Genomic DNA, 57028 nt, shown 5'->3' with positions numbered 1-57028 from the left:
GGTGCGCAAGCGGCTGCTGGCCGCCGACCTGCCGTGCGTGCTGGGCCACGCCGACTTCGAAGCGCAGAACCTCCGCTGGCGTGACGGGGACGTGTGGGTCGTCCACGACTGGGACAGTCTGGCGTGGCAGCCGGAGGCGGCACTGGTGGGTGCGGCGTGCGGGGCGTTCGCCAGCGCGTCACCGCCGAACCTGGCACCGATCGAGAGCTCCGCCGCGTTCCTGGTTGCTTATCAGGATCTGCGGGGGTGCCGGTTCACCGCGGAGGAGCAGGAGATCGCGTGGGCGGCCAGCCTGTGGCCGGCGGCGCACAACGCACGCTGGGAGGCGGTGCACGGTGACACCCCGGTGTGCTGTGACGCCGTCCGCGCACAGGCAGCCGAACGCCTCCAGCGAGCCAACGCCTAGCCCCAGCGCCCAATCGGTATTGGTCAGTTTTGACCATAGCTACAGCAAGTGAGCACAAATTGTCCGCGCGGCCAGCACGGTGTTCGCTGCGCGTGCGGTGTTCTGCAGCACCCATAGTGCGTATCCGCGCGAGAGCCCAGTGGACAGAAGTCCTGCGTCGCTGACCTGGACGAGGTTGCGCCGGCCCGGCGTGCGTGGGGCACTCCGGCGAGGTGATGCCATCAGGTGGACTCGCGTAACTCGGCATGGCAGTGGGCGGGCGTATTTGGACGGTGATCCCGGTGGTTCGCGCGAAGGCTGGCATGGCTGTCTCCTGTCAAGAGTTGTGGGGAAGATCGACGAGGTAGGAGATTTCGGTGATGCTGAATCATTTTGTGAGGGTGGCTATTCGGGTTGCCACACCTGTTCGCCACTGGTGCCGGTGGTGACGCGGCCGAGTTGGACGTCGGCGAAATGAATTCCGAAGCCGAGGGTGTCGGGTTGGGTGAGTTGGTCGATCAGTCGACGAGTGGTGGCTGTGGATTCGGCGGGGTTGTCATCGACGGCGGCGCTCAGTTCGGGGTGGGTGATCTGAAGTGGGGTTTGCATGGCGTCGCCGAACACGATCAACTGGTGGCCGGGCGAGGTGATGTCGTAGGCGAGGTGGCCGGAGCTGTGTCCGGGGGTGGCGAGGGCGCGCACGCCTGGGAAGATCTCTTCGCCGTCGGCGACGGTGCGGACTTGGGCGGTGAATACGTCGAGCATTTCTGGGCTTATCCCATCGGTGACGGCGAAGTCGCGGTTGTCCCATTCGGTATCCCCGACCAAGACCGGGATATCGGCGAACGGGCTGGCGGCAGCCGCGGGAGTGGATTGCCAGAGCCAGCCGATATGGTCGAGATGCAGATGCGTGAGAGCGATCAGTTCGATGTCGGCCAGGGCTTTGCCCGCGGCGGCGAGGCTGGTGAGTAGCTGCCCGCCGCGCATCAGCCCGAAGGGGGTGGGCACGGCCAGTGGTCCGAAGCCAGCGTCGATCAGCATGGTCCGGTTGCCGTACTCGATCAGCATCGCGCCGATACTGGCGACCAAGAATCCGTCGGGGTTGATCAGATGTGCGTACTCGCCCAAGAGTCGGTCATCAGAGCCGGGCAGCCAGACTCGAGGATCGAGCAGCGCGACCCCGTCGGGTAGGTAGGTGATGCGGTGATCACCGCACTGGTAGCGGTGGGTTGCCGCGGGGCGGGTGAAGTGGTCCAGGCTCACGGTCATGGTGGAGGCTCCTGTCGTACGAATGTGGGACGGGCGCGGGAGGCGGTGCGAGGCACCGAGTCGAGCGCAGCCCGTACGGGTGCGCGGACGGCTCTGGTCACGGCGGCCCGATGGCCGTGTCATGGCGCGAACGGGCAGGTTGTGGTGGTCGCCAGGTGCTGGATGGCGACCACGGTGGTGCCGATGCTTGATGGATGCATGTCGCCTCGCTGTGAAAATTATTGGTAGACAGCGGCTATTGATCGCTAAGGGTCGGGTCCGGCATCCGGGCACGCATCGATGGCGGCGGAAAAGTCACTGCTGTGGGCCTCGACTATGGCGTCCCATTGGTGAGCGATGCCGGGTATCGCGACGGTGAAAGCGGCCATGCCGGCGAGCTGTCGGGTGTCCTGGGCAACCCGTTGGGTGTTTCGACGTCCGGTCGGCGGACGGGTTGGGGTGAGAAGTAGTTCGTCGGTCCAGGGACGGCCGGATTGCCCGGCCGCGCGTACTTGGTCGACCCAGTGGGAGGGCATACCGTTTGCGCGGGCACGGATCTCGGTCACGTCCCGATCACGGCCGACCTCGGTGATGTGTTCGAGCAACTGGGTGTTCTCCGGTGAGCCCGGCATGGACTCCGGTTTCGCCTGACGCAGCCGAACGCCGCGTGCGGCCAGGTGGTGGATCTGGTGCAGGAGCGTGGCCTGCTCGGGCGGGATATCACGGATCCGCAGTGGCGAGTTCGGGCCGTTCACAGCTCGGCCTCCTGCCACACCGAGGGCACGACAGGTGCATCACTCAGTACGGGGTCGCTGCTCCAGGGTTCGGTGCCCACTGAGTCGCTGAATGTCGGTGGCTCCATACCTGTTTGGGTATCGACGCTGTAGGTGAAGTCCGCGGCATCGATCGCGGCGTCGATGTCCGCGCCGGACGTGGCCGTTGACGGGAACAGCGGCGTCGGAGGCGTGAGCGCGGCACTGATCGCGGGCTCCAACTGGTCGTTGGAGGGCAGTGCCACCACGGTAGCTATCGCGATCCCGGCCTCGGCCAGCCTGGTGGCCAGAGCCGCCGACTGGTTCAGTAGCCAGTTCAGCACTTGCACCTGTGTGCGTGTCGGCGTGATCACAACCCCAGCCCTTCCGCCGCACCATTTGCGAAGGCTCGGAAGTCGGGCCCGAATCCCAAGTGCTCGACCGCGGTTTTCGCACCCGGGGCGCCGAACCACGCGGCCGGGATCGGTTCGGCGGGCAATCCTGGGATATCCACGTGCTGGTCGAGGGTGCAGCGGTGCAGGGGGCCGTTGGCGGCGTCGAGGATGTAGCGCATGTGGGGGTCGACGTGGCGCACGAACAGCCCGCTCATGGCGGACTTGTCCTCGGCATGCAGCGCTGCTTCGAAGACACTATGGAGCCCGGCGAAGCGGACCGCGACTGCCTGGTGTCGCCACCACTGCCGACACCAACTGTATTGGCCTTCACGGTTGGAGCCGGTGATCCGCACAGCGGTCACCGGCAGCAACCAGTTCTGCACGAACAGGCTGTAATGGGCGAACCGCGGCGGCGGTCCCTTCGCCTGTTGCTTGTCGCTCTCGGGTCCGGAACCAGGTGAGTTGTTCGCGGAGGCAAACCAACCGGCGGGGACGGGTTCGAACGGCGGTGACGGTGTGGGCAGGTGGGTGTTGCGGGTGCAGCGGTGCAGCGGGCCGTTGGCGGCGTCGAGGATGTAGCGCATATGGGGGTCGACGTGTGAGAGCAGGAACGTGCTGAGGCTGTTGCCGGTCCGGGCGCGGCGTTGGGCCTCGAATGCGCTGTGCAGGTGCGCGAATCGGACGGCAACGCTGCGGTGGGCCCACCACTTGCCGCACCAGGTGTAGGTATTCTCCCGGGCCGCTTCGGCCAACCGGACGTTGATCGTGGGCAGCAGCCACCGTTCGGTGAACTCGGCGAAATGCCGGTATGCCGGCGGCATCGGCGCCTTCTTGCCCGACGTGGTCGGCGCGCTCATGACCGCTCACCTTCGTCTGCCCGATCGTCGTCGGCGACCTCTGTGGTCCCGATGATCGGGTGGGCGGCTTTCTCGAAGCGCTCCAAAGATTTCCGGATCAGGGGTGCGTATTCGGTGTCGGACCACCAGATCTTGCGCACGACTACCGGTCCGTGGTTCGGGAGTCGAACCAGGGCACGGTCTTTGGGCAGTGCGGCCAACAGTGCGACGTCGAGGATGGGTTCGGGGCGCCAGGTCAGGGTGCGGTTGACTCCCCCGGCGCCGTGGCTACGGGATCGGTCGGCGACATCGTGGGGGCCGGTCATCGCCGACCAGTGTTCGAGGTAGTCGACCGCGGCGATCCCGCCGCCGTAGACCTCGATGGATTGGGCGCGCATCGTTTTGAGACCGTTTGCGCCCCACAGGTCTTCGCCTTGTTCGAGGACCTGCAGGATCGTGATGAGGATGATCCCGCAGCCACCGGCGTAGGTGTAATAGGACGGCAGCTCTGAGATGCGGGCGCAGTTGGCGGCCTCGTCGAGCACCCCCAGCAGCGGCACCGCCAGCCGCCCATCCGGGCGCGCCCGCGCCGCTTCGAGTCCGGCCTCGAGGATCTGGCCGACCAACGCCGAGGTCAACGGCGTGGCTCCGTCGGGACCGGCCATGGACAGCGCATACAACGTGTCCGTGGAGGTGACGAATTCGGCGGGTTTGAATTCCCGCAGGTTGTGGGTCGGGTCCTGTTCGGTCTTGTCGATGACGACGTGGGTTTTGCGGCTCTTCTTATCGGTTTCCTCCCGCACCGCCAGCAGCTGACGTCGTGGTGGGGTGACCATGCGCGCGTAGCCTTCGTCGGACAGGACGTTCAAATACCTTCTGGCCATGTCGAATAGGCCGTCGCGTTGGCGGGCGTAGAGGGCTTGGGATTCGAGGATGCGTTCGGCAGGCCGCTGGTGGCCGTAGTGGCGCAGGATCAACACTGGAGTTTGGTCCTGGTCTCTGCCCAGCCATTTGGCCACGTGCAGCAAGTCCCCGCCCGCGCACGCCGCGGCATAGAGATACAGGCTCAATAGTTCTTGGGCGCCACCGTCGAAATAGGAATCGACCCGGGCGTTCGCGGCCTGCGCTGCTGACCCGGAGGCGGCCGAGACGAAGAACCCCGCCAACTTGCGGGCGGCGGGCAAGTTCGTGACCTGAGTGAGCAGGTCGACCCAGAACCCGCACTCGATCGTGCCGGTGACCGCTTGCAGATCACACAGCCATATCCGGCCGCACTGTTCGCGCCCGTAGGCGGTGTGCCGGTAGAGGTCGGGTTTGTTCGAGGTGGCCAGGCACGGGCCCCACGCCGCCAAGACGGCGGGGATCGCCCAGGCCATCGTCTTGCCGGTGCGGGTGCCCGCCGCGATCGTCACCCCGAGCTCGGCGGGCACGAACAACTCCACACCACCGATCACCGTCTTGCCCAGTGGCGGGCCTTTGCTGGCTTGAATCTCCGGGGTGGCGTCGCGCAGCAGCCGCTGGTTGGCGACCGCGTTATCGCAGGCACGGGCCAACCGAATCGCGGCCGGGCGTTGCATCGTCCGTGCGGCCGCGTCGATCTCGCTGCGGGCGCTTGATGCCCGCAAGCCCGCGATCACCACCGCGGCTCCTGCGGCGGTGAAGACGACGGCCAGCACGCTGGCCTGCCATGGCCAGCGGTGCTGGCCAGCAACAACTTCCAGCAGCGCGGTCACCGGATGACCAGTGACGGGCAGTCCGGCCCACCAACTGCCCAGGCTCAACGCAGCCCACAACACCAGCGCGAAGGCCACCAACACCAGGAACACCAGCAGCAGCGTGGTTTCCTCACCCAGACCGCGTTTGGTGCGGCGACGGGTCTCTCGTGTCGAGATCATGGTCAAGGTCCTCCAAATGGGTGTAAAGGATTGGAGTGAAACGGCTTTCAAAGCACCAAGTCGGCATCCACGCCATGGAGGCGGTGAATGGTCGCGGGGTTTTCGTCGAAGTCGTCGGCCGTGGGCCACTCGGCGAAGTCTGTGCCGGGCAGAGCGGCGGCTGTGGCGTCATCGATGGCCGCGCCGCCGCCCCGGTCGTTGTTCGGGAGCCCGTCACGGGGGTTGGCGAACCCCTCGGCCTCGCTGTCGTAGACGGCGAGGTTATGTTCCGGCTGTGTGTTGGGCTCGAGCTGCGCGTCGCCGGTATGTTCGTGCCGGTAGGTGCCGTCGCGTCCTGCCCGGTAGGCGGCTTCGATATCAGCGGGCGGCGCACCCGCGTCGGCGGCGTCGCAGCGGGCGGTACGGGCCGCCGCGAGCAGCGATTCCAAGCGTGCGATGTAGGTCTGGTCCTGCTCTGGTGAGCCATCCCAATGCTCGGACAGCCAGGCGTGTTTGGCGGTGAGATCCTGTAGCCGGCGCAAGGCGGCACGCTGGCGGGCGGCGCGTTCGTCAGCGCCGGTATCGAGGTCGCCGAGTTCTTCCTCGGCCGCCAGCAGCTCATCGGTTTCCGCGATGATCGCGTCGACCTCGGCCAACGTGCGCAGTTCCGGCCCGCGGCCACCGAGCGCTCGCTCGAGCAGATCACTGCGCTCGACGTCTCGTCCAGCGGAGTCCTCCGGGGGCCGCCAGCGCGCGCCGTCTTGATCGGAGCCGGTGATGGTGGTTTCGATATGGCCGGTGACTTCGGCGGCTTGGCGCAGGTTGCGCCACACCAGAGCATCGACACCGAGTTGGCCGGCGGATTTGGCTTGGTCGATGCGGGTGTAGGCGGCGCGGGTGGCTTCCGGGCGAAGCTCCCACCCTGAGACCGCGGCTTGTAGTTGTTCCCACTGTCTGCGGTGCTCGATGGATGAGTGGCGGCCCCACCGGGCGGCCAAATCATCGGCCTGGGTGGTGAATTCTTGCTTCTGCCCAGGTGTTTCGGCGAACGGCGCGACCAGCCGCAGTTGGTAGTAGCGGGTGAAATCGGCCCGGATCCGGGCTTCGGTTCGGTCGGACGCGTCGTGGTAATAGGCCGGATCGGTGGCTGCGTGTCGTGGTTCGGGCCAGCTCATCGCGCAGACCATTCGGATGTGGTGGACATCGTCGACCTCCGGTGAGGGAAGGGCGTGTGCCGCGAACCGGTTATCGGCGGTGCGGCGGTGTTCGGATATCCCCTGGCAGTGCGGTTTCAGCGATCCGGTCAGTACCCGTGACCGGTGCGTCGACGAAAAGCGTGTGATGCGAGTGCCTCTGATGGATCAGTCGGCGTCAAGTGTTCATGGCAATGGTCGGCTAGTAGGGGGCAGTGCCCAGGTCGATCGGGCGGTGCGGATTCGTAATCTGGTCGGTGTGGTCGGGTTCGCTGTCCCAGCTGTAGGCGCCTTCGGGTAGGGCGGCGTCGATGGCCTCGCTGATGGCGGTGGGCTCGGTGACGGCGGTGGGCTCGGCGTCGCGACCGAATTCGCTGACGGGGCTGTTGATGGCCGCATCGACGAATTCCGCGCGCAACGACGCGGTCGCGGCGGCGATCATCTGTTGCGGTGTCGGTGGGATAACCTGCGCGCCAGCGATGGGGATGCCGGTATCGAGGTCGGTAGGAACATAGGGCGGAATCGCTTGGTCGGTGCGGACGGTTGCGTAGGAGTTCCATTCGTTGACTAACGTGAGTTCGTCATAGGTTGCGAGATTGACCGCGTGGTCTCGCCGGGTGCCTTCGGCAACCGGCCCCCACAGCTCGTCGGCTTCGGTGGAGGTGATCTGCGCGGCGTGCGCCAGAGCGGTGACTCGTTCGTGGTAGAGCTGCATGTTCTGTGCAAACTGTGTCGCCGCAATGGGATTGACGGCGAAGCTCCACCGTCCAGTAGCGACGCGGGCCGCGCGGGCCGCGGACAGACCGGCCATCCGTTCCAGATGCCACAGATCCAGCGACAGCATGTCGACATAGAAGTCCTGAGCGGCGTTGTCGCGTACCGGGTTCTGCCGCACCCCGGCATCCACGCGCGGGCGTGTGCTCTGGATGCCGAGTTCACGGGCGTCCTCGATCCAGGCCGGTTCGATCCCTGCGGTCAGCGCGGTCTGTTCAGCCTGCTCACGCTCGGCCTCGAGCCCATCCAAATGGGTTTGCCACGCCTGCTGTGGGTCGCCGTCGGCGGTGAGAGCCTCGAAGTTCTCCCACCCGGCGTCCTGGATGCGGGTATGTTCCGCCGAGAGCAGCCGGATGCGCAGCAGCAGTTGGGCTTGCCACTGGACCACCGTCCGCGGCGCCGAGAATTCCGATTCCGGGGTCGTCATCGTGTCCCCCGCCTTACAACTCGCGACCGGCTGACGAGCCGGGTTCGGGTGGGCGGGCATCGGGTTCGATGGGCGTGATCGGCGGAGGTGTCTTGGATGCGTTCGAGCAACCGCGGCTGCCAGCTCGGCAGATAGCCCAACCCCGGTATCGGTTCACTCATCTGTTTGTGCCTCTCTCGTGGAAATTCGGCCCTTTTCGGATCGCGCACGCAGCTGCCAGCGCAGGCTTCATGGCTCGTACCCGTGGTCGACGTCGGCGCTTGCAGTGGCGGGCTCTGGTTCGGTCGCGCTGTCGGCAAGCCCGAGGGCTGCGGGCGCATCGCCGGTCAGTCCGGCGGCCTGGATGGCGGCGTTGATCCCGGCGGCTTCGGGTGCACGGGCCGGGTCGGTGATCGGGGGTGAGGCACAGCCGCGGTCGGCGGCGGTGAGAGCGTCGACGACAAGTTCGACCATGTGGTCCGGGGAGGCGGGCATCTGCGCGGCGATATCGTCGTGGGCGATTCCGGCGGCTTGCAGCACGATCACCGGCATCGCAACAACCGTGAAGTCGCAGCCCACGACCTCATTCCACCGCGCCGCCAGCTGCTGAACGCTGTGATCGCGAACCTGCCCGGCCACCGCGGTCGACCAATGTTGGTCGCCGCGCTGCCACACCTGGTGGCGCTCTTCTTCACTCAGCGATAGCGCGTAAGCGACCGCGCCGAGGCGCTGCCACGTCATTCCCATGACTCGCCGAAACCGAGCCACAGCATCGCTGCCCATCTCGCCGTGGCCGGTGTGTGCGGCGGCGACACCGGCCATGTCCTGCAAGTGACGGACTTGCTGGCCCAGTGCCGCGGTGAGTGTGCTCCGCTGGACCTGTCCAGACCCGAGCATCACCTGCCCTGGCTGCCACCGGGTGCCGCGTTCCCCGGCGGCGCGGGCGTAGTCGATCCACGCCTTGGGCACTTCCACCGCCAGCCCCACGCCCTCGAGCTGTTCGCGAGACAGGTCGGTAATGCCCAAGTGCGCCACTACTTCCGGCGGCGGGCGGGTGTGACCAGCGTGGCGGGCGCGATGAAGGGTCTGATGGTTGTCGTAGGCGAGGTTCTGGACGCCTTTGAGTAGATGCGCCTGCAGAAGTGTCGGTGTGGCCACGTCACCAGCTCCCACCCTCAGCAGACGGCACCACTGTTGTCGCCGTTTTCGTGGTCACGGCTGCATCCCCAGATCAGGGACCGGCGACACGTGCGTCGCGGGCGGGTCTGCTTCGGGGCCGAAGTCGATGTCCTCAGCCAGGCCGTCGCTGGTGAGTCCGACGGTATCGGCCGCATCTGCTATCACTGCCCCCTGATCGGAGTCGGCATCCGGGTCGCCAGCCAGATCAGCGAACTCATGGGTGAGGTGGGTGGCGAAACTCAGTTCCTCCGTGAGCCCGACGATGTCCTCCATCGCCACCACCGATGACCTACTCTGCGGTTCCACCGTCACGTCGAGGTTGTCGAAGTCTTCGATGGTGTCGGCGTCGATGATGTCGGTGTAGTCGCTGCCGGTATCCTCGACGAAGCGCTCGGCGTAGGCGTCGAAGTCGTCTTCGAGTTGCTCGGACAACCCCTCAGCGCCCTTGGCTGCGGCGAACGCCGCAGCCGATGCCATCGCTTCGCCGGATTCTCCGTGCGAGGTCAGGGTCTCGCTGAAACCGGCTGAACGGCTCCGAATTTCGATGAGCAGCTGCTTGTATTCGACGTCGAGCTCGTGCAACTCGGCGGCGCGGGCCTCCCGGCTTGCGTAGGCGTCGACCTTCCACTCATGGATTTCAACGTTGTGTTCACGCTCGAGCTCGCCCGCTGCGTCGCGGCGGTCCAGGTCGGCATCAGCGCGTTCGGCTTGCCGTTCCTTGATCCACTGCTCCATCTCGTGCATCTCACCGCCGCGTTCGATGCGAGCACGGACTTCGTCGACCTTGGCGGTGTTCAGTTCCCGTGCTTGACGTGCTGAATCCACGGTGTCGATCACGCGCAGGCGGTGTTCGATGAACGAGCGCCGATCTTTGTCGTCGGCCAGACGCATCCGCTGCTCGGACTCCGCCCTCGACCGTGCGTGCCCGCCCTGTCCCCGCAACAGGGCAGCGGTCGTGTGCGCGGTCTGCAACGCTTGGACGAAACCCTGGCGCATCGCCTGACTGGATTCCTCGACCGGATCTCCGCTCATGACAGAACCTCCATTCCGGATAGCAACCAGGCCGATCCCGTCGTGGTGCGGGTGGCATGGGCATATACGGCCCACCTGATCGGCGGCTGGTTACGGGGTTCGAGTTCGACGGCAAGCACACGGCTGGCTGTTGTAGCGGTATCGGCCGGGTGGTCGTCGCTGGTCACGCGGGCCGATGCCGCGATGGTGGTGGCGTCATTGCGCCACTGCTGCCACTGCGTGGCGCTCACCGGTGCCCATACCAGTGCCGCGGGCTCGGCGCGCTGCGCGAACGCCGAATCCATCAGCAGGCGCGCCGCTCGAAACGCGACGCGCTGATCGGGATGCTCGCTCGGCCAATAACCGAACACGGTCGTCACTGCAGCGGCCAGGACGGACTCGGCCGAACACGGGTCAACCTCACCGAAGGGAGGCGCGAAATCAGCTGCACGGCAGTGTGGTTCATCGCTGAGTGTGGCGGTATTGGCGGCGCATCCTGCGGTCACGAGGGCGAGAGTGATCACTACGGTGAGGAATGTCGTGCGGGTCATGCCGACTCCCGGCGTGGGTGCAGCAGGCCGCCGAGGTCGCTGCTATCCCAGTCGACCGCTTCACGGTGCCGGCATTGTTCGGCGGGGTTGTGCACCGGATCGGTGACCACGTCCAGCACCAGGTCAGCGGTCGCGGCTACACGGTGCAGGTTCTCGAAGTCGACGCCGCGGCTGCGAGCCAGGATCAGGTGCAGAGTCGCGGCTTCGGCCCCCCACACAGATCTGGCTTGCCGGGCAAGCCAGATCGCTTGTCGCGCTGAGGCTTCCACAGCTGCCGCGCCATGGCGTAGCACGGTGTCGCGGGGAAACAGCTCATGCCAGATGACCTGTCCTTCGCCGCGGCAGACAGTGAAAGTGGTCATAGTGGCGGCCGACCACAGCGTCAGCCGTGGCTCTCGCGCCGCCATCGCCACCAATCGTTGATGCACGCCGCACCGTGCCGCCTCGGCATGCCGCAGTTTTTCGTTGTCGATCCCGGCTTCGACCAGCAATGGGGTCAGATACCGCTCGAAGCTGCACGTGTCGGTGAACCCGTGTCCGGCCGCCACGCGATCGAACTGGCACGTGCTGCTGAACGCGTGCGACTCGAGCACGCGAACACGCACAACCACTTCCGGTGTGACGCCCCGTTGCGGGCCTGCGGGGTTTGGCGAGATTTTCATGTTCGACCTCCCGGGGTGGTGTCGGGGGTTGGTGTGGTGGGGCTGTAGCGACGTACGTCCATGTGTTCGCCCTGCCATGCGCTGAGCGGGGTGAGTGTGACGTTTTGCCCGGCCTGGGGTGCATGCAGCAGGAGGTCGCGTCCTTGCTCGTCGCGGCCGTAGTAGATGCCGACATGATGGGAATCCGTATAGCCCGGGGCGGTGAAGAAGATCAGATCCCCCGGTGCCCGATCGGCGAAGGGCACCGGCTGCGCGGTCGGATGGTCTTGTTGGGCTTGGGTGTAGTGCGGCAGCCGGATCCGGCCGGCGGAGGCGTGGTAGATCGCGTAGAGCGTCAGCCCGGAGCAGTCGAACCCGCCACCCGTCGGGCCAGTTGTGTCGCCGCCGCCCCAGACGTACGGGGTACCGATCCAGCGTGCGGCGTGCTCGATCACCGCCCGCCCGAACGCACTCGCCTCCGCCGGCACTGGTGCACCGGAGCCCGTCCCACATCCCACCGCGGGTGACCCGGCCGCGGTCCGGGGCATCGAGGCGAGGTCGATATCGGCGAACAACGAATACAATCGCCGCGCCAACTCCAGTTGCGCCCCATAGGCGTTCGGTGCCGACTGTTCGATGGCCTGCGCGAGTTCGGCCGAGGACATCCGCTCGGCCGCGGAGCCCAATTGTTGGGCGTGGTTGTAGAACCAGTTGATCTGATACACCGGGTCCATGAGCGCGGCCATGCCGACCGATCCCCAGATGCTTGCGCGCATCTGGTGCGGGCCGACAGAGTCGTGGTCGTACCCGAACCCGTCGTTGGCGTAGTTCAACGACTCCGGCACCGACGGGTTGGCCAGATTTCGAAACGTGCTCTCGGTTGCCTGGGCCGCCAACTCGGCGATGATCACCGACTCGCCCATCCCGCGTTGTTTGCCGATCGCCACGCCGTTGCGCGCCAACTGCAACTGCCGCTCCGACAGCCCGGCCACCGACTGACCGGTCGTGCCCCCAACTCCTGCTGCGCCCCCCGCTGAGAGCGGGGTTATGCAGGTCAGCGCCGGGTCGGTACCGATGATCACCAGCAACAGCAGCAGCGCCACCGGCAAACCCAGTGCGGTCGCGGCTACCGCTCGCGAGGAGGTATCCATAAAGGTTCTCGACACTCCTTGCGTCCGTGGTCATTACGACCTGCGCAAACCATGGGGTTGTCTCGTCGGTTTTGCGGTCCGTGGTCCATCCATCAGCCATCACCTGCTCGCCTCCCCCACCCCGGGCAGGTCATCGAAGCGCCGGTTCGTGTTGTGCACATCCGCGGCACGCTCGCTCGGTGTGAACTCCAAACGGAACGGAATCCCCGGCTCGTTGGCCTCGCCGGTCTTCAGCAAGAAACAGCCGGTGCCGGGCGGAGTTTCGCGACGCGTGGGATCCAGGTCGTCGTCGCTAGGTGGGCGCGGCGCGGCCCACGAGGTGACGAGTAGTTTCTCGGTGTCGGTGAGTCCGACCGCATTTCGGATCCGGTCGGTCTCCTCTGGCCCCACCGGCCCGATCAGCTTCGCGCGCGCTCGCTCGAAGAACCCCAGCGCTTTCGCTTGCGCGGCTGGTGAATCGAACGCGGCGAGGTCTTTGATGGTGTGGGAGCACATGATCAAGCCGGTACCGAGGACGCGGTTCAACCGTGTGAGGGCGTCGACGCGATCGACCATGAACTCCCCCACTCCGAGCACCCGCCAGATCTCGTCCATGACGACCTCGAACGTGCGCGGCGGCGCGAGCGCCGCATCGGCGAGCGCGTGCGCGGCAGCAACTGCGCCGAATCCCTCGCTCCAGCAGACCATCAGAACCGCCGCCAGCAGCTTGGTGTCGCCTTCAGGGATGCGGGAGACATCCACGCACACCGCGGGGCTGGCCAAGTTCAAACGGGTGGTGGTGGGTCCGTTGAAGATCGCGCCGAAGGGGCCCTCAACCAGTGCACGCAGCGAGCGGCGCAGGGTTTTGGTGCTGGCGCGATAGGCGGCGTCGTCGTCTTCTTCGGCGAACTGGCGTAATTGTTCCCCGCCGCCGGCGATGACTTCGAGCAGGTTCGACAGCAGCGGCGGGTGTTCATAGGTGAATCCGCTGGTGGGGCTGTAGAGTTCGCGCAGTCCGGCGGCGAGCAGGACTTCCTCGTAGTCGGCCACCCGGGATCCGCGCACCAGTTCGATGAGCCCGGCGATGATGTTGACCTGTCCGGCTTCGACGCGGGCGGTGACTTGGCGGCGTTGGTCGTGGTCGGTGAGCTGCTCGACAACCGCGCCGAGCGCGCCGACATCGAGGGGGTTTATGGTCCCGTGCCCGTACCCGACATCGACCACTTGACCACCGAGGCGTTCGACGAGGTCGCGGTAGTCGGGTTTGGTGTCGCCCATACACAGCACCACTTCGCCAGACGCCACCGCGCCGGTCACCATCCGCCGGATCAGGCTGGATTTGCCGAAACCATTGAGGCCGAGCACGAACGCGATCGGGGCGGTGATGAACCCTTTGAGAAACCACGACATCGGGTCGAAATGCACGGGGGCGCCGGTGATGTAGTGCGCCCCGATAGGTGTGCCGACGGTGGGGGCGCTGGCACCGACACTGAACGGCCACAACCCCGCGACTTGCACGGTGGTCGCGCGCCATTCCGGTGTGCTGGGCACCACCGAGGCGCGTCCGCCGCCGAGCCCGCGATATCCGCGGTCGGTCAGCGGCAGTGGCGATCGGTCGAAGCCGTCGCCGACCACATCCTCCACACGACGAGCGGCGGTCATCCGGCGATGATCATCGCTCGATATCGCCAGCCGTGCCCGCCAACCGAGCAGACCGGGCTTAGCGGCGGCCGCCTCGGTCGCGGCGCGCGCCCGCGGCGTGAGCACCCGCACACCAGCGACCGTTTCGGTGCGCGTTGGCCGAGAAGACTTGGGACTGTGCGCGTTCATGCCGACACCCGCTTGGAGATGGAGGTGTGCTCAGGCAGGATCAACCCGATCCCCAAGCTCGCGGCGAAGGCGGCGGCTTGGGTTCCGTAGCAGCGGCGCACCCCCAGCCGGGACGCGGCGGCCATCCCTTTGACCGAGGCTTCGATCCCGGGCAGGTCCCCGTCGAGGTGATCGGTGACGGTCACCAACGCCCCGAACCGGGTCAATCCCGCGCCGCGTGCTTGCTCCTCACGGGAGGCTTGGGTGTTGGCAACCCGGATACGCGCCGACGCCGAGGCGATGCCGCGTTCGGTCTGCTCAGCCGCGACCGCGTCACGGAAATCGGAATCGACCAGCGTGGTGGCCTCGGCCGCCGAATGCAACCGGTAGACGATCGCCACGCGCTTGCGGGGCACATCCGCGCGCGGACGCAGCAACTCCTCGAGCACGGTTTCCATGACCGCGCCGCGCGGTGCGGCGTCCATTTCCCAAGTGATCGAGCGGGCACCGTCGTGGACATAGTGATCCCAGCGGTCCTGGTGGGCGATCGGCCCGACCGAGTCCCACGACTGCGTGCCGGTGATGTCGGGACCCGCGGCTTCGACGTCTCGTTGGGCGGCAAGGTCGTAGCGGGCGCGCACCAGCCCGAACACTTCCCATGCCTGCAGCGGCGTCGCCGGCAAACCCGCGCGGGCGAGCTGGGACAACACGCCCTGTAGGCGGTTACCGATCTCGCGGGCCTGCTCGGCCTCGTCGCGGCGGATGCGGCCCTTGCCGATGGCACGGTAGGTGATCGCAACACGAGCTTCGATGCGCACACCGACCCCGCCAATATCGGCGGCGGCCTCCCGCATCACCGCTTGGGCGTAAGCAGGGGCATCAGGGCGGACCAGGCGGGCGACTTCCCGGGCTTGCTTGAGGCGGGTTTCGACCACGTTCTCGAGTACCGAGGTCACCGCGACGACTTCCCCGCCGCGGCTCTGGGTGGCCAGGAACTGGCCATATCCCTCGACCCACGCGTCGATCTGGGCTTGATCGACCAACTCTTTGCCGCGCGGGATCACCCGCAGCACCACCGTGTAGTGGTCGCTGCGGCGGATGTGGAGCATGGCGAACCGCTTCCCGCCCGCGGTTTCATACTCCGACAGCCGCGAATCAGCCAGCAGCCCAGGCAGTTTCGCGATGCCGGGGATCTTGGAGAAGCGACCTGCCTGATAGACGTGTTCACCGCGGGCGCGGGCGGCGGCGAACTGCACCCGCAACAGCGCGATTTCCCAGCCGGTGCGGCCACTGCGAGTGATGGCCAAGGGCGTGAACACCAGCGCGGCAGCCACGATAAGACCGGCGGCCACCGACAGCGATCGAGTGATCATGAACCCGACCATCACCATGACGACCAGCGCCAACCCGAGCATCGACACACCCCAGGTCAGACCGAAGAACCCGGCCGAACGGGGGCGTTCCCAACGGCCGTACATCCGAGTAGTCACCGCCGGACCTCCCCCGGCCCCAACGCATCCGGATCCAACGCACCCTCTGTCGCGTCACGCGTCTGGCTATCGATCGCCGAAACCCCCCGCTGCGCGATGTCTGCGGCCATCTGAGCACCCATCACCAGCGCGCCGGCCACACCTGAACCAGCAGCACCCTGCCCGCCACCACTAACCGCGCCGGTCGCTGCGGGGGTGCTCGACGACCGTGTGGCTCCGGCACCGGTGGACCGCGCACCGCCACCACCCTTCGTGCCGCTCAAGCCGCCGCCGGGACTCGCCGGACCCGACGTAGCAGAACCGCCGTCGCCGCCTCCACCGGACATAGGACGACCCCCGCCACCGCCACCGGAACCACCGCCAGGTGTCGACGAACCGTTGGATGCCCTTCCACCGCCGGGCGCGTTCTCTCCCTCACTGACCTTGCGGCCGCCCGATCGATCGCCCAGCGACGCCATCGCCACGCCGGCAGCACCGCCAGCCAACACAGCCGTCGCGCCGCCACCACTTCCGAGTATCCCTACCGCAGGTGCGACCAACCGGATCAGCGCGGGCAGCACCACCACGCTCATGACCAGCAAGATCAGCCCCAGCAGTACCAGCTGTGGATCCTTTTGGTCGCGTCCTGCCACGGTGAACGCGATCGCGTAGACCAACGACCCGACCGGCTTCCACAGCACGTACGCCAGTGACCAACTCAGCAGACGTTTGTATGCCTGGGATCCTGGGCCTGTCCCGGAAGCAGCTGCCGCGATGGGGATGGCGGCGACGACCAGGATGAGCAGGGCTTGCCGCAGTACCAGCATCACCAGCTGAATCAGCATGCTGATGATCCCGAGCAGGAACAGCACCAGTAGGACACCGGTGCCCAACCCGGACTGATGCTCGAGATCGAATTGGGCCAGTGCGGCGACGATGTTGTGTGCATCGCCACGGGATGCATCGAAGAGCACCCATTCGGCGAATCCGTCACCGGCCCGGGTTCCGGCGGTGATGATGGCAGCGACGGCCATCGAGGCGAAAACGGCTCGGGCCAGCATCAGGAAGCTTTCCTGTGCTTCGCCCGCAACCCCACCGCGCTTGGCCAGCGCGAGCCGTGCCGCGGCGAAAATGATTCCGCAGGTCAGTAGCAGCACCTGCAGGCCGTTGGTGTATTCGCGGATCCCGGACAGCGCCGGTCCAGGTCCTCCTTGGTTGTCTGTCAATTGCGGTGACGGCAGCGCCGTCCACCAGGTCATGACGAATCGCAGCAGATCGCCGAAGCCCTCCCCGAATGTGGTTGTCATGTCGTCGAGAACGGAGCTGGCAGCGTCCGTGGCGGCTTGTCCGAGTTGTTCGCATGCTTGTTGGGGACCTAACGGCATATCGCAGACGTTGGGTACGGGCAGCTGCGCCCGCCAGGGCATCGAAGCATCGACCAGTACATCGGCGAGGACGGTTCCGGTCATGACACGGCCTTCCATGATCCGAACTCAGTCAGGGTGAACGTGGACGTGCCTGGTCTCCAGAGGCTTTCGATGTTGTCGGGAACGCGGACGCGCCAGTCACCGTCGATCCAGGCCATCGGCCAGGTCGAGATCGTGTAGCCGAGTTTGTCGCGGTTGGCGAATTGCACGATCGCGAGGTCATCTCGATAACCGGGCTGGACTCGGACCCCGTCAGGGACAACGACGTAGCGGGCGGCTTCGCCGGTGCGCTCGCGCGAACGGGCGAAGCGATCCAGCAACGCTTGACCACCGCCGTAATAGCGTTCGCGCACAACCTGCTGCCATACGCCCTCCGGGGCGGCGAGCGCGCGGGCGAGCGCATCGGCCGCGGCCAGCGCCGCACCTTGGGGTGTGTGGGCGAATCCGGTCGCGATCCCCTCCTGGATGCGGGCCGGACCGTCGCTGCCTGAGACTGGTAATGCCGCTCCTCCCCAGCCGCGCTGCCACTGCATCCGTGCGGGCGCGGTGGTCAGGTAGTCCGGGCGGGTGGGGTCGCGTCGTGCGCTTGTGTCTTGTGCAAGGGCGACACCGGCTTCATTACCAGGCATCTCCAGGCGGTTGCCGAACGGGTCGGTGCTCGGCGGTAGCAGCGATTCGATCGGCGGCACGTCAGGAAAAGTTCGCTCGGTCGGAGCTGTGGTGCTGGCGGGATCGGCGGGGACATCATGGTCGCCGGTGTCATTGGTGATCGTCAGCACGAATGCGGCGATCACGACGGCGGTGATTCCGGAGAGCAAGATGATCAGCAGGCGATGGGATGTCATGATCTCGTGGGCCTCCTCAGCGCGGCGTGAACGCGACCATGTCGACCGGGGGCACGGCGACGGCGGTGACCGACGTGGCGGTCGGGTTGTCGAGCAACTGCAGACGCCAGTCCTCGCTGTGCCAGAGGACGTGGGTGTGGTTGCAGGTGACGGAGTTGTCGGGGTGGATGGTGTAGATGTCGACGTCGGTGGCATCGTGGGTGTAGCGGGCGATCAGGTAGCCCAGGACTTTCGGTGCGCCGCTGGTGATCGGGGTGGTGATCGAGATCTGGGCGCGGGCAGTGGCCCATGCGTCGCGCCCTGGTCCTGGCGCGAGCATGCGTTGGCCCACGATCGGCCATTGGGTGTCGGTGGCGATCGACATTCGGATCGTGGACTGGATGGCGGCCAGCGCGGCACCGGCTGGTGAGCGGTCGTATCCGCTGGCTACTGGTCCCTCGATGTGGTGGGGACCTTGTTCGGCGACCGGAAGGTCAACCCCTTGAAAGGGCTGCCAGCGCAATCCGGCTGGTACGGCCGTCGTCGCAATGGAGGGCATTCCACTGGATTCGCTGGTGCTCTCGGTGCCGCAGGCGAGCAGTCCGGCCGCGGTGATCGGTCCGGTGCATGCCAGCAGGGCCACGACGCTGAGGTGGTGTGTGCGGGGGTGGTGTGTGCGGGAAAGGTTCACGGGTTGGTCTCCTCGAGTGGATCAGCTGGGAGGGAGGATGGCGATGGCGATGGAGCTGGCCGAGCCGAGCAGCGCCGCGCCGAGCAGGGCGCCGAGGAGTCCTTCGACGCTTTCTTCGCGGTACATCCGGATCGTGAGCAGCCCACCGACCCACACCGCGCGAGCGATGCACAGCAGCAGCACGAACCAGGCCAGCCAGCCCAGCAACTGGGTGAGCGGCGAAAGAACCTGAGCAGGAAGAGGTTTGGCGATCACAGTGAGCCGCCGTCCTGCTGGCAGGTGCGGTAGGCGACCTCGAGCGCGGCCAGGATCGGCTCGCTCGCTGCGGCCGGGTCGATGTGCGGGAGCGAGTGTCCGGCACCCGCGACGCTGTCGTAGTCACCCCAGATGCGTTCGGCCAGGTGCCGGGATCTGCTCGGTGCCACCACAGGGTCGAGCTCCCCGGTCAATACCCAGGTCGGGATGCGCCGCATGATGCTGGCTGTCTCGCCGGTCAGCGTGGCGCTGCCGTAGGCGGCCAGAGTCTCCTCCAGGTCGGCGTTGTTCCTGCCGCGACCTGGAGTGCCGAACACACTGCGGCGCGGCAGGCTATAGCCAGCCGGTGGCTCGTGCAGGTAGCTGGTTAGTTCCTCGACAAGCTGGCTTCCCCGACGCCTCGAGCGCCGCCCCGGGCCGTGAACGTCGGATGCTGGTAGCCAGGGGAATTCGGGGCAGCCGTTGAACATCACGATGCCTGCCAGTGCACGAGCCCGGCGTGGGTACCGCTCGACCCATGCCTGCACCAGCAGCGACGCCACCGAGTGCGCCACGAGCACGACCGCGCCGTGCGCGTGTGCCAGGACCGCGTCGAGGTCATCGACAAGCATCGGCAAGGTGGCCCGCACTCCAGGACCACCTTGCCCGGAGCTGCCGTGTCCGCGCTGGTCGTACACGATCTGGGCGATACCGCCGTCGAGGCGTCGGTGCAGATGCCCGGTCAGCGGCCTCCAGTAGGTGGAGTCGGTGAGCATTCCATGGACGTAGACCACGCTCGCCGGTGCCGCCGCTTCGCCGATGCGGCTGGCCGACAGCTGGATTCCATCTCCAGCGGTTACGGTGAACGGACCAAGGTCCAGGTGGGCGATGGTGAAAGGTTCGCATCGGGATGTCGATGCGAACGGGAATCCGCACCCGGCGGGCTGGTGGCCGGATGAGTCGAGGGCGCCGTGTTGCCCGCTTGTGGATGGTTGGGGATGGATCCGGAAGCGGCGCATAGCTATCCGCCTCCGGTAACGACCGCGTTCATGATCCCTCCGGCGCTGGTGGCGATGATGCCGCCGACCAGCGCGCCGAGGATGATCTTGGGTGATTCCACCGCGCCGCCGTGAAATCTCTCCCAGCCGAATTTGCCGCCCGCGTAGATCAAGGCGGCGATCCCGGCGAGCATGACGATCCAGGACAGGTAGTTGACCAGGTTGATTAGCCTGTCCGAGCCCGGAGGTGGCTTCGGGGTGATCGGGATTTGTTGGGCGAGCACGGTCAGCGCCTCGCCGACCGCGTTGGCGGTGGTCATGGCGATATCTCCGAATCCTGTTGTGCAGCAATCGAACGGGTGGCTGCGAGGTGGGTGATGATGTGGGTTCCAGCGCGGTGCACGTCGGTGGGGACCGCCTCGCGCAGCCTGGAGCGGCGCGGCGGCGCCGGGTCGTAGGGGAGGTATTGGGCCAGCTCGGTGAGTTCGCTGGTGACGAGTTCGTCGTGCCAGTCGATTTCGTAGACGTGCTCGACCAGCCCGGCGACCACCGCGCGATACCGGCGCACGACTGCAGGAACTCGCCCCGGGCGCGCCGCTGTCAACACCAGCCCGATCACCTGCACACCGTCCGGTGCCAGTCCGGCGTGCCATTCGCGCAAGCGTTCGGCCGCGGCAGTCAGGCCCGGCATGCACATCCTCGCGGCGACGACCACGTATTGAGTGGAGCGGGGTGAGGCGGGCCAGGCCAATCCGGTATCCGCGGCCGGGGCCCACCACCGCGCGAGTGTCGAGGTCCCGGCACCGCCGTGCGCGCCGAGCACGGCGAACAACGGTGGATGCGCTCCGGTGGTCGGCAGCGGGGTTTCTCGTACCGGCGCCAGCCGTTGCGGTGTGGTGACGGTGCTCGGTTCGAGCCGGTGCGTCCCCACGGTGCGGTCGTCGTGGCGCAGGTGCAGCGCTGCGGCCATGGTCAACCCGGCTTCTGAATATTGATGATGACGACACCGAGGGAGTCGTGGCGGACGTTGATCAGTTGCAGGTAGTCCACGCGCTGCCCGTCGGGGTGCCGCTCGGCCAGGTGCACCTCGGCAGCGCCGTCAGCGATCGGGGTGATCGCGACGCAGTGAGTGGTGCCGGCCGGGATGGAAGCGATGCCAGCCGCCAACGCCTCCGGCGCGAGTCCGGCCTCAGGGGCGACGAATCGCAGCGCGGCCTCGGCACTGCGTTGGGCGTAGTAGGCGTACTCGAACGCCGCGATCACTCCTGCCAGGCTGTGGGTGTCGCCTTCGGTGTCGGTGATGATCTGCCCGGCCAGCCCGGTGCACGCGCCGCCCGGTGGTGGCGTGGTTGTCGGGGGATCCGCGGTCAGAGTGGGGATCGCTGGCACGGTGTCGGGCTGGTCGGCGACCGAGTTGATTCCCACCGCGACGAGCACCGCGGCCGCCCCGAGTGCGACGCCAAGCCCTAGCCAGACGCGCCGAGGCACCCGCGTGCGCCACGATCCCGAAGGCACTGGCGGGCGCGGCGGTTGGTTGATCCACTGCCATTCATTGCCGTCAGTGTTCGCGTCGTCGGTTGCGTCCGAAACGGGTTGCAGGGCAGTGGGTTCGGTGGGGTGTAGCCAGCCCCAGCCGTGCTGGCTGCTGGTGTGGGTGTTGGGCATGTCGGTTTCTCACCTCCTCGATGGGGTTGGGGGATGGTGTGGGGCCCTTCGGGCGGGGCGCCAGGGGAGAATCTGCAGACCGGGTGTGGGTACGTCTGCGGAGTCGGGCTCCGCCCGAAGGGGTCTCAGGGTCCGCTGCTCGACGTCGGGGCCGCTGGTGTGGCGGGGCGCCTGCTGGTTGTGGTGGCGGGCGCGCTGTTTGTCGAGGCGGTAGCGGACTGTGGTGGGGCCGACGGAGTTCCGGTGGCGGCCAGGTCGCGGGCGAGTGCGGCGAACCAGTCTGTGGTGGCGGCCAGGGCCGAACGTCCGTTCAGGGTGGCGGGCACGGTGCGGTAGGAGCCGTGGCGGCCGGTGGTGTCGCTGTATTGGGCGGATCCAGCGAGGGTGTAGAGCTCGCTGGGGTTGGTGACCGTGCTGGTGATTGCGGTGAAGGTCTCGTTGATCCAACGGCTGGCGGTCTGAGGTGGAATGAGCTCGACCAGTGCTGTGGCGAGTTTGGTGCCCAACACCGCGACCGCCGCCAAAGGGTCGCCCATGCCGACGGTGGCGAGTTCGGCGATCGTGGCCGGAGTGAACACCTTTCGCGCGACCGAAATCGCGGCGTTCAAGCCGATGGTGCCGATCTTGAACAGCGCCGCCAGAGCATCGTTCGGCCCGGGTGGAGTCGTGTTCGGGTCGGCGGCTTCGGCCAGGCGCTGACCGAGGGGTTTGGCGGGCTGGTAGGACAGTCGATCGAGGCTGGTGCCCGTCAGGTCCTCGTTGACCACGTTCACCGCAGTGGTGTAGACAGTCGCCGACAAGGCTTGGGCGATCGTGCCCACCGCCGCGATCGGATCCCGCAGATCGGAGCGGGCGGCGATATTCGCCGCGGCGGTGGCCAGGGGGCTTCCGACCGGTGTATCGCAGGTCGCGTCGCTCGCCACGCACAGGTCTGCGACTCTGCCGGTCAATGCCCCGTAGTCGCTCGATTGCTGTCCGGCGGTGATACCGGCTCCTGACAGCGACGGGTTGAGCAGCGCGATCTCGGCGACCCTCTGCCCCGTGGTCCCCGGTGCGGCAGTGGGGGTGGTGGCACCTGGGCGGCCGGGCAAAACAGGGGTGCTGGTGTTCCGGTTCGGGTTGGCCAGCAACGCGATCCCGGCGATCTGGTCGGCGCGCAGTTGCGCGTTGCCTGTTCCGACACGCTGCGCGAACCGTGCGACCGCGGGCGCACCCTGGGCGTATCCGGCAGCAGCGATCTTCGTGGTCGGGCAGCGCGCGACGACCTCGGCAGCCATCTGTTCCAACCGCTGGGTGGCGGCGGTGACCGCGACGTCGTAGGGCAGTGCCGCCCCGTCGGCTCCGTGGCCGTAAGGGACGTAGGCGCGTTGCACGAGATCACCTGCGGCGGCGGCGAGAGGACCGAACATCTGCCCGAGTGCGCCGGAATCGCTGGTGATCGCCGCGTCGGGAGCGGCTTCGTCGCTGCCCTGCACCCCCAGCGCGTACAGGCTCGGGCATCTCGCGCCGAGGGGGACACTGGCTTCGGCGTGCACAGTGCTGACACCTGCCGCCGACAGCGTCACCAACGCCAGGACCGTCGCGGCGACGCGCCGCGGTGTCGGTGTTCTGGTGGTGTGCATGGACTTTCGACCTCGATCTGAGTGGTTGGGGGCCTGCCCGCACCCCGGCGAGGGGTCCGCGCGTGCGGGCAGGCGATTTAGGTGGTCTGCGGGCTCGGTGAAGTCGGTCCGGTGGCGGCAGGACGGCGCAGCAGGTAATTGGCCAGGCGCGCTACGGCTTCGGCGGCGCCGTCGGCTGCGGCGCCGCTATGGCTGGTCGTGTACTCGAGCCAGCTCAAATCGACTCCGAGAGTGCGGTATTCGGCGAACAGGTGTCGTCCCATCGCCACTGGGACGAGGGTGTCCTCGGTGCCGTGGTAGAGGTGCACGGGCACCTGCGGGGCGTGTCGGCCGCTGGTCTCGTTCGCGAGAGCGTAGCGCCACATCGGGTCGTCCCACGGGTCGTCGCGCTCGCACCACCGCGCCAACGGGGTGTTGCGATAGGTGACCAGGAGTTCGGCCGCGTCGAGTTCTTGGGCGCGCTCGATGGTTTCGTGGCCTTCGTCGGTGAGCAGGTGTCGCATCGGCAGATGTGGATACGCGCGGCCCAGGCCGATCAGCCCTGCCAATGCCAGCCCCGCCCAAGCCCCGCCGTCGATCTCACCGATCAGCGCCCCGGGGTCCGCGACGACTGCACCAGCGGCGACGCCGCGTAGATCCAGCTCCGGGGCATATTGGGGCTGTTGTTCGGCGGCCCAGATCGCGGCGCGCCCGCCGTCGGCATAACCCCACGCCACGCATGGCGCCTGCGCAGCGTCGAGTTCCGGCAGTGCGCGTACCGCACGCGCGAGGTCGAGCACGGCGTGCGCGGCAGCGCTTCCGGCCAGGAAGTGGTGCGGGCCCAGCCCGGTCATGCCCAGGCCCAGCCCATCGGGCGCCGCGACTGTCCAGCCGCGTTCCAGAGCGATGGCGATGAACCCGGCTTCCGGGTCGGTTCCCTCCCCCGCCAGCAGCTGCGAGGGTGCGCATCGGCCACCGAGGCCGTGAAAAATTGGGCAATACAACAGGATCGGGCTGGGCCCGGCGAGCTCGGCGTTCTCGGGGGTGATCACAATCCCCGACGCCGGGATGGGCGCGCGCCGACCGGTGCGGGTGGCATACACCAGCTGCCACGCACAGTTGGCGCCGCGCAGGCGTGGGGTGGCGACGGCGCGGCGGCGCAGGATCTCCCCCGGGTGCGGGTTGAAGTCCAGCGTGGGGCTGCGGTAGAAGTCGTCGAGGGTTGTCGGGTCGGTCATGTCATCTGCTTCCGGCGATGTCGTTGGCGAGGGCGACCATCCAGGCGATACCCGAGGCGAGCTGGCCGTTGATGGCGTAGTTGTTGTGGCGGGCGACGGTGTCGGCGTAGCGGACCCAGATCGCGGGGTTGAGTAGGTCGGCGTTGTCGGCGACGAGCCCGCCCCAGGCCGTGGCGAGTTGACCGGCGAGCGTGGGCAGCAACCCGATCGGATTCGCCGCGACCGCGGCGGTGATCTCGTCCCAGCGGGCGGCCGCAGCACCGACGTCGTGCGGGGGCGGTGCGGGGACGCGGGGGTCGGCGGCCTCGATCAACCGTGCCGCGAGCGACAGCTGCGGCGCGTAGTCGACCTTGCCTGCACCGACCTGGAAGTCGTTGAGCACCACAGTCGTCCAGGCATCTCCCAGCGCAGCAGAGAACAAAGCACATAGTGAGCCGATAGCCGCGAACGGCTCGCGCAGGTCGGCTTGGGCGGCGAGTTCGGCGCCGACGCGTAGCAGCGCGGCCCGGTCAGGTGCCGAGCAGGCCAGGTCGCCGTCGGTGCAGATATCGGCGACTCGGCCGGTGAGCGCCCCGTAGCTGGTCGCGCCATCGGCGATCCCGCCGCCAGCTGCGATCGGGTTGGTGATTTGGACCCCGGCGACCGCCGCACCGCTGGTACCTGGTGCGGGGTCGGGCACCGTCTGTCCCGGGCGGCCGGGGAAGATCGGCGCCGCTGGTGCGCGGTCGGGGTGGGCATACAACGCGATCCCCGCGATACGCTCCGGTGCGATCGGACCGGAGCCTGCGCCGACGTCGCGTGCGAAGCTCGATACTGCTTGTGCGCCTTGGGAATAGCCGATCCCGGCAATCATTGCTGTGGGGCAGGCCTCGGCGATCTGCGCGGCGGCGGCATCGAGTTTCGCGCGGGCATCGGTCACCGACACGACATACGGATCAGGGCCACCGCCGGGCACCGCGCCACCGAACCCCGCGCCATAGGGGATGTACGAGCGTTGCACCAGACCGGGAGCTGCGGACAGCACTGGTGCGATGAGCGCGCCGACTACGCCGGTATCCGCGAGCGGGTCCGCTGTGGGTGAGGATTGTCCTGTGCCCTGCACGCCCAGCACGTAGAGCGCGGGGCATCCAGGGCCGATCGGTACCGCCGCGGCGGGTCCTGCAGTGGTGGTGGTGGCCCCGGCGAGGCCGATCGCGGCGGCCGCCGCTGTCATTGCGGCGACGATGCGGGCGTGTTGGGTCGTCACGGTGCTCATGGCTGCCCTACCCCGGCCCCTGCACCGAATCCCGCGCCGACCGTGCCTGCGGCGACCGCACCAACGACCGCAGCCGGGACCCCGGCGATCGCGGCACCAACAGCCGCACCGGCGGCGGCACCGAGCGCGGTGCCGAACACACCGGAGGTCACCGTCCCAAGGATCGGCACCGGCACCACCGTGCCCAGCGCGGCACCCGCAATCCCACCGACCGTTCCGCCGATCAGACCGCCGACCACCGCACCAGCGGCCGCGGCTGGTGCACCGATGACCGCAGCGCCGACCGCGCCACCGATTCCGGCACCGGCGAGCGTGGCCCCGCTGACCCGGTCCGAGCGTCCGGAGGGGATGCCGATCGAGTCCAACGCGGTGGCGACCTGCGCTTCCGCGCCTGCCGCGACATCGTTGATCGCATCGGCGAATTCAGGGGGCAGCCACTCCGGTCGTGGGGCTTGCCATTGTCCGATGCGGATCGTGTCCGGTGGCGGTTCGATCGGCGCTACGGGTGCGACAGGCTCGGGCAGGTGTAGGTCCTCGATCCGGATCGGCTCCACCGGTTCATCTGGCGCCGGCGCCGGACGCGTCGGCGCATCGTTACGGACCTCCGGCGGCTGGCTGTAATACACCGGCGGCACCGGAGCGGGTGGCTCCGGTGAAGGTTCGGGCTCCGGTGGCGGTGGCGCAGGTGTGGTTGTGCCCGGCTGGGCGGGACTGGTGACACCGGGCTGATCAGCGATGGATGCTGCGGTGTCGGCAGCGTGCGCCGTCCCTGCTGCGGCCAGCACCATCGCAATGGGCGCCGCACCCGCGAGTAAGGCACGGCTGCCACGAAAGATGTTGATACTGGCGTGATTTCGCATTCGATTCCTGCCCAACGAAGAGGTGTGGAATCGGGTGGCGTTCCTGGTTCTGGGCATGCCGAAAAGACCCTTCAGTTGATCAGGGTGATATGGGAATTACTGGCGGTATGGGGATTGCTGATGACTACGCGCGGGCGGCGCGGTGATTCGCGGGCCCCCAGAGGCGAATCCACCTCTGGGAGACCGCTTCTCAGGCAGAATCGCGTCAGATGAAGGGCAGAATGAGCGCAAGCGCCTGGGCTGCCACTGAAAGACCGTTGGACAGCATCGACAGACCGGTGTTCACCCAACCCATTATCACGTAGGGATCCATCATTTTCCTTTCAGCGATGTGAAGTTGCGTATTCATCAAAAGCTCTGAACGACAGGAAAAGCCAGGGTTAGAATGCGCCTATATTGCGTTAACGCACGCAGCATGCAATCGCAATCCGACTGCCATGCAGGCTGTTTTCCGAATGTTTTACGCAGCGAGCGTAAACGCATTCTGGACGCGACGGCCCGACTAGCGCTTTCGGCACGATGGTCTATCAGCCGCGCCGAGTCACGTTGGCGGGCAGGTTCGTAACTACCGGCGATTTGGCATGCGACACAGAGAACGTGCTGGTTGCTCGGCACGGCTCAGGGCCGTATTGAACGGCCATCCGGGGAGTCCTTCCGCCTGGTTCGCGCCGACGCGGCGACCGATGGGGGTGCCGAGTTCGCGACAGAACCGCTGCCCCTCCCCCTGAGGGCAGCACCGCCACACCTCGGTGTCAAACGCAGCCGATCGAAAGCCACTTGCGCTTGAGCACTTGCGTTTTGGTGTAGGTTTGGGCGACATCCAAATGTGGCCGGGGGCCATTCGCGACGTATACGGCGACTGGTTGGTCGGCAACGTGGATAGGAGCAGACCTATGCGTGTCCATCATCTGGACGCTGGCGGTACCCGACCTTTCGGCGGCCGCTTGCTCGACGGCCGACCGGGCGTTCTACGTCAGGCAGTGGGAGCATGTCACTGTTTGTTGATCGAGCATGCCGCAGGATTGGCCCTGGTGGACACCGGCTATGGGGAGCAGGCCATCCTTCAACCGGACCGTTGGGTGGGCCAGAAGTTGCTGCATCGCACCAACCCACTTCTCGACCACCCCATCGCCAAACAGGTAGAGGCACTGGGGTTCTCACGCACCGATGTTCGCGACATCATCGTGACGCATTTGGACTTGGACCATGCAGGAGGTCTTGCGGACTTCCCCGAGGCAACCGTCCATGTGTATCAGGCTGAACTCGATGCCGTGGCGGAGCCGTACGATCGTCGCCAGCGAACGCGATACCGACCAGCGCAATTCGAGCACGGACCCAAGTGGAGCACCTACGACGAGTCAGACAGCAGTGACGACCACTGGCTCGGTTTCCACGCGGTGCGCCAGCTACGCGGCCTGCCAGAGGAGATACTCATGATTCCGCTGGCAGGACATACACGCGGGCATGTCGGGGTTGCACTCAATACCGGAGACGGTTGGTTGTTACACGCCGGAGACGCCTATACCTACCACGGCCAGATGGCAAATAAGCCCTCGATGCCGTTGGGGGCCCGCGTATTCCAATGGTCTGTCGACACTCAACGGCAGCGACGGATCGACAACCAGCAGCGGCTGCGGGATCTCGTTCGCGATCACCCAACCACAGTGACAGTGTTCTCATCGCACTGTGCCACCGAGTTCGAGCAATTGCGTACCGCACGCCCCTGACACCGCCGGAGCGGACGCACAGTTCGATCGCGGATCGAGCTCGCCTGGCCAACGTACTACCCCGGTCACTGGGCTCAGGCCTCTATGGAGTGGCGAGCTCTTACCGGATCTCGCCACTCCACCAGCGCCTTCGAATGTCCACTTCTGGTGGGTACGAACACAACTGTATGAGGGTCGCGGCAGCGCTACGACGCCGCAGCGAGCGGGCCGTCGACCGGGGTCAGGTGGTAGACCCACCAAGGCCTGAACGGCAGCTCGCTGGCATCGATGGACACCCACATCGGGTACTCATCACCGGTATCCGCATCCCTGATCACGGAGTACTCTAGAGATCGCTCCGGCGTCGCCAGGCTTTTCGGCAGTTCAGAATTCCAGAAGTCGTCCCATTCGGGCGCATCCCGACAAGCATCGACGACAGCGTCAACCTCACGCTGTGGCACGATCGTCGGTGACATCAGCTTGAGTCCCTGTGCCATCAAGTGCGTCTCGAACCGCCAATTCGCCAAGACCCGACGGGCAACGGGCTCGTTCACCATCCACTCGATGATGTTTCGCCCAGGCACTAGGCCAGGAAATGCCTTGAGGTACTTACTATTTGCGGCCTTCACCCTGAACAGCGGTACTTCCTGAATGCATGCCGGCCCGGGATAGGCTTCCAGGATCCGCAGATCGCGGCGCAACAATGGCGCACCTGCACCAAGGTGTGCAGGAATAAGGTTGGTTCGCGTCAACGCCAGGATCGTCCGCCCCCACCACACCGGCAGAGCCAACGCCCCAATGATGGCTTCGAAAGACTCGATACTCAACGAGCGTGTGCCGTTCTCGACCTTCTTGATCTGATCAGCACTCAGACCGACCAAGCTCCCGAGATCTTCGGGTCGATCCAACCCGATCTGCAGGCGCCGCGCTCGCAACCATCGCCCGACATCCGTGGTGATCTCTTCCAAGTCCATCTCCCCCGTGTGGTATTGCTCCGGACACGTTGTCCCCGTGGTGATCTTGACGGTTGAGGACCAGTTCTCAAGACTCGGTCCATGAACCTCAGAACGAACCACTCAGCCTATCCCAACCCACCCCACGAGGGAAAATATCAGACTCTCGAGGAGCTGCCCGTGAACCGAAGCCCAGGACACTCCAAACGCGACAAGCCCAGATGCCCTCCGCAACAACACATCCCGACCCTGCAGACAACCTTGCGAACGATACGCGATCACCTCGAACTGTCTCGCATCACCGCCTACGAACGGCACGGAATAAGTCCCTCGTATCTCAGCCAAATCGAACGCGGCGACCGCACTCCCTCCATCGAGACACTCGAAGCGATCATCGCCGGATACGGACTGACTCCGATGCAAGCGCGTCACATACGCGAACTACGCACTCCCGCCGAGGTTCTCGCGCCAGTAGAGAAGCTGCGCCAGTGCGTGAGCGGCAACATCGGACTCACGACCCACATCCAAGACCTCGAGGAACGAAGAGTGCTCGCGGCCGCTGTGGATCCAATGTGGAATGTACTGGCCTGTAACGAATCGTTTCGATCACTCCTGCCCGGCCTGGACGAAACCGACTGCATCCCGAGATGGCTGTTCAGCCCGATCGCACAAACAGTCCTAGTCCAATGGCACCACGAAGCCGCTCATTCCGTGGCCACCATCAAAGCAGTCCTCGGACGCTACCGCGGCAGCCGGCAAGCACACGATCTGATTCGCCAGCTGCGCCCCAACAAGGAGTTCCAGCGCCTGTGGAATTGCGGAATCGACGTCGCCTACGGCCGCGACACCAACGACCTGATACACCGACGCGACCCCATGACCCGCGAGTTCGCCTCCTACCGACTCAGCATCGCCGACGCAACCCAAGCCCAGAATGTCCTACTCATCACCGCAATCCGCAAGCCCTACTCCGGCTCCAACCCGGCTGACCGTTGAACTCAACAAAGAGGTGAACCGTCCCGGGTTTGATGCCTACCTCCCTGATTGAGAAGGTCGACATCGTGCCGACGTAGTCGACGCAATGAAGGCGAGGGCGGTTCGTCTGGTTCGCGAGCACCGGGACGATCACGCCTCGGAGTGGGCGGCGATCACCACGATCGCGTGCTGGATGGGGACGGCTCCGGAGACGTTGTGCAAGTGGGTTCGCCAGGCCGCGGTGGACGACGGCGAGTCCGAGGGTGTCTCGACGGCGGCGGCGCGGGGAGACTCGCGTGTTGGGGCGTAAGAGCGCCGAGTTAGAGAAGACGATCGAAATCCTCAAGGCGGCAACGTCATTCTTCGTTCGGGAAGCCACCCGAAACAGAGGTGATCTGCCGGTTCATCGCCGAGAATCGGGCTCGGTTCGGGGTCGCACCGATCTGTCGTGCGCTGTCCGCACACGGAGTCAAGATCGCCCCGAGAACATTCGACGCGTGAAACAAGCGGGCACCGTCGAAACAGTCCCTGTGGGACGCGGCGGTGACCGAGATCCTGGCCCTCTGTTACGAGCCCGCCGCCCATGGGCGGCGTCGGCCGGAGTCGTTGTATGGGTCGTTGAAGATGTGGGCTCATCTTCGCCGCCAAGGGATTTCGGTGGCTCGCTCCACGGTGGAGCTGCTGATGCACGTCAACGGCTGGAAGTGAGCCATCCGAGCCAGAAACGTGCGCACGGCGGTGCCGATCCAGCGGCGCAGCGGGCACCGGATCTGATCGACCGTCAGTTCCGGGTCACATCGACCGTCAGTTCCGGGTCACGGCGCCGAACCGGCTCCTGGCCGCCTACTTCACCTGTGTTCGGTTGACGACTGGGATGTTTGTCTACACCGCGTTCCTGATCGATGCCTACGCCGGGAGAATTCTCGGCGGGGAATTCTCGACGTCCAAGCACACCAGTTTCGTCGAATCCGCGATCCGCACAATCGTCAGCGGCGGGCACGTGCCATCCGTTGTCCGACAGCACAATCCATCATTCGGATGCCGGGTCGCAATGAAAGCCGTCCGTCGATGCAACGTCGGTGGCGTAAATGTTGGATTTGAGGTTTCATGGAGTTCAGGGATGAATCGGCGGACGGGTTAGAAATGAGTAACCCATGCATCCACTCCCCATTAGCTCTTCCAGCGCAGCTCTGCCACCAATCACCACAGCCCTGTCTATGTTCGGGGGAAGGAATTCCAAGCGAGGGCATATCGCTGTCAGTTGGCCCCGCCAACCGCTCGGCACCACTTCGCTAACTTGCCATGGACTGCCAGCCAGTTTCGTCGTTGCACACGCAGCTGCGCACCGACCCGGGGTGAAGTCATCTGGCCCCCCGCGCCGCCGAGACGCAAATCAGCCCGTAGCACATTTCTGTTCAGCCCACCGCGCCCTCGGCGTCGAACACATCGACAGCCAGTGCAGTGTGGCGGTTTCGCATGGAGATCCCCATGAGCGGTGAAGTGGTCTGGCTCAGCACAGACGATGTCGCCGAACGTCTGAAGATTCCGAAGAAGACCCTTGCCGCCTGGGCGAGCGCTGGACGCGGTCCTCAATTCGCACGAATGGGACGGTACCGACGCTATCGGCTGAGCGATCTGCTCGCCTGGGAGCAAGAACAACTGGACAAGACGTAACCGGCTGCCGTGCTGCTGCGCACCAACATAAGGCGAGCCGTCGTCCGGATGTCCGTTGTCGCTGATGGAGTCGTCACCGAATCCGAGCAACCCGGCAGAGCATTGCCAATTCGAGGCTATTAGTTAGCAAACTTTCTGATCTTGAAACCGAGTTTCCGATCTTCGAGACTCGTCGTCGCTGCGCATCGCTACCCACCTCGGCCGATCAACCGGTCCGACGAAACCATCTCACGCACTCCACCGAGCACCTGAAAGGGCCGCCTAGGTCTACGACTCGACATCGCGCAGCGCCCCAGAATCCACATACCGAGTACCGAAGGGAGAAAGCAGAATTGGGCGGCAGACTTCCCAAGCCCGTGGGAACCTTCGGCACACCGACGAAGCCGAAGAAACAGAAGAACGGACGCTGGCGCACCACCGTATACTTCTACGGGGCCGCGGGGCGTACACAGTTGCAACGGATGGGCGCCAGCGCCGACGAGGCGCGCAACAGGCTCGCCGAAGCGATGCGCGATCACCGGGAACAGCTCGGATCTCGGCGCGTCACTCGCACCACCAAGCTGATCGATCTGGCCGCCGAACTCCTCGTCGAACTGGAGGGTGATGACGCCCACACCGAAGGAAACATCGAGGACTACCGCCGCGAAATCTACGTATCGAAGGACAAGCGGGCGGACCCGAAGACGATCAAGATCGAGAATTCTCTGGGCAACCTTCAGGTCTGGCAAGCGACCGCCGGAGAATTGGACCGGCACCTCAAACGGCTTGTGAGTTTGGGTTTGCGCCGCAAAGCCAAACAGCACAAGATCGTGCTGCGCGCGATGATGCAGATAGCCGTCCGCCACGGTGCAGTCGATACGAACCCGATCGACGGTGTCGGCCCGTTCACGAGGCGCAAGAAGCAAGCCCGCGGAAAGGTCCAAGACCAGCAGGCGTTGCCAGCTTTTCGTGCCCAGGTTCGAGCGTGGGCTAGAGGCGAAGCGATTCCCGGTACCCCGGCGTACACGACCGGGCCCGCACGGGACTGGGCAGTGGTATGGGTGATCGACGTGATCACCGGGACAGGCATGCGCCCGCACGAGGTATTCGCGCTGCTACTCGACGATATCGATCTCGATGCCCCCGACCCGTATCTGGACGTCACCGGAACTCTGGTCGAGGAGAAGGGCAAAGGCACCGGCGGATGGGTCCGCAAGCCCGCTCCGAAGACCGAAAACGGATGGCGTCGAATCCTGTTACCGCCACACACCGTCGAGTCGATCCGCGAGGCCATCGAATACCTGAAGACCTCAGGGCAGCCGAACTCGATGGGATTGCTGTTCCCGTCCCGGGTCGGGACGGTGCGCAATCCGAACAACTTCGGCAGGACCTGGCGTGCCGCCCGCGGCGAAACCTTCGCATGGATCACTCCACGCACCTTTCGCAAGGGTGCCGCCACCGAGGTCGATCGCGAGTACGGCGACCCGGAACGAGCGGCCCGCCAGCTGGGCAACACCACCGCGGTGGCCAAGGGCCACTACATCGACATCCCCGAGACCGTTCCCGACAATCGGGACGTCCTCGAGCGGTGGGCACGAGGCGAATGAGCTCCAAAATCTGACATTTTGATGCGATCAGCTCAAATCCAAGCCCGACCCGGACATCAGAAAACCCCTCCCGACCCAGGTCGGAAGGGGTTTCTTTGTCGGGATGACAGGATTTGAACCTGCGACCACCTGACCCCCAGTCAGGTGCGCTACCAAGCTGCGCCACATCCCGATGCGCCCGGTTTCGGGCGCTGGAAAAGATTACCTCAGCGGGTGGCCAGACGCCGAATCGCCTGGTTATCGGTGTGACTGATGGGGTGGAAGTCAGCGCGGGGTGACCCGGGCCGCGGCTCGGGGGTCGTCGCCTACGGCGAACCAAGCGTCGAGGGTGTTGCCGGTGCGGCGGCCGATCACGCGGACCTGCTCGCCTGCGGTCAACGGTTTGGTGTACTCGATGACGGCGCGATGGGGGCCGGCGGTGAGGTCGGCGTGGGTGGCGAGAAGCTCTTCCAGGGCGCTGAGGTAGACAGCATTGTTGACGTGGTCGAGCCAGTCGATATCGGCGACACGCAAGGGGAAAGGCAATTCCTCGACGTCGGGACCGGTGGGTAGTGGGTCGGTGAGTGCGGCTTTCCAGCGCAGACGGTGTTCGGTGGTGCTGGCGAGCATCGGCGCCATGAAGCGGTCGCTCATGCGGGCGGGGACGCCCGATTCGGTGCCGAAATGGATGAGGAATCCCTCGGTTTCGACCAATCCGCCCTTGCTGCCGCAGATCTGCACGCGCATATTGCACCAGCGGTTGGACAGGGCCGAGCACCAGCGGCGCAGGGTGAGGTGCTCGGCAAATTCGACGGGTTCGAGAATGTCGATGACGGTGCGGCGGACCACCCAGCCACGGTGGCTATCACCGTCCTCGACAGCCTCGAGGTGTTCGAAGCCGATGTCCTGCAGATAGCGGGCGATAGCGTCGAGACGCAGACGCTGATCCCGGTCGGTATCGGCGAGGCGGACCGGCCAGCCGGTCTCGAACGGGGTCCCGACGGTTGGGCGTTCCGGCAGCACGCTGGGAATGTCCATGCACGGATAATGCCAGGTCCCGCCCCCTTGGCCGCGCTCCGACCCGCTCACATCGAAGTGCTCCCGCCATTGGCGATAGCTATGCACACTCCGTTAAATAACGTTGAAGTTATGAGTCCCCCGGCCACGCCGTGGTCGAACCAGCCCAAGGCCCTCCCGAGTAAGGAGTCCAGCGGCGACGCGGAGCTGGCCATCGACCCGGTTGTACTCACCGCCATCACACTTCCGTCGAGGCGAGGGCAGCACCATCCCGACCTCGGCGTGCTCATCGGCACCAGCTTCGCGGTCCTGCTTGCGTTGGTGGTCTACCTCTTCTTCGCGCCGCTGGGTTCGGCACCGGCCCGAGATTCGGCGACCGGCGGATCGGCGGCGGCCGTCCCGGCGAACGCGGTCCAGGTCAATCGTGGGCTGACCATCGGAAAGGTCACCGCCAACGATGGCAAAACCGTTGCGGTGCAAGGGATTTTGGGTGCCACGACGAAGGTTCATGTCACCCCTGGTACCCAGGTGCTTGTCCTCGCCGCCCGCAGCGTGTCGGAGGTGACGATCGGTGCGGCGGTCGTCATCTACGGCAACAAGGAGGCCGACGGCACCATCACCGCGAACCTGATAGTCGGCGGCTCGGTGAGCTAGGGAGCTACCGGCTCGGCGATGAGGCCACCGGTGAGTTCGACGGACCGGAGTCGATCATCGATTTCGGTGGCGTGGTGGGCGACGATGAGTTCGTCCGCTTCGATGGAACCCGCGAAATCCGCCAGGTACGAACGGACTTCGGCGGGTGTGCCGACTGCGGTGTATCGGGTCATCGCAGTGAGCTGGCTGCCGTTCGGCGAGGCGAGGAATGCATCGATCTCCGCATCGGTGAAGTCGGTGCCCGCAGCGCTACGCCGAATCATGGCTCGCGCGCGAGCACGGTAGGCGATCGTCTTCTGCGCCACCGCGGCATCGTGGTCCTCGGCCGCGAACACGTTGAGGCCCGCCATGACATACGGCTCGGCCAGTTGCTCCGACGGCCGGAACTTGTCGCGGTAGACGGCGACCGCCTGATGCAGCGCGTCCGGCGCGAAGTGGGATGCGAAGGCATACGGCAGGCCGAGCTGCGCGGCGAGCTGCGCGCCGAACAATGACGAACCCAGAATATAAAGCGGCACAATGCTTTCCGCGCGCGGCACGGCCTGCACACCGGGCACTCGCGAGTTGCCCGATAGATAGCCCTGCAGCTCCAGTACATCCTCCGGAAACGAGTCCGCCGAGGCCGGATTGCGGCGCAGCGCGAACATGGTCTTCTGGTCACTGCCGGGTGCGCGGCCGAGTCCGAGGTCGATCCGTCCGGGGAACAGCGTCTCCAGGGTGCCGAACTGCTCCGCGATCACCAGCGGTGAGTGGTTGGGCAGCATGATGCCGCCCGCCCCGAGTCGAATGGTCTCCGTCTGCGCCGCGACGTGACCGATGAGAACACTGGTGGCGCTCGACGCGATCGCGCCCATGTTGTGGTGTTCGGCGTACCAGACGCGTCGGTAGCCGCTGCGCTCGGCGGCCTTGGCCAGCGCGACGCTGTTTTCGAAGCTGTCGCGTGCGGTGCAGCCGGGTGCGATCGACGCCAAGTCGAGGATCGACAATGCGGTGGGCATGAAACTTCCTTCGTAGCTCAGAGAACGCGGTGGAGTTCTTCGGCGAAGGCCCGGATGCGGGCTTCGTTACGGCGGTAGTAGGTCCACTGGCCGCGTCGGGTGGCGCTGAGGAATCCGGCGCGCTGCAGGATCGCGAGGTGCGCGGATATGGTCGAGGCCGAGGTCCCGGCCTTCTGCTGGATGAGACCGACGCACACCCCGAGCTCGGCGGTGTCATCGCCCCGTTCCGGGAAGTTCGCATCCGGATCCTTGAGCCACGCCAGGATGCGCAAGCGGGTCTCATTCGCCAATGCTTTGCACTCGTCGAGCACATCCACCTCCTTCGGCATTTCGCTAATTAACGAACTTACGCCGGATGCGGCGAATCGGCATCGTGACGCAGCACACGCCGCCGAACGCTCGAGGAGCAGCGAGCCCGCGCGTTTGACGGCACGAATGATCGGAGCGGTTTCGAGCGTGGCGGCCAGCGCAGCCCGGACACTCAACGAAACGCCCATGCCGCTACGCAACGAAGACGGGAACGGACGCCGTTGCCACGCAACGACGTCCGTTCCAAGGAGCTACTTCTTGCGTTCCCGCTTCTCACGCACGCGAACCGAGATACGAACCGGAGAACCGTCGAAGCCGAACTCCTCACGCAGGCGCCGCTCCAGGAACCGGCGGTAGCCCGCCTCCAGGAACCCCGTCGTGAAGAGAACGAATGTCGGCGGCCGGGTGGTTGCCTGCGTGGCGAACAGGACGCGCGGCAGCCGGCCACCGCGCATCGGCGGCGGTGTCGCGGCGATGACTTCCTTGAGCCAGTTGTTCAGCCGACCGGTGGGAATGCGCTTGTCCCAGGATTCCAGTGCGGTTTCCATTGCGGGAACCAGCTTTTGGACGGCGCGGCCGGTATGCGCGGAGATATTGACGCGCTGTGCCCACGGCACCCGGACCATATCCCGGTCGATTTCCTTGTCGAGTTGCAGGCGACGATCCTCATCGACCAGATCCCACTTGTTGAAGGCCAGCACCAGCGCGCGACCGGAATCCGCGACCATGCTGATCACTCGCAGGTCCTGTTCGGTGATCGGTTCGGAGGCATCGATCAGCATGATCGCGACCTCGGAGGCCTCCAGCGCCGCCTTAGTGCGCAGCGACGCGTAGAACTCCATGCCGCTGGCATGGGAGACCTTGCGGCGCAGACCCGCGGTATCGACAAATTTCCAGATCTTGCCGCCCAATTCGACCAGCGAATCGACCGGGTCGACGGTCGTGCCCGCCACATCGTGTACAACCGAACGCTCATCACCGGAGAGCTTGTTGAGCAGGCTGGACTTGCCGACGTTGGGCTTGCCGACCAGCGCGACCCGGCGCGGGCCGGTCCCGCCGGTGCCCTCCCGCGGAGTTTCCGGCAGGACTTCCAGGACATCGTCGAGCAGGTCACCGGTGCCGCGGCCGTGCGCGGCGCTGACCATACGCGGCTCGCCGAGACCGAGCGACCACAGCGCGGCGGCCTCGGACTCGACGCGTTCGTCGTCGACCTTATTGGCGACCAAAATCACCGGAATCTTGGAGCGGCGCAGCTTCTTCACCGCGGCCTCATCGGTGGCCGTCGCACCGACCACGGCATCGACCACGAGCAGGATCGCGTCGGCGGTCACCATGGCCAGTTCGGCCTGGCGGGCGACCGACTGCTGCAGGCCCTTGGCGTCGGGCTCCCAGCCACCGGTGTCCTGCACGAGGAAACGGCGACCCGCCCAGTTCGCCTCATAGGAGATGCGGTCGCGGGTCACGCCGGGAATGTCCTCGACAACGGCTTCACGACGACCGAGGATCCGATTCACCAGGGTCGATTTGCCGACATTCGGACGGCCGACGACCGCCACCGTCGGCATCGCGAGGTGCTCGTCCTCGCCGAACTCACCGTCGAGATCGGCTATCTCCCAATCGGATTCGTCACTCCAGACCCCATCCCCCGCGAGCACGTCTTCACTCATGACTGCGCCTCGCTTGCGCTCGGCTTCGGCGCGAGTGACACTGCTGTGTCTGTGGTTCGTTCGCTATGCTCGCTCACGCTGTCCTACCTGTCCGGCCGATCGAAACCTGCCGCACCACAACGCGATACAGCTCGTCGATGACCTCATCCATATTCAGTTCGCTGGTATCGACCTGCACCGCGTCGTCGGCCGGACGCAGTGGGGACACCGTGCGAGTGGAGTCGAGGGTGTCGCGACGCTGCACGTCGGCGAGTACACCCTCGTAGTCGTCGCCGCGGCCTTCGGCGATGTTCTGTTGGTTACGCCGCTGCGCGCGGGCCTCGGCGGAGGCGGTGAGGTAGATCTTGGCGTCGGCATCCGGCAGCACGACGGTGCCGATATCGCGCCCCTCGACCACGATTCGCTGTGCGGCGAAAGCGATTTCACGCTGCAGGGCGACGAGCAGCTCGCGCACCTCGGCCACGGCGGACACCGCGGACACCGCCTTGGTGACGGCATTGCCGCGGATCTCCGAGGAGACGTCCTCACCGTCGAGCAGGATCAGCTCCCGGCTGGGATCGGTGCCGATGGTCAGCGGCAGCTCCTTCACCGCCGCGCCGATCGCTGCCGAATCGGTCAGCTCGACACCGGCACGCAGCACCCGCAGCGTCGCGACGCGGTACATCGCGCCGGTGTCCAGGTAGCTGGCGTCGATTCGGGTGGCCAGCCGCCGCGACACACTGGACTTGCCGGTACCCGAAGGCCCGTCCATGGCAACGACCAGCGGTGTGCTGCCCTCTACCATCGCAGGGACATCCACGGGAATCTCTACACCGTTCACAACGACACCGCCTCGTAAAGTTTGCCGACTTCATCGCGGCCGATCACACGTAGCGTGCCGGGCCGCTGGTCGCCCAGCGCGACCGGACCGATATTGGTGCGCACCAACCGGGTCACCGGATGGCCGACCGCGTCGAGCAGTCGGCGCACGATGTGCTTGCGTCCTTCGTGCAACACGATCTTGACCAGCGAACGTCCCTCGCCCAGCTCGAGCACCTGGAACTTGTCGACCTTGGCCGGACCGTCGTCGAGTTCGACGCCGTCGCGCAGACGCTTGCCGACCGACTTGTGGACCTCACCGTTCACCGTCGCCAGATAGGTCTTGGGCACCTGGAACGACGGATGCATGAGCCGATGCGCGAGGTCGCCGTCATTGGTGAGCAGCAACAGCCCCTCGGTGTCGGCATCCAGCCTGCCGACGTGGAAGAGGCGCTGACCGGCCGCGATGCGTTCGGCGACGATATCGCCGACGCACGGGCGGCCCAGATCGTCGGACATCGTGGACTGCCAACCCTTGGGCTTGTTCAGCGCGATGTGGACCAGCTCCTCGCGCACCATCACGCGGGTGCCGTCCACACGGACCACGGCATGCTGCGGATCGATCCGCAGGCCCTGCTCGGTGACAATGGCGCCGTCGACCTCGACCCGGCCCTGGGCGATCATCTCCTCGGCGGCACGGCGCGAGGCGACACCGGCCTTGGCGAGCACCTTCTGCAGTCGCTCGCCCTCGCCCCACGGCAGCTTCTCGTGGCCGCCCTCGGCGGGCTGGTCGACGTGCTGTTTCCGGGCGGGCTTGGCGTTGCTCAGCAGCGGGGCGGCGACGACCTTCTTCTGCGGCTTCGCATTCTTGGCCTTCTTACCGACGGGCGCGGACATCGCTGCCGACGTCGTGCGGCGCGACGGATTGCCTTGCTGCGCAGTGCCGCCCGCCGCATAACCGCGCGAGCCAGCGGCGCGTGGTGCCGAACCGCCTTGTGCGGCACCACGATAGGCGTCGCCACGCGAACCACGATGATCGGAGCCGCCCTGTGACGAACCGCGGTAGCCCGAGCCACCCTGCGCGGAACCGCGATAACCGCTGTCGCCCTGGGACGAACCGCGATAACCGCCACCCTGCGACGCGCCACGTCGGTCGGAGCCGCGATAGCCGCTGTCCCCCTGCGACGAATGACGGTATCCGCCACCGCCCTGCGAGGTGCCGCGGTAGTCACCGCCACGTGCGGAGCCGCGCTGATCGCCCCGCGACGAGCCGCGGTAACCACGATCGCCACCTTCTGAATCCCCCCGATACCCCCCTTGCGAGGAGCCGCCCCATGCGGCCCCGCGCTGGGTACCTCCCCGTTGCGCCGAACGCGCATCGCGTGCGTTTCGGCCTGCGCCACCCCTGCTGGGCTGGTCGCTTCTGGTCCTACGATCCGGTGTGCCATCTCGGCGAGCGGGCGTATTCATGTTGTCCTGTCGGTCTTATTCGGTACCGAGATCCAAATCGGTCTCGGCGGATTTCTTCAGCCTGGTGTAACGGGGGTCCGTGTCCAGGCTCTCGTTGATCTCGTCGATCAGGTCGACGCCCGGCAGCAGGGGCGCCAGTGGCGGCAGATCGGACAGTGATGCGAGTCCGATCCGTTCCAGGAACAGTTCGGTCGTGCGGTACTGCGTGCCGTTCGTGTCCGGGTCGACCCCGGCCTCGGCGATCAATCCGCGAGCCAGCAGGGTTCGCATCACGCCGTCGACGTTCACGCCGCGCACCGCGCTGACCCTGGTCCGGGTCACCGGTTGGCGGTATGCCACCACCGCCAATGTTTCCAAAGCGGCCCTGGTCAATTTCGACCGGGCGCCGTCGAGCAGCATCCGTTCCACATACGGCGCGTACTCGCTGCGAGTATAGAAGCGCCACCCGTCACCCACGAAACGCAGATCGATGCCACTGGCCCGCGCAGACAGTTCCGCCGCCATGTCGTGCAGCACCCGCTCCACCCGCGCCGGTTCATCCCGCAACGCGTCGGCCAGCAGCTCTACCGGCGCCGGAGCATCCACAACGAGCAACATCGCCTCCAACGCCGACCGGAATTCATCATCATCCAGCGGTTCCGGCGTGAACTCCGCCACTACGTCATCGGAACCGGGATCGGCGTCCTTTTCGGGCTTCACCGCAGTCGCGGACGCTGCGGCATCGATGAGCCCTTCGCGACCGCTCGGCCGCGGCGCCTCGGGCAACGCGTCATCCGTTCGCTCACCCGCCGCGAAGGGCACGTCATCCGTATGCTCGCCAATGACCGCACACTCGATGCCGTTGCGCTCGAGGGGTGTCGCATCGTCGGTGCGCTTACTCACCCGTAGTCCTCCTCGATGGTCACGGTGTCGGCGGTCTCGTCCTCGGGGTCTCCGATCCAGCTGATCGAGAGCGGGCCGAGTGGGTCGGGCTGGTCGAACTCGATGGTCTTACCCCGGTACAGCTCGAGCAGTGCCAGGAAGCGGGCGACGATCTGGATCGGCACCTCGCAGTCTGCGACCAGTTCGCCGAAGGTCGTCCAGCCACCCGGTCCGCGCAGTTTGAGCTGTTCGAGCACGAGCGCGGCCTGTTCGGCGACTGAGAACGCGTGCTGGTGCAGGTGGTCGAGTCCGACCCGCGGCGCCGGACGGGGCCGGAAGGCCGCCGCGGCGATCGCGGCGAACTCGTGTGCATCGACTCCCAGCCTAACCTCGGGCAACAGGTCGGCGTAGCGCTCCTCCAGCCCGACCGCGCGCGGATAGCGCCGCAACGCGACAGCCTCCAACTCCCTGAGCAATTCGGCGACCTGTTTGAACGCGCGGTATTGCAGCAACCGGGCGAAGAGCAGATCGCGCGCCTCGAGCAGTTCGAGATCCTCGGCGTCGGTCACCTCACCGGAGGGCAGCAGTCGCGCCGCCTTGAGATCCAGCAGAGTCGCCGCGACGACCAGGAATTCGGTGGTCTGATCCAGGATCTTGTCCGCGCGCAAGGTACCCTGCTGCCCGATGCCGGCGGTCAAAGCCTTTGTGTAGGCAATGAATTCGTCGGTCACCTGATGCAACGCGACCTCGGTCACGTCGAGCTTGCGCGAACTGATCAGATTCAAGAGCAGATCGAACGGCCCCTGAAAGTTGCTCAGCCGCAGCTGAAACCCGGACGTCTGCCCGGTCGGCTCGCTGCCAGGTCTACCGGGCGGATCATCGTGCGCCGCGGCAGAGTCCTGCGCAGCCGACGCCCCACGCCCGGCGTCGGAGTTCCGATCGGCGAACTCATCAGACCCCGAGTCGAGCGTTTCCGTGTTCGTCGATGGCGCCGGTTCCGTACCGCCGATCACCGGCCGGACCGGTGGATGACTTCTCGCGCCATCGCTCGATATGCTTCGGCCCCACTGGATTTCGGCGCCCACGTCGTGATGGGTTCACCCGCGACGCTCGCGTCCGGAAAGCGCACGGTACGCATGATCGCCGTGTCGTACACCAACTCGCCGAACACCTCGACGACACGCGCCATGACCTGTCGCGAATGTAGTAGCCGCGCATCGAACATGGTGACCACGATGCCGTACAGGCTCAGACGCGGGTTCAGGCGGTCCCGCACCTTCTCCACGGTGTCGTTGAGCAAGGCGAGTCCACGCAGTGAAAAGTACTCGCACTCCATCGGAATGATCACACCATCGGAGCAGGCCAGCGCATTCACCGTGAGCAGGCCGAGCGACGGCTGACAGTCGATGAGGATGTAGTCATAGCGATCACGCACCGATTGCAGCGCGCGCCCCAGCGTCTGTTCCCTGCCGACCTCGTTGACCAGCTGGATTTCCGCGGCCGACAGATCGATATTGCTCGGCAGCAGATCCATATTCTCGACGCGGGTCTCCATCAGGACCTCGTCGATCGATACCTTGGATCCGATGAGCAGGTTGTGCACGGTCAACTCGAGATCGTGGTGGGCCACACCCAATCCCGCCGACAGCGCACCCTGCGGATCCAGGTCCACCAGCAGCACCCGTCGACCGAATTCCGCGAGCGCGGCGCCCAGGTTGATGGTCGAGGTGGTCTTGCCGACGCCCCCCTTCTGATTACACATCGCGACGATCAGCGCATCACCGTGCCGCTCGACCGGCGGCGGGTCGGGCACGGCACGCAGCGGACGCCCGGTCGGGCCGAGCGACGTGTCTTCGGGGACGGGTTCGGCGCCGTTGCCCCACAGCGTTTCCGCCGCGGCTTCCGAGTACGGACCCGTCCGGGTACCCGTAAGCGGCTGCGCCCCAGCACTCATCGGCGGTTCTGCCGCACCGGCTGTCGTCACGATCCGCTGCTCCTTATACGTTCCTGCTCGTTGCCTTCGCCCGCCTCCGGCATCATCTGCCCGAGCGTAGCGAGGCCGATCAGCCCCGACCTCGCTTTCGTACGGTCCAGCTCTCGATAGACGCTACCGCCTTACCGCGCAAGACCCACGCTCGGACACGCGACACCCCCGTTTACCTGCGCAGGCGTCCACACCTCTAACGCCAATCCGGTCCGCCGTCGAAATGGACGTCGAACCGATCGTGGAGCTCCTCCATGCTGTCCCAATCCGCCTCACCCCGAGCGATACGACCGAGCTGCCGGAAGTACTCGAATCGGACGATACCCGGAGTGAGTACCGCGAAGAATTCGGCCGGACCGTCCGCGGACGCCCCGAAGGCATGCACGGTACCCGGCGGAACCACCACCAGACCACCTTTCGCTACCGCGTGACGTGCGCCGTCGACGAGGAAATCCATAGTCCCGTCCAGGACATAGAAGATCTCCGTGGATTTCGTGTGATGGTGCGGCCTGGTCCCATCCGCACCTGCTTGCAAGACGAGCCGATTCGCCCCGAGCAGCCCGTCGGTGTTCTCGCTGTCCTCGAGCAACCGGAACGATCCGCCACCGGGCAGCGACACCGCCTCGACATCTCGCTCTTGAACGATGAAAGCCTTTGCCATCCGATTCACCTCATATCGGTATGCCGAGACCACCCGATCCCGACATACCGACACAACCGGACCACAGTCCCATTTTCTTCCCGTCGCGAATTCCTATGCAGCATGCCGAATCCCGCCGGCCGCCGACACGGCCCGGCGCACGTTTGGTACGCCACAAACGGATTCATCGGGCAACGCACGTGCCGCGCCACCGCGGAATCAGCGGGCGCGCGGGTGAGCGGTAGCCCAGACCTCGCGAAGGGTGTTCACAGTGACCAAGGTGTAGATCTGAGTGGTTGTGACCGAGGCATGCCCCAGAAGTTCTTGGACCACCCGCACATCCGCACCTCCGTCGAGCAAATGCGTTGCGAAGGAATGCCGCAGTGTATGCGGCGAAACCGTGGCGCCGATGCCGGCCCGCTCGGCAGCGGTCTGCAGAACCTGCCAGGCACTCTGCCGCGACAATCGCCCACCGCGGGCATTCAGGAACAGCGCGCCCGCAGTGCCTTTCCCATTCGCGGCGAGCACCGGCCTACCCCGCACCAGATATGCGTCGACAGCCGCCAGCGCCGGCCTGCCGATCGGAACCAGGCGCTGCTTGCCGCCTTTGCCGTGCAGCACGACAGCCCGTTCCTCGGTATCGAGGTCGTCCACGTCGAGACCTACGATCTCCGAAATCCGCGCCCCGGTCGAATACAGCAGCTCGAGCAGCGCCCGATCGCGCAATCCGCGCGGCCCACCATCGGTTCCGACCGCATTCGCATCGCCGATCGGCGCGCCGCCGGCCGCCTCCAGCAATCGCAACACCTGGTCGTACGGCAACGCTTTCGGCAACCGACGTCCCGGCGTCGGCGGCTTCACCGCATGTGCGACATCGGTACTCGTCATCCCCTCCGCCGCGGCGAAGCGATGCAGTCCACGCACCGCGATCAGCGCACGAGCCACCGAACTGGCTGCCAGCGGCGGGTGCGTTTCCCCACCCGCCCGCAACGCCATGGTGAACTCCGCGACATCGGATTCACCGACCTGCTCCAGTGCCGTGATCCCGCGTCCGATCAGGAAATCCCGATACCGATCGAGATCGCGGCGATACGCACCGAGGGTGTTGCGGGCGGCGCCGCGCTCAACCGCAAGATGATCGAGGTAGGCATTCACCTCCCGCGCGAGCACCGCCCGGACCCGTCAGTCTTCGGACTGCCGCTGCGCCTTGCGGCGCAGTAATGCGGTCGGCTGCCCTGGCCACGGCGCATCGGCCGGACGCAACTCCGCCCCGCCCGCCCTGGCGGCCACGAGCGCGAGCACACCAGCGACCGCCGTGGCATTGACGATCTCGCCCGCCAATGCGGCCCGCACGGCCTCGTCCACCGGCATGCGGACCAATTCCAGGTCCGCCTCCTCCAATTCCGGATCCGGCCGATCGGTTTCGTACAGCCCCCGCGCGGCATACACCCGCAGCGCCTCATCGGTGAATCCGGGCGAGAGCGCGACATCCACCAGCACCGACCATTCCCTGGCGGCCAGTCCCGTCTCCTCGGCCAATTCGCGTTTTGCTGCTGCCAATGGATCCTCGCCAGGCACATCGAGCAACCCGGCGGGCAACTCGAGCAGCCGCCGACCGATCGGATGCCGGTACTGCTTGATCAACACCACATTGTCGGCATCATCGATCGCCGCGACCGCAACCGCCGCATGATGCTCGATCACCTCGCGATCGACGACGCGTCCGCCCGGCATGGACACCTCATCGAGCCGCAAGGCGAGGATGGCGCCGCTGTACACGGTCTTGCTCGCCACCGTCTCGAAATCGTGGCTGCCCGGCTGGGCTCCCCCGCTATCACTCATCTATGACGCCTGATCTGCGTTCGCGAACTCTTCGTCCGGGATATCGACCGGAAGCCGCTCGGCCAGTTTATATCTCAGCGCCGCCGCGATCAGCGCGGCGAACAACGGGTGCGGCCGGGTGGGGCGACTCTTGAGCTCCGGATGCGCCTGGGTGGCCACGAAGAACGGATGCTTATCCGCGGGCAGCTCAACGAATTCGACCAGATGCCCATCGGGCGAGGTACCGCTGAATTTCAAACCGCTGGTGGCGATCTTGTCGCGGTAGGCGTTGTTCACCTCGTAGCGATGCCGGTGCCGCTCGGAGACCTGGTCGGTGGCGTAGGCCTGCGCGACCACCGACCCCTTCTGCAGCGTCGCCGGGTAGGCACCCAGGCGCATGGTGCCGCCGAGATCGGCCTCGCCCGCAACGATCTCCTTCTGATCGGCCATAGTGGAAATCACCGGATGCGGTGTGTCCGGCTCGAATTCGGCTGAATTGGCTTCGGCCAGACCGACCGAACGCGCCGCCTCGATGACCACACATTGCAGGCCCAGACACAGGCCGAGCAGCGGAAGCCCCCTGGTCCGCGCGTATTTGATGGCACCGACCTTGCCCTCGATGCCACGGATACCGAATCCGCCCGGAATCAGCACCGCGTCCACGTCGCGCAGCGCGGCCTGCGCACCCGCCGGGGTCTCGCACTCATCCGACTGCACCCAGCGGATATTCACCTTGGCCCGCGAGGCGAATCCGCCCGCGCGCAACGCCTCGGTGACCGACAGATACGCATCGGGCAGATCGACGTACTTGCCGACCAGCGCGACCTCGACCGTCTCCCGTGGTTGGTGCACTCGATCCAGCAGATCACCCCAGACGGTCCAGTCCACGTCCCGGAACGGTAGCCCGAGCCTGCGCACCACATAGGCGTCCAGACCCTCACGGTGCAGCACCTTGGGAATGTCGTAGATCGACGGCGCGTCCGGCGTGGAGATGCACGCATCCACATCGACGTCGCACATCAGCGCGATCTTGCTCTTGAGCGCCTGCGGCACTTCGCGATCGCAGCGCAGGATCAGCGCATCGGGCTGAATACCGATATTGCGCAGCGCGGCCACCGAATGCTGGGTCGGCTTGGTCTTGAGCTCACCCGAGGGTGCGAGGTAGGGCACCAGCGATACGTGCAGGAAGAACACATTGTCTCGGCCCACATCGTGGCGGATCTGGCGGGCCGCCTCCAGGAAGGGCTGCGATTCGATATCGCCGACGGTGCCACCGATTTCGGTGATCACCACATCGGGCACCTGCCCCTGCAGATCCGGGCCCTGCATCGCCAAGATGCGACTCTTGATCTCGTCGGTGATGTGCGGAATGACCTGCACCGTGTCACCGAGGTATTCGCCGCGGCGCTCCTTGGCGATCACTGACGAATAGATTTGCCCGGTAGTCACATTTGCGTCCCGGGACAGGTCCCGATCGAGGAACCGCTCGTAGTGGCCGACGTCGAGATCGGTCTCCGCGCCGTCTTCGGTGACGAACACTTCTCCGTGCTGGAACGGATTCATGGTGCCCGGATCGACGTTCAAGTACGGGTCGAGTTTCTGCATGGTCACCCGCAGTCCGCGCGCGGTCAGCAGCTGACCGAGGCTGGAGGCGGTAAGACCCTTACCCAATGAGGAGGCGACACCGCCGCTGACGAAGATGTGCTTCGTGGCCGTTCGCGCCTGATTCCGTGTATGACCCACGGGTCTTCACGGTAACACGAAATTGCTGGTCTGATCACACGCCATGCACGTTTGCCACCCAGTCGCTGCCATCAATCGGATCCGGCCCTTGCACCATGTTCGCAGCGCGGGTCTGGCGAATCAGCTCGCGGGCGGCGCGACGAGTGTGAGGGAGGTCGCCTTGGTGCCGGTTCCGTATCGGCCCGCACCGCCGTTGAGCTGCTCGCTCAAGCCGAGCACGGTGGTGAGGCGGCCGATCTCGCGGTCGAGATTGTCGACGGTGGTGACGGTCGTGGCCAGCGCGGCGTCGGAACGAATGATCGCGATCGGGCCCGGATTGTCGGCGGCGCCGGAACGCCCCGCCAGCACTGCACCTGCACCCCGGCCGCGCAGCGCGCCGGCAAATCGGGCGATATTGCTGCCCTGACTGTTCTCACTGGACTTCGCGCCGTCGCCGGTGACGACAACGGCGAGGTTCGCGGCCTGCGTCGGGGTGTCGCCGTAGGCGAGGAAACCGCCGCCACGCAATGTCTCCAGCACCAGGCTCAACTCCTGCGGGGTGCTGCGCGCTTGCGGGCTCGCCGGATCGAGCAGCAGCACCAGGCCGAGCAGATCGCCGGCCATACTGCCCTGATCCACCTGACCGGTGCGCAGCTGCGCGCCCGCGGGGATGACATTGGTGACCGCGGTGCGCATCCGATCGCCCTCGGCGGCGTCGAGGAAGACGTCGGTGAGGGCTATGCGGCCAATCACGGTCGCGCCGGAGGTTTCCAGATCCTTCGCGACGGCCTCGACATCGGCGGGTTCGGCGTCGGGGGTCGTGAACACCACGACGCTGCGGTCGGTGAGCGTGCCACCGAGGATCCGCCCCGCCGACCCGGCGATGAACCGGTCCGCCGCATTCATTTCGTCACTGAGCCGCCGGTTCTGCTCGGTGGCCACATCGAGCTGTTTGCGCAGATCCGTTTTATCCGCGCGTAATCCGGAGAGCAGGTCCGCCGCCACGGTCTGCGACCCGAGCACCACGCCGACGGCGAGGGCCAGGAAGATCGCGACGATCGAAACCGCGTGCTGCCGAATCGAAATCATCGGTTACCTCCGGCAGATAGGCCCTGGGCCCATAGCTCGAACCGGTTCCAGGTATCGCTGGCCCAATCCAGCGCCTCGGTCCCCATATTCGAGGCGAGCATAGCCACGATCACCGCGACGAGGGCGGCTAGCACGACCATCGCGATGGCGGTGCCGGTCGCTCGGTTTCGATAGAGCGTAGCGACGGCCTTGGCATCCACGAGTTTGGTGCCGATTTTCAGTCGGGTGAGGAAGGTCGCCGGATTGCTGTCGCGGCGGCCGCGGTCGAAGAAATCGTCCAGCGAAGCAGCGGCACCGGCGGTCACGATCAGCGCTGCGCCGTGGTGGTGGGCCAGCAGCAGCGCCAGATCGGACGGTGCTCCGGACGACGGAAAGGTCGTCGCGCCGATGCCGAGATCCTGGATGCGTTCCAGCCCCTTGGCATGGCCGTCGGTGTCGGCGGGCAGGATCATCTCGGCACCGGATTTCAGGGTGGCGGTGGTGATTTCATCCGGGTCGCCGACGATCAGATCGGGACGATAGCCGTCTTTCATCAATGTGTCCGCGCCGCGGCCGACGCCGACCATGATCGGGGCATATTCCTTGATGAACGGCTTCAGTCGCTTGAGATCGTCCGCGTGCTCCGGGCCATCGGCAACCACGACCACATGCCGATTCTTCATATCGAGCTCGAGCTCCGGCACCCCGATACCGTCGATGAGCAGCGCACTCTCGGTGCGAATGAATTCGATGGTATTGCCCGCGAAGGCCTCCAGATGATCGGCGAGGCCGTTGCGCGCCTCGATCATCCGCTCGGAGATATCGGATTCGGTCAGCTCGATGCCCGTGACCAGGACCTCGGGCTCCTTCTTGACCAGCTTGTCGGCGTAGACGACGCCCTCATCGATGCGGACCTTGGTGCCGTCCTTGATTCGGAAGGCGTCCGAACTCACGGTGTCCAGCAGCAGAATTCCGTTGGCGACCAACACTTCCGGCCCTAGATTGGGATAGCGGCCCGAGATCGATGGCGAGGTATTCACCACCGCGGCCACGCCCGCTTCGACCAACCGATCGGCGGTGATCCGATCCAGATCCATTTCATCGAGTATGACGACATCACCGGGCCCGACCCGCTTCAGCAGACGCCTGGTGTTGCGGTCAACCCGAGCTATCCCGGTCAGCCCGGGCAGCGCTTCGGTGTTCTTCGACAACAACGCCAACATCTTCATGGGCCAGATACTGATCGCAAACCCTCAACCATTGGTGGAGGCGCGCCGCATCAACTTTCACATTCGTCACTGTGGTACCACGAACACCACGTCGCGTCAGAAACACCTCAACCAATACCCGTATGCTGCGGGTCACAGATATCCCGAATGAGGAGTCACCATGGTCAGCAGCACCGTCGACGCCATGATCGCGGCACCGCGTGATGTCGTCTACAAGTTCTTCACCGAGCGGGACCGCATCAACCCGTACATCCCGGTCGATTTCACCTTGAAGACCCCTGGTTCTCCCACCCCGTCGGGCGTCGGCGCGCAGTACTTCATCGGCAAGGCCGGCGTCGGCATCGTTGAGGAGACCACCAGACTGGTCCCCGGCGAGCTGATGGAATACAAGATCATCAAGGGTGCTCCGGTGAAGCGGCACGTCGGCACCATCACGTTCACCGACGCCGGTAACGGCACCCTGCTCTCCTACACGATGGAGTCCGAGCCCAGCCTTCCGATCCCGGCCAAGGTGGTGAAGCTCGGCCTCGAGAACCTCATCAACCAGTTCCTCAAGGGCGCCCAAAAAGCCCTGCGCTGACCTCAGGCGAGGGCACGTTCGGCGCGGGCGGTTTCAAGGAGTTCCTCGGCATGGGCTCGGCCGGTTTCGGTGTCATCGAGACCGGCCAGCATGCGAGCCAATTCGATGACGCGCTCATCTTTGGTCAATGCCCGGACGCCGCTGTTGACCTTGCCCTTGCCGTCATCGGACTTGTCCACCACCAGATGGGTGTCGGCGAAGGCCGCGACCTGCGGCAGATGGGTCACCACGATCACCTGATGGGTGCGCGCGAGCCGGGCCAGCCGACGCCCGATCTCGACCGCGGCTCGGCCACCGACACCGGCATCGACCTCGTCGAACACCATGGTCGCGCCATGATCCGAACTGGCGAGCACCACTTCGAGAGCCAGCATCACCCGCGACAGCTCACCACCGGAAGCGCTCTTGCTCAACGGCAATGACTGCGCGCCGGAATGCGCAGACAGCCGAAATTCCACCTCGTCGACACCAGTGGAACCCGCATGCAATTCCTGCCCGTCCACCGTCAGCGGCGCGGAATCCTGCGGGCTCGCGGACACCGGCCGCACCACGACCTCGAGCTTCGCCCTACCCATTGCGAGCCCACCGAGTTCGGTGCTCACCGCCGAGGCGAGCTTGCCCGCCGACTTGGTGCGCGCCGCAGTCAATTTGCGGGCCGCTTCCCGAACGCGTTCCGCGGCGATATCCACCTCAGCCGCCAGCGCGGCCAACGCCTCTTCGGAGACATCGAGCGAGCCGAGACGCGTGCGCGCCTCATCGGCCCACGCGATCACCCCATCAATATCCGGTGCGTACTTGCGGGTCAGCGATTTCAATTCGGCCTGCCGGGTGAGCAGCGAATCCAAAGCGCCTGGATCCGAAGGCAAATTCGAAAGGTAGCCACTGAGCTCGGTAGTGAGATCGACGACCACCGCGATGGCCTCACCGAGTCGCGGCCCGAGCGCGGTCAGTGCCGGATCGTGGGCCGATTCGACGCGGGCCCGCGCAGCGCCGAGCAGTTCCAGCGCGCCCGAACCGTCTTCGGGCGAATCAGCGGGACCGGCCAAGGCGTCGTGCGCGATCGCGGCGGCCTCGCGCAGCGAATCCAGATCGCTGAGCCTGCGCACCTCGTCGACGATGCGCACATCCTCGCCGGGTTCCGGTGCGATGGCGTCGATTTCGGACAGCGAATGCTTGAGCCGGTCGGCCTCCAGCGCGATTTCCCTACTGTGTGCGGTACGTTCGAGCAGCTCATTGCGGGCATCGAGCCAGGATCGCCGCTGCACCTGGTACTTTCGCAGCAGCGGACCGACCGTATCCGCGGCGAACTGGTCCAGCGCCGACAGCTGCTGCTCCGGACGCTGCAGCCGCAACTGATCGTTCTGACCGTGCACGGTCAGCAACGGCGCGGTGAAATCGGCAAGGACAGCGGCGGGTACACCACGACCGCCGAGGTGCGCGCGGGAGCGTCCGTCGCTGCCGACGGTGCGGATCGCGATGATGCTGCCGTCGTCATCGCGTTCGGCCGCAGCCGATTCCAGGACGTCCTGCACCTGCTTCTGCGCGGTGGTATTCACCTCGTCGACGGTGAACCGCCCCTCGACCACGGCCCGTGCCGCACCCAACCGGACGCGGCCCGCATCGGCCCGTGCCCCGCTGAGCAGGTGCAGGCTGGTCACCACCATGGTCTTACCGGCACCAGTCTCACCGGTCAGAACCGTGAGACCAGCATGGAATTGCGCGGTAGCCGTGGATATGACGCCAAGCCCGTCAATCCTGATCTCTGTCAGCACGTGTGCTCTCCGTTCGCCGTCGGCCACGCCAGCCTGTCACGGGCAATTGGAATTTGCGCACCATTCGGTCGGCGAATGGTGCGGAATCCAACCGCACCCACCGCACCGGTTCGGCGCCGCGAACCGCCTCGAGCCGCCCGCCCTTCGGCAATGCCAGGGTGCGCCTGCCATCCAGGATGGCTATCGCATCATGGCCCGCCGCTACGGATTCGACCGCGATCCTGGACTCCGGACTGGTCACCAGCGGCCGCGCGAACAGGGCGTGCGCATTGCTCGGAATCACCAGCAGCGCTTCGAGTTCCGGCCACACCACCGGGCCGCCCGCGGAGAACGCGTAGGCGGTCGATCCGGTCGGTGTGGAGATGAGGATGCCGTCGCAACCGAACTGCGAAACCGGACGCCCGTCGACCTCGAGCACCACTTCGAGCACACCCATGCGCGCGGCGTTCTCGATGCTGGCTTCATTGAGCGCCCAACCGGTTTCGATGACCTCATCGTCCACCTGGACGCTCACATCGATGGTCATCCGATGCTCGAGGCGGTATTCGCCGCGGACCACGCTCGCCAATGCCTCATCGAGATGTTCGGCCTCGGCCTCGGTAAGAAAACCGATGCGGCCCAGATTGATTCCGAGCACCGGCACCCCCGCGGGCCTAGCCAATTCGGCCGCGCGCAAGAAGGTGCCGTCACCGCCGAGCGAGAGCACCATCTCGCAGCCGACCGCCGCGTCCGGGCAGTGCTCGACCACACGGGCCGGATATCCGCCCGGTTCGGCGACGGCCGTCCCGCCCGCGGTGTCGGACTCACAATCGAATCGGGTGCTGTACGCCTCGTCCGCGAGCACGCGCAGCCCGATGCCCGCATCCGCGAAAATCTTCGCGACGCGATGAGCGGTTTCGATGATCTCCGCCCGGCCCGGATGCGAAACCAGCAGAATCTCTCTGGATCCGGCCGGCGTCAGCGCGTTCACTGTGGACCCTCCTCAACCGCACGTTCGACAAGGGCCGCGACCTGCTCGCCGTCGTACTCGAACTGCCCGTCCTTACGGAGCCACACAAAGTATTCGACATTGCCCGACGGGCCGGGAAGCGGGCTGGCCACCACCCCGACGGTGCGCAAGCCCAATTCAGCGGCGGCCGTCGCGACATCGCGCACCACTTCCGCGCGCAGTGCAGGCTCCCGCACCACACCGCCGGAGCCTACCCGCTCCTTGCCCACCTCGAACTGGGGTTTGACCATAGGCAACAGATCGGCGCCGGGCGCGGCACAGGCCGCGAGTGCGGGCAGCACCAGATTCAGCGAGATGAACGACAGATCTCCGACGACGAGTTCGACGGTGCCGTCAATGGATTCGGGGGTGATGGCGCGGACATTGGTGCGATCGAAAACGCGCACCCGCTCGTCGTTCTGCAGCCGCCAGATCAGCTGGCCGTAGCCGACGTCGACGGCGACGACCTCACGCGCTTGCCTGGAGAGCAGGACATCGGTGAAGCCACCGGTCGACGCACCGGCATCCAGGCAGCGCTTACCTGCGACGGTCAAGCCCTGGGGTTCGAATGTCTCGAGCGCACCGAGCAGCTTGTGCGCACCGCGCGACGCCCACGACACCTCATCGGGCTCCGCGCGCACGACCAACGGTGTGCCCGCCTCGACGGCCGTCGCCGGCTTCACGGCGACCGTTCCAGCAATCAGGACGCGGCCCGCACCGATCAGCTCGACCGCATGTTCACGCGATCGCGCCAATCCGCGGCGAACCAGTTCGGCGTCCACCCGCGCGCGCCTGGCCACCTCAGATCTTGTCCACCGTGGCCAGTGCCTGCACAAGCACCTCATGTGCCTGCTCCAGGATGCGGGCGCGCCGGGTGATATCGGCGCCGGAATCGGAGTCCGTCGGCGGCGGCGCCGCCGAGCCGGTCCACGCTGGACGCGCGTCGAGTTCGGCGAGCAAACCGTCGACCTCGGCACGGATCCGCATCGGATCGGCAGGCTCCAGGCGTCCCGGTCCGCCCGGCAGATGCTGGCCGGGCAGCGGTGGCCCGGGACGCGGTCCGTTCGAGCCGGGGCCGTTGGGGCGGGGCATCGGAGTAGTCATCGTGGGATCAACGCTATCGGATTTCCGAACCGGACGCGCGCACCCTTACGGCTCGTCCCGGGTTACGCCGTAAGCGTTCCGCCAAGTCGTCGGCGAGGTCGGTCGCCTCGTCCTCGGCCGGCGGGTGATTCAGTGCGTCCAATGACTCCGAGGCGTAGGTCGGGATCAGGTCCGCAGGGGCGTCGCGTAGTTCGTCAAGGGTGCTCACACCGGTCAGCACCAGCAGCGATTCGAGACCGACGCGGTTGGCGCCCTCGATATCGGTGTCCAGACGATCGCCCACCACCAGTGCGCTGCGCGTACCAGCGCGTGCCAAGGCGTCTTCCAGCAGTGGCGCATACGGTTTGCCCGCTACCACCGGCTCTCTGCCGGAGGCGGCACGCAGTGCGGCGACAATGGCGCCGTTGCCGGGCGCGAGACCGCGCTCGTTCGGCAGCGTCTTATCGGTATTGGCGGCAACCCAGAGTGCGTCTGCGCTCAGCGCATAGGCCGCCTCGGCCAGATCCGGCCAGGCGGTTTCGGGTGAATGTCCTTGTACGACAGCATCGGGCGCGGCGCCGTTGAAGCGCCGGATCGCAATCAGCCCGGCTGCCTCGACCTCCTTGGCCAGGTCATCGGTGCCGACGATCAACACCGTGGCCCCGGAATCGAGCCGCTGCGCCAAAACGCGTGCCGCCGCCTGCGCACTGGTCACCACATCATCGGCTTCCGCCGCGAATCCGAGCTCGGCCAAATGCCGCGCAACCACGTCCGGACCACGACTCGCATTATTCGTGACATACACAAGCCGCTGTGCCATAACGGAACCCGCCAGCGCCTCCGGCGCGCCCTGGATCACCTCTAGCCCGCGATACAGCGTGCCGTCCAGATCAAGCAGCAGAGCTGCATATCGCTCTCGTAGCCGCTTCACACCACTCTCACTCCATGTCGCCGATCGACACCTTGCCGTTCCCGAACCCTACGCCAGCCCGTCGACGCGAAAATGAACGCCAGGCAGTGCACAGTCCGTGCCGGTGCGGCCCAACACACCGGCCGCACCTTCGTTTCATGGCGACAGACAGGGAGCCCGTTCCAGTCACCGCACGCGACGAGGTCGTCGATGGCGGGTCCCAGCCGCAGAACCCTACAGGTCGGTGTCGCCGGTCAGTTCTTCGGCGCGTTCCTCGGCATCGGTTTCACCGTCGAGGTCGGCCGCGGCGGCATTGAGGAACCAGGTGAGGCCCTCGGCCGTGCGGCCCGCGGCGACCAGGGCGTCGGCGTAGGCGTAGAAAAGGCGGGCGGCGGCGGAACCGGTGCGGGAGCGGTCGAGTTCCGAGGTTTGCAGGGTGACAACGGCCTGATCGTATTGGCCGAGGTCCATGCGGGCGCCGGCGACCACGATGCGGAGTTCGGTGGCCTCGTCACCGTGCAGGGCGCGGGCCTCGTCGCTGCGGCCAAGTTCGATGGCGCGTTCGGGGCGGCCGAGGCCGCGTTCACAGTCGGCCATGACGGCGAGCAGACCGGAACCGCCGGACATCCGGCGAGCGGTGCGCAATTCTGAAAGGGCTTCAGCCCATTCACCCGCGTGGTAGGCGGTGACACCCACGGTTTCACGGACCACGGCGATGCGGCCAGCGCGTTGGCGGGCGGCCCGTGCATGGGCCAAGGCGAGACGCGGGTCGTCGTCGATGAGCCGGGCCGCCATCACGAGATGCCGGGCTACGGTTTCGGCATTGCCCTTATCCAGGCTCAGCAGATCACGGCGCACCTCGGTTTCGAGGTCGGCGGCCTGGACGTCATCGGGCAGATCCGGCTCTTCGGGACGCGGTGCGCGTCGATCTGCCGAGCCACCCCCGGAACGTGCGCCTTCGCCACCACGACGGCGATCCTGCACGTCGTCGCCACGGCTCCAGCCGCCGCGCTGATCCGAATCGCCACGGCCACCGGATTCGCCGCCACGGTCGAAACCACCACGCCGACCGGCGTCATCACGGCGCTTGAACCCGCCGCGTTCGTTCACGTCACTGCGCTGATCCGAGTCGCCACCGCGCTTGTAACCACCGCGCTCACCGCCGCCACCGCGGCTGAACCCACCGCGATCGCCCGAGTCGCCGCGGTTGAAACCACCACGCTCACCCGAACCGCCACGGCTGAAACCACCGCGCTCACCAGAACCACGACCGGAGCCGCCACGATCACCAGCACCACTGCGGCCGAAATCACTACGGCCGCCGGAGTCACTGCGCTGTCCGGAATCGCCGCCGCGTTTGAAGCCACGGCGCTCGCCGGAATCACCACCACGATGGAAACCGCCACGCTCGCCCGAGCCACCTCGGCCGAAACCGCCACGCTCGCCGGAATCACCACGTCGGCCGGAATCGCTGCGACCGAAACCACCACGGTCGCCGGAGCCGCTACGGCTGAAACCGCCACGCTCGCCGGAATCACCGGAACGCTTGAATCCACCGCGTTCGCCCGAACCACCACGATTGAAGCTGCCACGGTCGCCGGAATCGCCTCGTCGGCCAGAGTCGCCGCGCTCGGAACCGCCACGTCCACCGCTGCGACTGAAACCACCGCGATCACCGGCACCGCGGTCGTAGCCGCCCCGCTCTCCGGGACCACCGCGAGTGAAACCACCGCGGTCGCTCGCGCTGCGATCATTCGAACCACTTCGGGTCGAGTCGCTGCTGCGTTTGAAGCCGCGCCGTTCGCCGGAATCACCCCGGTCGGAGGAGCCACGGGAGGCACTTCCCCGATCGCGGTCGGGACCGTCCTGCCGGAAGGACTTCCGGCCGTCGTTCTGTTCCGACACGGTGGCCCCTTTCTAGGTTCCGCCAGAGGTTGTCGAACCCCTGAATTCAATCACGTGTCGGCGGTCGGGCCCGAACACGGCATAGATATAGGTGCAAAAACGACGATAGGGGACCCAAGTTTTGGGTCCCCTATCGTGAAGGATGTTCCGGCGGTGTCCTACTCTCCCACACCCTGTCGAGTGCAGTACCATCGGCGCTGGTGGCCTTAGCTTCCGGGTTCGGAATGGGACCG

57 protein-coding genes, 1 tRNA gene, 1 rRNA gene and 1 pseudogene (1 of these 60 cut by a window edge) are annotated in these 57028 nt (G+C 66.1%); 8 read left to right on the top strand and 52 right to left on the bottom strand.

The window, feature by feature from the left end; genetic code table 11:
* Positions 1 to 406, top strand: partial view of a hypothetical protein gene (locus AB0L63_RS31570; protein ID WP_364508440.1) — the final stretch only. It extends 515 nt beyond the left edge of the window; the window shows 406 of its 921 coding nt (coding positions 516-921); its start codon lies off the left edge, out of view; its stop codon occupies positions 404 to 406.
* 384 nt (positions 407 to 790) lie between these two features.
* Here the strand turns inward: AB0L63_RS31570 and AB0L63_RS31565 are convergent, their stop codons facing one another.
* The 27 genes from AB0L63_RS31565 to AB0L63_RS31435 all read right to left on the bottom strand — a co-directional run bounded on the left by AB0L63_RS31565 (position 791) and on the right by AB0L63_RS31435 (position 26795).
* Positions 791 to 1654 carry an MBL fold metallo-hydrolase gene (locus AB0L63_RS31565; RefSeq protein ID WP_364508438.1) on the bottom strand — a complete coding sequence of 288 codons (864 nt, stop codon included), beginning with the start codon at positions 1652 to 1654 and terminating at the stop codon, positions 791 to 793.
* A gap of 245 nt (positions 1655 to 1899) precedes the next feature.
* A complete protein-coding gene (locus tag AB0L63_RS31560) occupies positions 1900 to 2388 on the bottom strand; it encodes a hypothetical protein (protein ID WP_364508435.1) in 489 nt (162 codons plus the stop codon).
* On the bottom strand, positions 2385 to 2759 hold the full coding sequence (locus AB0L63_RS31555; RefSeq protein WP_364508432.1) for a hypothetical protein: 375 nt from the start codon (positions 2757 to 2759) through the stop codon (positions 2385 to 2387). Before AB0L63_RS31555 ends, AB0L63_RS31560 begins: the two co-directional genes overlap by 4 nt.
* A complete protein-coding gene (locus tag AB0L63_RS31550) occupies positions 2756 to 3637 on the bottom strand; it encodes a DUF4913 domain-containing protein (protein ID WP_364508429.1) in 882 nt (293 codons plus the stop codon). Before AB0L63_RS31550 ends, AB0L63_RS31555 begins: the two co-directional genes overlap by 4 nt.
* Positions 3634 to 5511 (bottom strand): TraM recognition domain-containing protein, encoded by a 1878-nt coding sequence (locus AB0L63_RS31545; RefSeq protein WP_364508427.1) that lies wholly within the window; start codon positions 5509 to 5511, stop codon positions 3634 to 3636. The genes AB0L63_RS31550 and AB0L63_RS31545 overlap by 4 nt, the downstream gene beginning before the upstream one ends.
* A 47-nt stretch (positions 5512 to 5558) precedes the next feature.
* Positions 5559 to 6665 (bottom strand): hypothetical protein, encoded by a 1107-nt coding sequence (locus tag AB0L63_RS31540; RefSeq protein ID WP_364508424.1) that lies wholly within the window; start codon positions 6663 to 6665, stop codon positions 5559 to 5561.
* A 220-nt stretch (positions 6666 to 6885) separates the two neighbouring features.
* Complete coding sequence (locus AB0L63_RS31535; RefSeq protein ID WP_364508423.1) at positions 6886 to 7884, bottom strand: hypothetical protein; 999 nt, start codon at positions 7882 to 7884, stop codon at positions 6886 to 6888.
* 228 nt (positions 7885 to 8112) lie between these two features.
* Positions 8113 to 9021 (bottom strand): hypothetical protein, encoded by a 909-nt coding sequence (locus tag AB0L63_RS31530; protein WP_364508420.1) that lies wholly within the window; start codon positions 9019 to 9021, stop codon positions 8113 to 8115.
* Between the two features lie 54 nt (positions 9022 to 9075).
* Entirely contained in the window at positions 9076 to 9933 is an 858-nt protein-coding gene (locus tag AB0L63_RS31525) for a hypothetical protein (RefSeq protein WP_364508417.1), read from the bottom strand.
* 137 nt (positions 9934 to 10070) lie between these two features.
* Positions 10071 to 10604 (bottom strand): hypothetical protein, encoded by a 534-nt coding sequence (locus AB0L63_RS31520; RefSeq protein ID WP_364508414.1) that lies wholly within the window; start codon positions 10602 to 10604, stop codon positions 10071 to 10073.
* Positions 10601 to 11197 (bottom strand): hypothetical protein, encoded by a 597-nt coding sequence (locus AB0L63_RS31515; protein WP_364508411.1) that lies wholly within the window; start codon positions 11195 to 11197, stop codon positions 10601 to 10603. Before AB0L63_RS31515 ends, AB0L63_RS31520 begins: the two co-directional genes overlap by 4 nt.
* Before the next feature lie 65 nt (positions 11198 to 11262).
* Positions 11263 to 12396, bottom strand: a complete 1134-nt coding sequence (locus AB0L63_RS31510; RefSeq protein WP_364508408.1) for an NlpC/P60 family protein — start codon at positions 12394 to 12396, stop codon at positions 11263 to 11265.
* A gap of 99 nt (positions 12397 to 12495) precedes the next feature.
* The gene (locus AB0L63_RS31505; protein WP_364508405.1) at positions 12496 to 14205 is read right to left on the bottom strand and encodes a hypothetical protein; all 1710 of its coding nucleotides are present in this window, start codon (positions 14203 to 14205) and stop codon (positions 12496 to 12498) included.
* Positions 14202 to 15674, bottom strand: a complete 1473-nt coding sequence (locus AB0L63_RS31500) for an SCO6880 family protein (protein ID WP_364508402.1) — start codon at positions 15672 to 15674, stop codon at positions 14202 to 14204. Before AB0L63_RS31500 ends, AB0L63_RS31505 begins: the two co-directional genes overlap by 4 nt.
* On the bottom strand, positions 15671 to 17122 hold the full coding sequence (locus AB0L63_RS31495; protein WP_364508399.1) for a hypothetical protein: 1452 nt from the start codon (positions 17120 to 17122) through the stop codon (positions 15671 to 15673). The genes AB0L63_RS31500 and AB0L63_RS31495 overlap by 4 nt, the downstream gene beginning before the upstream one ends.
* On the bottom strand, positions 17119 to 17925 hold the full coding sequence (locus tag AB0L63_RS31490; protein ID WP_364508396.1) for a hypothetical protein: 807 nt from the start codon (positions 17923 to 17925) through the stop codon (positions 17119 to 17121). Before AB0L63_RS31490 ends, AB0L63_RS31495 begins: the two co-directional genes overlap by 4 nt.
* A gap of 16 nt (positions 17926 to 17941) precedes the next feature.
* Positions 17942 to 18595, bottom strand: a complete 654-nt coding sequence (locus tag AB0L63_RS31485) for a hypothetical protein (RefSeq protein ID WP_364508393.1) — start codon at positions 18593 to 18595, stop codon at positions 17942 to 17944.
* A gap of 21 nt (positions 18596 to 18616) precedes the next feature.
* A complete protein-coding gene (locus tag AB0L63_RS31480) occupies positions 18617 to 18850 on the bottom strand; it encodes a hypothetical protein (protein WP_364508390.1) in 234 nt (77 codons plus the stop codon).
* Entirely contained in the window at positions 18847 to 19848 is a 1002-nt protein-coding gene (locus AB0L63_RS31475) for an alpha/beta hydrolase (protein ID WP_364508388.1), read from the bottom strand. The genes AB0L63_RS31480 and AB0L63_RS31475 overlap by 4 nt, the downstream gene beginning before the upstream one ends.
* 2 nt (positions 19849 to 19850) lie before the next feature.
* Positions 19851 to 20147 carry a hypothetical protein gene (locus AB0L63_RS31470; RefSeq protein WP_364508386.1) on the bottom strand — a complete coding sequence of 99 codons (297 nt, stop codon included), beginning with the start codon at positions 20145 to 20147 and terminating at the stop codon, positions 19851 to 19853.
* On the bottom strand, positions 20144 to 20797 hold the full coding sequence (locus AB0L63_RS31465) for a hypothetical protein (RefSeq protein WP_364508384.1): 654 nt from the start codon (positions 20795 to 20797) through the stop codon (positions 20144 to 20146). The genes AB0L63_RS31470 and AB0L63_RS31465 overlap by 4 nt, the downstream gene beginning before the upstream one ends.
* 2 nt (positions 20798 to 20799) lie before the next feature.
* Complete coding sequence (locus tag AB0L63_RS31460) at positions 20800 to 21492, bottom strand: hypothetical protein (protein ID WP_364508382.1); 693 nt, start codon at positions 21490 to 21492, stop codon at positions 20800 to 20802.
* A 125-nt stretch (positions 21493 to 21617) separates the two neighbouring features.
* Positions 21618 to 23114, bottom strand: coding sequence for a cutinase family protein (locus AB0L63_RS31455; protein ID WP_364508380.1), 1497 nt, complete (start codon positions 23112 to 23114; stop codon positions 21618 to 21620).
* 77 nt (positions 23115 to 23191) lie between these two features.
* Positions 23192 to 24331, bottom strand: a complete 1140-nt coding sequence (locus tag AB0L63_RS31450; protein WP_364508378.1) for a lipase family protein — start codon at positions 24329 to 24331, stop codon at positions 23192 to 23194.
* 1 nt (position 24332) lies between these two features.
* Positions 24333 to 25586: a cutinase family protein gene (locus AB0L63_RS31445; RefSeq protein ID WP_364508376.1), complete on the bottom strand. Its 1254-nt coding sequence runs from the start codon at positions 25584 to 25586 to the stop codon at positions 24333 to 24335.
* The gene (locus tag AB0L63_RS31440; protein ID WP_364508373.1) at positions 25583 to 26446 is read right to left on the bottom strand and encodes a hypothetical protein; all 864 of its coding nucleotides are present in this window, start codon (positions 26444 to 26446) and stop codon (positions 25583 to 25585) included. The genes AB0L63_RS31445 and AB0L63_RS31440 overlap by 4 nt, the downstream gene beginning before the upstream one ends.
* A 205-nt stretch (positions 26447 to 26651) precedes the next feature.
* On the bottom strand, positions 26652 to 26795 hold the full coding sequence (locus tag AB0L63_RS31435) for a hypothetical protein (protein WP_364508370.1): 144 nt from the start codon (positions 26793 to 26795) through the stop codon (positions 26652 to 26654).
* Positions 26796 to 27195: 400 nt separating this feature from the next.
* On the opposite strand from AB0L63_RS31435, the gene AB0L63_RS31430 reads away from it, so the two are divergent.
* A complete protein-coding gene (locus AB0L63_RS31430; RefSeq protein ID WP_364508368.1) occupies positions 27196 to 28173 on the top strand; it encodes an MBL fold metallo-hydrolase in 978 nt (325 codons plus the stop codon).
* 185 nt (positions 28174 to 28358) lie between these two features.
* Here AB0L63_RS31430 and AB0L63_RS31425 read toward each other — a convergent pair whose 3' ends face one another.
* Positions 28359 to 29120: a helix-turn-helix transcriptional regulator gene (locus AB0L63_RS31425; protein ID WP_364508366.1), complete on the bottom strand. Its 762-nt coding sequence runs from the start codon at positions 29118 to 29120 to the stop codon at positions 28359 to 28361.
* 87 nt (positions 29121 to 29207) lie between these two features.
* Here AB0L63_RS31425 and AB0L63_RS31420 point away from each other — a divergent pair, with 87 nt between their 5' ends.
* From AB0L63_RS31420 to AB0L63_RS31405, 4 genes and pseudogenes are all read left to right on the top strand, one after another.
* Complete coding sequence (locus AB0L63_RS31420) at positions 29208 to 30101, top strand: helix-turn-helix domain-containing protein (RefSeq protein WP_364508364.1); 894 nt, start codon at positions 29208 to 29210, stop codon at positions 30099 to 30101.
* A gap of 85 nt (positions 30102 to 30186) precedes the next feature.
* Positions 30187 to 31132, top strand: a pseudogene (locus tag AB0L63_RS31415) (IS3 family transposase); the annotation flags it as partial.
* Between the two features lie 436 nt (positions 31133 to 31568).
* Positions 31569 to 31754, top strand: a complete 186-nt coding sequence (locus AB0L63_RS31410; RefSeq protein ID WP_364508361.1) for a helix-turn-helix domain-containing protein — start codon at positions 31569 to 31571, stop codon at positions 31752 to 31754.
* A 332-nt stretch (positions 31755 to 32086) separates the two neighbouring features.
* Complete coding sequence (locus AB0L63_RS31405) at positions 32087 to 33340, top strand: hypothetical protein (protein ID WP_364508358.1); 1254 nt, start codon at positions 32087 to 32089, stop codon at positions 33338 to 33340.
* Between the two features lie 98 nt (positions 33341 to 33438).
* Here AB0L63_RS31405 and AB0L63_RS31400 read toward each other — a convergent pair.
* A tRNA-Pro gene (locus tag AB0L63_RS31400) sits at positions 33439 to 33512 on the bottom strand.
* Positions 33513 to 33604: 92 nt separating this feature from the next.
* Positions 33605 to 34357 carry an acyl-ACP thioesterase domain-containing protein gene (locus tag AB0L63_RS31395; RefSeq protein WP_364508355.1) on the bottom strand — a complete coding sequence of 251 codons (753 nt, stop codon included), beginning with the start codon at positions 34355 to 34357 and terminating at the stop codon, positions 33605 to 33607.
* Positions 34358 to 34468: 111 nt separating this feature from the next.
* Between AB0L63_RS31395 and AB0L63_RS31390 the strand changes: the two genes are divergently transcribed.
* Positions 34469 to 34990, top strand: coding sequence for a hypothetical protein (locus AB0L63_RS31390; protein ID WP_364508353.1), 522 nt, complete (start codon positions 34469 to 34471; stop codon positions 34988 to 34990).
* On the opposite strand, the gene AB0L63_RS31385 is transcribed toward AB0L63_RS31390, so the two are convergent.
* The 14 genes from AB0L63_RS31385 to steA all read right to left on the bottom strand — a co-directional run bounded on the left by AB0L63_RS31385 (position 34987) and on the right by steA (position 49557).
* A complete protein-coding gene (locus AB0L63_RS31385) occupies positions 34987 to 35988 on the bottom strand; it encodes an LLM class flavin-dependent oxidoreductase (protein ID WP_364508351.1) in 1002 nt (333 codons plus the stop codon). The genes AB0L63_RS31390 and AB0L63_RS31385 overlap by 4 nt on opposite strands.
* A gap of 17 nt (positions 35989 to 36005) precedes the next feature.
* Complete coding sequence (locus AB0L63_RS31380) at positions 36006 to 36317, bottom strand: metalloregulator ArsR/SmtB family transcription factor (RefSeq protein WP_364508348.1); 312 nt, start codon at positions 36315 to 36317, stop codon at positions 36006 to 36008.
* A gap of 231 nt (positions 36318 to 36548) precedes the next feature.
* Entirely contained in the window at positions 36549 to 37964 is a 1416-nt protein-coding gene (gene der, locus AB0L63_RS31375; RefSeq protein WP_364508345.1) for a ribosome biogenesis GTPase Der, read from the bottom strand.
* A gap of 73 nt (positions 37965 to 38037) precedes the next feature.
* Positions 38038 to 38748 (bottom strand): (d)CMP kinase, encoded by a 711-nt coding sequence (gene cmk / locus AB0L63_RS31370; RefSeq protein ID WP_364508463.1) that lies wholly within the window; start codon positions 38746 to 38748, stop codon positions 38038 to 38040.
* Positions 38749 to 38780: 32 nt separating this feature from the next.
* Entirely contained in the window at positions 38781 to 39659 is an 879-nt protein-coding gene (locus tag AB0L63_RS31365) for a pseudouridine synthase (RefSeq protein ID WP_364508342.1), read from the bottom strand.
* Positions 39660 to 40247: 588 nt separating this feature from the next.
* The gene (gene scpB, locus AB0L63_RS31360) at positions 40248 to 40889 is read right to left on the bottom strand and encodes an SMC-Scp complex subunit ScpB (RefSeq protein ID WP_364508461.1); all 642 of its coding nucleotides are present in this window, start codon (positions 40887 to 40889) and stop codon (positions 40248 to 40250) included.
* A gap of 221 nt (positions 40890 to 41110) precedes the next feature.
* The gene (locus AB0L63_RS31355; RefSeq protein WP_364508458.1) at positions 41111 to 41917 is read right to left on the bottom strand and encodes a segregation/condensation protein A; all 807 of its coding nucleotides are present in this window, start codon (positions 41915 to 41917) and stop codon (positions 41111 to 41113) included.
* A gap of 185 nt (positions 41918 to 42102) precedes the next feature.
* Complete coding sequence (locus AB0L63_RS31350; RefSeq protein ID WP_364508456.1) at positions 42103 to 43047, bottom strand: ParA family protein; 945 nt, start codon at positions 43045 to 43047, stop codon at positions 42103 to 42105.
* Positions 43048 to 43273: 226 nt separating this feature from the next.
* Complete coding sequence (locus AB0L63_RS31345) at positions 43274 to 43738, bottom strand: cupin domain-containing protein (protein ID WP_364508339.1); 465 nt, start codon at positions 43736 to 43738, stop codon at positions 43274 to 43276.
* A 198-nt stretch (positions 43739 to 43936) separates the two neighbouring features.
* The gene (gene xerD / locus AB0L63_RS31340) at positions 43937 to 44887 is read right to left on the bottom strand and encodes a site-specific tyrosine recombinase XerD (protein ID WP_364508336.1); all 951 of its coding nucleotides are present in this window, start codon (positions 44885 to 44887) and stop codon (positions 43937 to 43939) included.
* 12 nt (positions 44888 to 44899) lie between these two features.
* Entirely contained in the window at positions 44900 to 45559 is a 660-nt protein-coding gene (locus AB0L63_RS31335) for an NUDIX hydrolase (protein WP_364508333.1), read from the bottom strand.
* Positions 45560 to 47281 (bottom strand): CTP synthase, encoded by a 1722-nt coding sequence (locus AB0L63_RS31330; protein ID WP_364508331.1) that lies wholly within the window; start codon positions 47279 to 47281, stop codon positions 45560 to 45562.
* Positions 47282 to 47401: 120 nt separating this feature from the next.
* Positions 47402 to 48349, bottom strand: coding sequence for a copper transporter (locus AB0L63_RS31325; RefSeq protein ID WP_364508328.1), 948 nt, complete (start codon positions 48347 to 48349; stop codon positions 47402 to 47404).
* Complete coding sequence (gene steA, locus AB0L63_RS31320) at positions 48346 to 49557, bottom strand: putative cytokinetic ring protein SteA (RefSeq protein WP_364508326.1); 1212 nt, start codon at positions 49555 to 49557, stop codon at positions 48346 to 48348. The genes AB0L63_RS31325 and steA overlap by 4 nt, the downstream gene beginning before the upstream one ends.
* A gap of 160 nt (positions 49558 to 49717) precedes the next feature.
* On the opposite strand from steA, the gene AB0L63_RS31315 reads away from it, so the two are divergent.
* The gene (locus tag AB0L63_RS31315; protein WP_364508324.1) at positions 49718 to 50137 is read left to right on the top strand and encodes an SRPBCC family protein; all 420 of its coding nucleotides are present in this window, start codon (positions 49718 to 49720) and stop codon (positions 50135 to 50137) included.
* Positions 50138 to 50139: 2 nt separating this feature from the next.
* On the opposite strand, the gene recN is transcribed toward AB0L63_RS31315, so the two are convergent.
* The 8 genes from recN to rrf all read right to left on the bottom strand — a co-directional run.
* Positions 50140 to 51909, bottom strand: coding sequence for a DNA repair protein RecN (recN, locus tag AB0L63_RS31310; protein WP_364508321.1), 1770 nt, complete (start codon positions 51907 to 51909; stop codon positions 50140 to 50142).
* Positions 51887 to 52879 carry an NAD kinase gene (locus AB0L63_RS31305; protein WP_364508318.1) on the bottom strand — a complete coding sequence of 331 codons (993 nt, stop codon included), beginning with the start codon at positions 52877 to 52879 and terminating at the stop codon, positions 51887 to 51889. The genes recN and AB0L63_RS31305 overlap by 23 nt, the downstream gene beginning before the upstream one ends.
* The gene (locus tag AB0L63_RS31300; RefSeq protein ID WP_364508316.1) at positions 52876 to 53697 is read right to left on the bottom strand and encodes a TlyA family RNA methyltransferase; all 822 of its coding nucleotides are present in this window, start codon (positions 53695 to 53697) and stop codon (positions 52876 to 52878) included. Before AB0L63_RS31300 ends, AB0L63_RS31305 begins: the two co-directional genes overlap by 4 nt.
* Before the next feature lies 1 nt (position 53698).
* Positions 53699 to 54001, bottom strand: a complete 303-nt coding sequence (locus AB0L63_RS31295; protein ID WP_364508313.1) for a hypothetical protein — start codon at positions 53999 to 54001, stop codon at positions 53699 to 53701.
* Between the two features lie 13 nt (positions 54002 to 54014).
* Positions 54015 to 54911, bottom strand: a complete 897-nt coding sequence (locus tag AB0L63_RS31290) for an HAD-IIA family hydrolase (RefSeq protein WP_364508310.1) — start codon at positions 54909 to 54911, stop codon at positions 54015 to 54017.
* Between the two features lie 213 nt (positions 54912 to 55124).
* A complete protein-coding gene (locus AB0L63_RS31285) occupies positions 55125 to 56000 on the bottom strand; it encodes a hypothetical protein (RefSeq protein ID WP_364508307.1) in 876 nt (291 codons plus the stop codon).
* Positions 55997 to 56644 carry a hypothetical protein gene (locus AB0L63_RS31280; RefSeq protein ID WP_364508304.1) on the bottom strand — a complete coding sequence of 216 codons (648 nt, stop codon included), beginning with the start codon at positions 56642 to 56644 and terminating at the stop codon, positions 55997 to 55999. Before AB0L63_RS31280 ends, AB0L63_RS31285 begins: the two co-directional genes overlap by 4 nt.
* A gap of 296 nt (positions 56645 to 56940) precedes the next feature.
* Positions 56941 to 57028: ribosomal RNA gene (rrf, locus tag AB0L63_RS31275) — 5S ribosomal RNA — on the bottom strand; the annotation flags it as partial.

This window comes from Nocardia sp. NPDC051990, assembly GCF_040680755.1.
Classification (GTDB): Bacteria; Actinomycetota; Actinomycetes; order Mycobacteriales; family Mycobacteriaceae; genus Nocardia.
This window is presented reverse-complemented; position numbering and strand designations above follow the sequence as displayed.

What these genes read in the sequence shown, in the direction of transcription:
- AB0L63_RS31565 (WP_364508438.1), bottom strand. Translation starts at nt 1,654, where the DNA reads ATGACCGTGAGCCTGGACCACTTCACCCGCCCCGCGGCAACCCACCGC.
- AB0L63_RS31550 (WP_364508429.1), bottom strand. Translation starts at nt 3,637, where the DNA reads ATGAGCGCGCCGACCACGTCGGGCAAGAAGGCGCCGATGCCGCCGGCA.
- AB0L63_RS31545 (WP_364508427.1), bottom strand. Translation starts at nt 5,511, where the DNA reads ATGATCTCGACACGAGAGACCCGTCGCCGCACCAAACGCGGTCTGGGT.
- AB0L63_RS31540 (WP_364508424.1), bottom strand. Translation starts at nt 6,665, where the DNA reads ATGAGCTGGCCCGAACCACGACACGCAGCCACCGATCCGGCCTATTAC.
- AB0L63_RS31535 (WP_364508423.1), bottom strand. Translation starts at nt 7,884, where the DNA reads ATGACGACCCCGGAATCGGAATTCTCGGCGCCGCGGACGGTGGTCCAG.
- AB0L63_RS31525 (WP_364508417.1), bottom strand. Translation starts at nt 9,933, where the DNA reads ATGCGTCTGGCCGACGACAAAGATCGGCGCTCGTTCATCGAACACCGC.
- AB0L63_RS31520 (WP_364508414.1), bottom strand. Translation starts at nt 10,604, where the DNA reads ATGACCCGCACGACATTCCTCACCGTAGTGATCACTCTCGCCCTCGTG.
- AB0L63_RS31510 (WP_364508408.1), bottom strand. Translation starts at nt 12,396, where the DNA reads ATGGATACCTCCTCGCGAGCGGTAGCCGCGACCGCACTGGGTTTGCCG.
- AB0L63_RS31505 (WP_364508405.1), bottom strand. Translation starts at nt 14,205, where the DNA reads ATGAACGCGCACAGTCCCAAGTCTTCTCGGCCAACGCGCACCGAAACG.
- AB0L63_RS31495 (WP_364508399.1), bottom strand. Translation starts at nt 17,122, where the DNA reads ATGACCGGAACCGTCCTCGCCGATGTACTGGTCGATGCTTCGATGCCC.
- AB0L63_RS31490 (WP_364508396.1), bottom strand. Translation starts at nt 17,925, where the DNA reads ATGACATCCCATCGCCTGCTGATCATCTTGCTCTCCGGAATCACCGCC.
- AB0L63_RS31475 (WP_364508388.1), bottom strand. Translation starts at nt 19,848, where the DNA reads ATGCGCCGCTTCCGGATCCATCCCCAACCATCCACAAGCGGGCAACAC.
- AB0L63_RS31470 (WP_364508386.1), bottom strand. Translation starts at nt 20,147, where the DNA reads ATGACCACCGCCAACGCGGTCGGCGAGGCGCTGACCGTGCTCGCCCAA.
- AB0L63_RS31465 (WP_364508384.1), bottom strand. Translation starts at nt 20,797, where the DNA reads ATGGCCGCAGCGCTGCACCTGCGCCACGACGACCGCACCGTGGGGACG.
- AB0L63_RS31460 (WP_364508382.1), bottom strand. Translation starts at nt 21,492, where the DNA reads ATGCCCAACACCCACACCAGCAGCCAGCACGGCTGGGGCTGGCTACAC.
- AB0L63_RS31455 (WP_364508380.1), bottom strand. Translation starts at nt 23,114, where the DNA reads ATGCACACCACCAGAACACCGACACCGCGGCGCGTCGCCGCGACGGTC.
- AB0L63_RS31450 (WP_364508378.1), bottom strand. Translation starts at nt 24,331, where the DNA reads ATGACCGACCCGACAACCCTCGACGACTTCTACCGCAGCCCCACGCTG.
- AB0L63_RS31445 (WP_364508376.1), bottom strand. Translation starts at nt 25,586, where the DNA reads ATGAGCACCGTGACGACCCAACACGCCCGCATCGTCGCCGCAATGACA.
- AB0L63_RS31440 (WP_364508373.1), bottom strand. Translation starts at nt 26,446, where the DNA reads ATGCGAAATCACGCCAGTATCAACATCTTTCGTGGCAGCCGTGCCTTA.
- AB0L63_RS31435 (WP_364508370.1), bottom strand. Translation starts at nt 26,795, where the DNA reads ATGAATACGCAACTTCACATCGCTGAAAGGAAAATGATGGATCCCTAC.
- AB0L63_RS31420 (WP_364508364.1), top strand. Translation starts at nt 29,208, where the DNA reads ATGAACCTCAGAACGAACCACTCAGCCTATCCCAACCCACCCCACGAG.
- AB0L63_RS31410 (WP_364508361.1), top strand. Translation starts at nt 31,569, where the DNA reads ATGAGCGGTGAAGTGGTCTGGCTCAGCACAGACGATGTCGCCGAACGT.
- AB0L63_RS31395 (WP_364508355.1), bottom strand. Translation starts at nt 34,357, where the DNA reads ATGGACATTCCCAGCGTGCTGCCGGAACGCCCAACCGTCGGGACCCCG.
- AB0L63_RS31390 (WP_364508353.1), top strand. Translation starts at nt 34,469, where the DNA reads ATGAGTCCCCCGGCCACGCCGTGGTCGAACCAGCCCAAGGCCCTCCCG.
- AB0L63_RS31385 (WP_364508351.1), bottom strand. Translation starts at nt 35,988, where the DNA reads ATGCCCACCGCATTGTCGATCCTCGACTTGGCGTCGATCGCACCCGGC.
- AB0L63_RS31380 (WP_364508348.1), bottom strand. Translation starts at nt 36,317, where the DNA reads ATGCCGAAGGAGGTGGATGTGCTCGACGAGTGCAAAGCATTGGCGAAT.
- der (WP_364508345.1), bottom strand. Translation starts at nt 37,964, where the DNA reads ATGAGTGAAGACGTGCTCGCGGGGGATGGGGTCTGGAGTGACGAATCC.
- cmk (WP_364508463.1), bottom strand. Translation starts at nt 38,748, where the DNA reads ATGGTAGAGGGCAGCACACCGCTGGTCGTTGCCATGGACGGGCCTTCG.
- AB0L63_RS31365 (WP_364508342.1), bottom strand. Translation starts at nt 39,659, where the DNA reads ATGTCCGCGCCCGTCGGTAAGAAGGCCAAGAATGCGAAGCCGCAGAAG.
- AB0L63_RS31350 (WP_364508456.1), bottom strand. Translation starts at nt 43,047, where the DNA reads ATGAGTGCTGGGGCGCAGCCGCTTACGGGTACCCGGACGGGTCCGTAC.
- AB0L63_RS31345 (WP_364508339.1), bottom strand. Translation starts at nt 43,738, where the DNA reads ATGGCAAAGGCTTTCATCGTTCAAGAGCGAGATGTCGAGGCGGTGTCG.
- AB0L63_RS31335 (WP_364508333.1), bottom strand. Translation starts at nt 45,559, where the DNA reads ATGAGTGATAGCGGGGGAGCCCAGCCGGGCAGCCACGATTTCGAGACG.
- AB0L63_RS31325 (WP_364508328.1), bottom strand. Translation starts at nt 48,349, where the DNA reads ATGATTTCGATTCGGCAGCACGCGGTTTCGATCGTCGCGATCTTCCTG.
- steA (WP_364508326.1), bottom strand. Translation starts at nt 49,557, where the DNA reads ATGAAGATGTTGGCGTTGTTGTCGAAGAACACCGAAGCGCTGCCCGGG.
- AB0L63_RS31315 (WP_364508324.1), top strand. Translation starts at nt 49,718, where the DNA reads ATGGTCAGCAGCACCGTCGACGCCATGATCGCGGCACCGCGTGATGTC.
- AB0L63_RS31295 (WP_364508313.1), bottom strand. Translation starts at nt 54,001, where the DNA reads ATGACTACTCCGATGCCCCGCCCCAACGGCCCCGGCTCGAACGGACCG.
- AB0L63_RS31280 (WP_364508304.1), bottom strand. Translation starts at nt 56,644, where the DNA reads ATGATCGCAGCGCGAGCGACCGCGGTGGTTTCACTCGCGGTGGTCCCG.